Raw genomic sequence first — 56,301 nt, 5'->3', positions numbered from 1 at the left:
GCCCGCCTTGCGATGCAGGCCCGTTTCGATGGTGAAACGCGCGGCATCTTCGGCCGCTTTGGCGTCAAAACCTTCATTTTCGCCCGGCAAAGCTGTCTCGGTAAAGGCGCTGACCATATCCTTCAAAAGGGTCTTGTCGATTTTTACCGCATTCTTCACAATTTTGGCGGTCGCCATGACATGATCTCCTGAGCCCACAAGCATTTGTTTATGCGCCATGTTCAACGACACAGTGCGTTGTAATTTTATTACAAGACTTATGACGCCCTTCTCAAGCTTAAACAAGTCACGTCTGTAACTTGTTGCGACCTGCATTGCTCCTGTGTAGCGTCAAATGAATCAAGAAATGTTTGGAGGGTTGCGTGGATAAACGGCTTACATTGTGGATTTTGGCAGGAATGATCCTAGGCGTGGCAGTCGGCTACGCGGTTCATGTCAATTTCGCGCCGGACAGCACGCAGTTTGAATATCTAACCAAAACGTTCAAACTCCTTTCGGATATATTTCTAAATTTAATCAAACTGTTGGTTGCTCCACTCATATTGTCGACCATCGTCGTTGGTATTGCGCATATGGGCGACAGCTCGGCGCTCGGTCGTATCGGCTTTCGGGCCATTACATGGTTTATCATCGCCAGCTTCATCTCGATTGGCCTTGGCTTGTTGATGGTGAACCTGTTTCAACCAGGAATCGGTGCGCCCGTTGATACGATTGCAAATGCCGCAGCGACCGTGGGTGAAGTTAAAAAACTCGACTTCTGGGAATTCATACTTTCGATTTTCCCCAAAAACGCTTTTGAAGCGATGGCGACCAATAACATCCTGCAGATTTTGGTGTTCGCCTTGTTCGCTGGCATCGCGCTTTCGGCCTTGGGTGAAAAGGGTGCGCCTTTGGTGCGGGGTGCTGAGTCACTTGCGGAAATGATGCTTCAGATAACGCATTATGTGATGCGTTATGCCCCCGTCGCAGTTTTCGGCGCATTGGCAGCCGTGGTGTCGAAAAGTGGCCTAGCGATCCTTGCAACCTATTTAGAACTGGTGACGGAATTCTATCTGTCGCTGGCATTGTTGTGGACAATTCTGCTGTCCATCGGCGCGATTTTCTTGGGCCGGCGTATATTCACGCTCATCCGCTACATCCGCGAACCTATGTTGATCGCATTTTCGACCGCATCCAGCGAAGCGGCCTTGCCCAAATTGTTTGAACAGCTCGACCGTTTTGGCGTTCCGCGCCGGATTTCGGGCTTCATGCTGCCCTTGGGCTACAGCTTCAACCTTGATGGTTCGATGATGTATATGAGCTTTGCGACAATCTTCATCGCGCAAGCTTATGGTATTGAGCTGTCCATCGGCACCCAGATCCTGATCCTACTCACACTCATGATTTCGTCCAAGGGCGTCGCCGCCGTGCCGCGCGCTTCGTTGGTGGTCATCACCGGCACATTGGCCATGTTCGACCTTCCGGTAGAGGGCGTCGCGCTCATTCTGGCGATTGATCAGTTCCTTGATATGGGCCGCACTGCGACCAATGTCGTCGGCAACGCCGTTGCAACGTCCGTCATCACCAAATGGGAAGGCATGTTGGAGGTCGAAGAGCCCGAGTATATCGCATCGCCGCATGCCCCAGCGCATACCGCAGCGGACGGCAAGGCTGGGCTAGACCTTGCCACTGATATGGTCACGGACGAGCGGTCGACCAAAATTTAAGCGGGGTGTTTATATCCTAGCAAGGTGCCCTTGGCGCCTTTGCTGTCGAGCGTGAAGTCCATGTTCGCATGTTCTTTGCGCCAGCGCCGCGCCACGACACGCTCGCCGGGTCGCGCGGCGTCATCCAGCAGCACCCTGCCGCCGGGACGAATAAGCGGGAACAGGCTTGCAGCCGCACCGCGCACATGCGGATGGATGGCCCAAGGCGGGCCATCAACGATGAGCAAGTCAATCTCTTTGGGAACATCGGACAATTGATACCAATGCCCCGGCCAACCAGATGGAGGTGCGCCCAGCGGCGCGTGCCGGATTTCTGCGTCCATATCATTGTCGCGTATCCAGTCTTGGGTCGTTTGCGCGAATGCAGCATGTTGGTCAAAGCTGACAATCTTTCCGCCACCAAAAAGCTGCAACGCGCGCGCAGCGATAAAAGTGGAGGCCCCGCAACCCAATTCGACGACTTGCGCCGGTCGCATGTCTTCGATTGTGGACACGATGTGCCACAAAAAATTTGTGTCCGCTTTCCAACTACCTAGATTAGGCAGCGCATCGATAGGTAACCCAAGATAAGCAAGCAAAGCAGCCTTGTCTTTTTTGCGGCCACCATCAAGGCTGCGCAGCAACCACGGCCATTGAATAGCACCATAAGCCATGACCATGACGCGGTCGCCCAGCGACAAGCTAAGGTCCAAATCATGGAGCGGCATGTAAGCCGTCGTTTCGCGTGTAGTCATATCGTCCCAAGAGCGGTGAAGCGGACAACAGTCAATCAAAGAGTGATCGGCCCGACGGATTATCTCCACACATGGAACGGCACGCCATTTACAAGGCGCGCGCAACGCTCGTTTCAGGGCTTTGACAATGTCGAAAAACCTCCCATAACATCATGCAGGAAGAGGAGACATTCATGGACAATGGCCAGACGGCACCGGCTGCAAAACCGACGATTACAAATCCCAAATTGCTGCTGTGGATATTGATGATTGTTTATGTATTGAATTTCCTCGACCGGCAGATCGTCAATATTTTGGCTGAACCCATCAGTCGGGATCTCGATCTGTCCGACACCCAAATTGGTTTGTTAACTGGTCTTGCCTTTGCGCTTTTCTATACATTATTGGGCATTCCCATTGCGCGCTATGCGGACAATAGCAGCACCAACCGCGTTGGCCTGATATCGATATCCTTGGCGGTCTGGTCCGCCATGACAGCCTTATGCGGATTGGCACAAAATTTTGGGCAATTGGCGCTCGCCCGCGTGGGCGTTGGCGTAGGTGAAGCAGGGTGCACCCCCGCCGCCCACTCGCTGATTACCGACAGCGTCCCGCCGGAAAAAAGATCGTCTGCCATCGCGTTTTACGGCCTTGGCATTCCGATTGGCAGCTTATTGGGCCTCGTCATCGGTGGCGTTTTGAACGATGCTTATGGCTGGCGCGTAGCATTTATGGCGGTCGCCATTCCAGGTCTCATATTGGCGGCTGTCCTGCCTTTTATATTGCGCGAACCCCGCAAGGCCGAAGCGGCTGCCCGCGCATTGTCCGGCGAAAAGGCACGCGACGTTCTTTCGACTAAAGACGCGCTTAAAGAAGTGTTCAGTTCGCGCGCCTTTGTGATGTTGGCCATTGCGGCATCATTCACCGCATTTCTGTCTTACGGCAAAAGCGTTTGGGCGGTCATCTTATTCATCCGCTCACACGGGCTTAGCCCCGGCGAAACCGGCCTTTTGCTTGGCCTTGTCTTGGGCGTGGCGGGCATTATCGGCACTTGGCTTGGTGGCATGATGGCCGACAAGTTCGGCAAAATCGATAAACGTCATCTGTTGACCACACCTGCCATCGGGATGGTCATTGCCACGCCCATATTATTCTTGGGCTATTTCGCAACCGACTGGCGCGTGGCGATACTCTTGTTATTTGTGCCAACGGCATTGAACGCGGCTTATTACGGCCCGACCTACGCCACTGTGCAAGGCCTAGTAAGGCCCGAGGCGCGCGCTGTCGCTGCCGCGTTCATGCTGTTCGGCCAAAACCTCATTGGCCTTGGGTTAGGACCGTTATTGTTCGGCATGATGTCGGACGCGTTCAAGCCATTGGCCGGTGATGAAAGCGTCCGATGGGTGCTCTATGGCGCAGCATGGCTTGGCCTCATTCCCGCCTTTTTCTTCTGGCGGGCAAGCTTGCGGTTAAATGCTGAGCTTAAAAGCGGTTAATCAGCAAAGGGATCGCGCACCAAGATCGTATCTTCGCGCTGCGGCGAAGTGGATACCAAGGCAACGGGTGTTTCGATCAATTCCTGCACACGCGTGATATATTTGATCGCTTGTGCCGGAAGGTCGGCCCAACTGCGCGCGCCTGCGGTGGTTTCCTGCCAACCGGGCATTTCTTCGTAAATGGGCTCGACAGCGGCTTGCTCTGCCGCATGCGCAGGCAGATAATCATAAACCTTGCCATTCAGGCGATAGCCCGTGCAAATCTTGATCGTATCAAAGCCGTCAAGCACGTCCAACTTCGTCAGGGCAATGCCGGTCACGCCGGACACGGCGCAGCTTTGGCGCACGATCACGGCGTCAAACCAGCCACAACGGCGCTTGCGCCCCGTGACAGTGCCAAATTCATGGCCGCGTTCACCGAGCCTTTGGCCAGTTTCATCCTCAAGCTCGGTCGGGAACGGCCCCGACCCCACCCGCGTGGTGTAGGCCTTAACGATACCGAGGACAAAGCCCGCCGCACTTGGCCCAAGGCCGGAACCCGACGCCGCGGTGCCCGATACGGTGTTGGACGAGGTTACGAAAGGATAGGTGCCATGGTCGACGTCGAGCAAGACGCCTTGCGCACCTTCAAACAATATCCGCGCGCCAGCCTTGCGCACCTTGTTCAGGCGCCTCCAAACGGGCTGGGCATATTCGAGAACGAAGGGCGCAATTTCTTTCAGGTCAGCGATCAAGCGCGCGCGATCAACGGGCGGTTCGCCAAATCCGGCACGTAAAGCGTCATGATGCGCGCACAAGCGGTCAAGCTGCGCATCCAGAGCATCAAGATGGGCAAGGTCACACACGCGGATCGCGCGGCGGCCCACCTTGTCTTCATACGCAGGGCCAATGCCGCGACCCGTCGTGCCAATCTTGCCCGACCCCGCCGCAGTTTCCCGCAGACCATCTAAATCGCGGTGAATTGGCAAGATCAATGCGCAATTATCCGCGAGCGCAAAATTCTCGGTCGTGATGGAAACGCCCTGCCCGCGCAGCTTCGCCATTTCGTCGCGCAACGCCCATGGGTCCAAAACCACACCATTGCCAATAATCGACAATGTGCCGGTGACGATGCCAGAAGGCAGCAACGACAATTTATAGACATTGTCGCCAACGACCAAAGTATGGCCAGCATTATGCCCGCCTTGAAAGCGGACGACGGCATCGGCGCGTTCCGCCAGCCAGTCGACAATCTTGCCTTTACCCTCGTCGCCCCATTGTGCGCCAATTACGGTTACATTCGCCATCAGATATTCCCTGTCAAAGCCAGATAGCTCTGGGGCCTTTTTCTGCGCAGGAGGTTTTTCCTGCGAAGGGATTCGCCGTGGCCTCCGTTATGATTATGCGAGGCTGGCGTCCACCCTAAAGCTGCGCATGCTACAATTTCAGGCGGAAATGGCTTGACCGTTTATCCAAATATGGGTGCAGCCCAGCACAGCCGCACTGTCATTTTCATCCAAGGCCGATACCGTCACCCAACCCTCATGCCGCATCTTTGCGCCAGTCGCGGCGTCAGTGCCAAGTGGCAGGAAAAGCCGACGGACGACGCCTTCGTCAGCCAGATCAATCAATGGATCGGGATAGAGCGAGAAGCCCGTTGCCGGTTCCGATGGTCCGTCGGCACGATGAATATAATATGTCCCGCCGCGAGCAAGCGCCGCGCTGTACCCTTTGGCGAAGATCGTGAAGCCGAACCAGCTTTGATATTCAAAACCGTGCCGCTCGGTCGGATCCAGCGTCACATTGGCACGGCCCGCAACGGTTCCCGCAATGGCTTCCAAAGCAAGAATTCGCGACGCCAGCGCCCCGCCAGCATCAATCGCCCGCAATTTCTCAACCGCTTCTGCAAACGGACCGGTCGCCGCGAGCAGTGGTAAATAGGCATCCGCCCCCAGCGCACTCAGTCCGCCTGCATCCTTCATATCCAGCTCGGACCGAACGGCATCAATTTTGTCCGCCGCCAAAGGCAGCGCCTTTTCCGCCAGCCGTTCCACAAGATCAGGCAAGGTGAAATCGATGGTGATGTCTTTCACGCCCGCCGCCTCAAGCGCATCAATGGCAACGCCAACAATTTCGCAGGCGGCAGCCACGCTGTCATTGCCGACCAGTTCCGCGCCCAATTGGGTCAATTCCCGTTCAGGGCGCAATTGTTTGGCGCGCAGGCGCAGCACCTGCCCATGATAGGCCAAGCGCAAGGGGCGCGGGGCATCCTTTAGGCGTGTCGTCGCAATCCGTCCGACCTGCACCGTGATATCACCGCGCAGCGCCAGCGTGTGGCCCGATACAGGGTCGGTAAAGCGCAAATGCTGATTACGGGCGGCATCGCCACTATGTTTGGCGAGCACCGATTCAAATTCCGCCATGGCCGGTGCCACGCGCGCATAGCCGTAGCTTGCCAGCACGTCGATCATCGCCCGCGAGACCCGCGCCGCGACCTCCGCTTGGGGAGGCAGGCGGTCGCGGAACCCTTCGGGTAATAAATCAGGTGGAATATTCATGCGCACTCTTTACCGCAAAAGTCCAAGCGGGGAAGCCCCAGCTTAGGGTCCTGACCCTAAAACTTAAGTGCCTTTACGGTTTTGACACCCGGAAGGGTACCAAGCTGTTTGAGGACCGCTTCCGGAATCGCCGCATCCATCGACAGCAGCAAAACGGCTTCGCCGCCTGCACTACGACGGCCCAGATGGAATGTGCCGATGTTCAATCCAGCCGCACCTAAGGTCGTGCCAACACGGCCAATAAAGCCCGGCGCATCTTCGTTGACGATATAGAGCATGTTACCTTCCAGCTCCGCCTCAAGGCTGATGCCGAAAATCTCGACAAGGCGCGCTTCGCTATTGGCGAACAAGGTGCCTGCAACCGAACGCGGGCCTTGGGCGGTATTGACGGTGACGCGGACCAATGTGTGATAGGCGCCTGCCTTGTCATGGCGGACTTCGCGAATGTCAAAACCGCGCTCTTTTGCCAAAAACGGCGCATTGACCATGTTCACCGCGTCGGAAAAACGCCGCATGAAACCAGAAAGCACAGCCGCCGTAATCGGTTTGATATTCAGCTCCGCCGCAGCGCCCTCAACCTCTATCGCAATATTGTCGAGATTGTCATGCGCCAATTGGCCAACCAGCGAACCCAATTTGAGTGCAAGGGTCGTATACGGCTTCAACTTCGGCGCTTCTTCGGCCGAGAGGCTTGGCATATTCAGCGCATTGGTAACGCCGCCATTGACCAGATAATCCGCCATTTGTTCAGCAACCTGAAGCGCAACATTGACCTGCGCCTCATTGGTCGATGCACCCAGATGCGGGGTGCAGATGAAATTGGGCGTACCGAACAAGGGCGATTCCTTCGCCGGTTCGGTTGCAAAAACGTCCAAAGCTGCCCCGCCGACTTGGCCGCTGTCCAACGCCTCTTTCAGCGCCTCTTCATCGATCAACCCGCCACGTGCGCAGTTAATGATGCGAACACCTTTCTTTGTCTTGGCCAGATTTTCCCGCGACAATATATTGCGCGTTTGGTCCGTCAGCGGCGTATGCAAGGTGATGAAGTCTGCCTTGGCAAGCAAAGTATCCAGGTCGGCCTTTTCAATGCCCATTTCAATCGCGCGATCGGCGGTGAGGAACGGGTCAAAGGCCACGACCTTCATCCGCAATCCCAGCGCGCGGCTTGCGACAATCGATCCGATATTGCCAGCGCCGATTAAGCCCAGCGTCTTGCCGGTAACTTCGATACCCATGAAATCATTTTTCGGCCATTTGCCAGCTTGCGTCTGCGCATTCGCCTCTGGCAATTGTCGCGCGAGCGCGAACATCAAGGCGATGGCGTGTTCGGCGGTCGTAATCGAGTTACCAAAAGGCGTGTTCATGACAACAACACCCTTGGCCGACGCATAAGGGATATCGACATTGTCGACGCCAATGCCCGCGCGGCCAATAACCTTCAGGTTCGTAGCGGCGTCCAATATTTGTTTCGTGACCTTCGTCGACGAACGGATTGCCAAGCCGTCATAATCGCCGATGATCGCGGCAAGTTCGTCGGGCGTTTTGTCGGTGATAACATCAACGTCGCAGCCGCGTTCAGTGAAAATCTTAGCGGCGTTTGGATCCATTTTGTCGGAAATAAGTACGCGTGGTTTGGTCATGTGGAGTTCCATTTCAAATATCGTCATGCTGAATGTGTTTCAGCATCTTAATTTCACAGTCGAAACTAAGGTCCTGAAACAAGTTCAGGACGACCGTTTAGGATTGAGAATTTGCGCTGTGATAAGCCCAATCGAGCCAAGGCGCGAGTGCCTCTACATCGGCGGTGTCAACGGTCGCGCCGCACCAAATGCGCAGGCCCGGCGGGGCGTCCCGATATCCAGCGATGTCATAGGCCGCATCCTCTGCCTCAAGCAAAGACGCCATTTTCTTGATCATTGCTTCGTCCGCACCTTCAACCGTCAAGCAGACCGAAGTGGTTGAGCGGATAGCAGGGTCAGCAGCAAGAAAGCCTAGATAATCCCGTGCCTCGACGATTTTTGCGAGCGCAGCGGCATTGGCGTTGCTGCGGGCCATAAGCCCCTGCAAACCACCAACGGTTTTCGCCCACTCAAGTGCGAAGATAACATCTTCGACAGCGAGCATCGACGGTGTGTTGATTGTTTCGCCCTTGAAGATGCCTTCGGCCAAGGCGCCTTTGGCCATGAGCCGGAAAATCTTCGGCAGCGGCCATGATGGCGTGTATGTTTCGAGCCGCTCGACAGCGCGGGGTCCGAGGATGATTACGCCGTGCGCACCCTCCCCGCCCAGGACTTTCTGCCAAGAAAAGGTCGTCACATCGAGCTTGTCCCAAGGCATGTCATAGGCAAAAACCGCGCTGGTCGCGTCGTTGAAGGTCAGGCCTTCGCGGGTATCGCTGATCCAGTCGCCATTGGGAACGCGCACACCCGATGTGGTCCCGTTCCAAGTGAACAGCACATCGTGGCTTTGGTCAATTGACGCCATGTCGGGCAATTGCCCGTAATCGGCACGGATTACAGTAGGATCGATTTTAAGCTGCTTGACTGCGTCAGTCACCCAGCCTTCGCCAAAACTTTCCCACGCCGTGGCGGTCACTGGACGTGCGCCGAGCATAGTCCACATCGCCATTTCATAAGCGCCCGTGTCAGATGCCGGAACAATTCCGATACGATGCGTATCGGGCACCTGCAGCACTTCGCGCATCAGGTCGATGGCAAGTTGCAGGCGTGACTTGCCAATTTTCGCACGATGCGAACGGCCGAGCGATTGGGTTTGAAGTTTTTCGGGACTCCAGCCTGGCGGTTTCGCACAGGGGCCGGAGGAAAATAACGGACGCGCCGGTTTAATGGCGGGTTTTACTATAGTCATGTAAGCGTCTCCTTGCAGAGAGCAGCGCGGCGTTGGGACCGCGTGGCCCGAGAACGCATTTAGGCGCGGCCCCGGCTTTGTCAACGACTATTACAAAAAGCTATTAATAACCCGCCTTGCGAAACAAAACTTCACCACGGCGGCTAACATATAATTTTTCGAGGCTAACGGGGTGAAAATAGGCTTCCACACGGTCGCCTTCAGGGGTCGTGCCATATACTTCATAACAGCCGCCATCGACTTTCGACTTACGCACAGTCCAGCCATCTTTGGTCAGCTTGTCAGTCAGCGCCTTTTGACTTTTCCATCCGGATTCGGGACCTGACTTGCAGGTGATTGCGCCGGTTGCCGATGCGGGGACCGATGCAAAGGCGATAGCGGCCACAGCGGCGAGTGAAAGAGGTGTCCATAAACGCATATTCATGCTCCTTTAAAAATCTTTCGGTTGGCGAAGAAATATCGTGCCGCAACGAGAAGCACGAGTGGAATGAAGTGTATGAGCGCTGGTCCTAAATTATTGTGGATGAATATCCAATGGACAAGAACGAGCACAGCAGCAGGATATACAAAGCGTTGAAGACGTTTCCAACCCGCCTTGAGCGCGCGCATGGACGCATCGTTGCTGGTTACCGCTAGCGGCACAAACAACAGCATCGCAGCCCAACCGGTCCAGATACCAAGCGCCCAGAATTCGGCGAGAATATCGTACAGATTCCCCATATCAATGATGTAGAAAACCAGATGCAAAATCGCATAACCAAAGGCCGCAACGCCCAATGCCCGGCGGCGCTGAATAAGCCAGCTCAACCAAGGCCTTGGACCAATCAGCGACAATAAGGGGCTAAGCACCATCGCGCCAATCATGAAGCGGGCCGACCATTCGCCCGTTGGTTGCAGCATATCCATCGCGGTTACGTCGCCGAAAACATAAGGGCGCATCATTAACACCGCGGGCAAGCACAAAAGCACCCAGAAGGACGGCTTCTTATTAAGAATTATTCGCAACATGCGTCCGCGATAATCGCCTCGCGCGCGCTATGCAACGCGCAAATTGTAACAGCGACCGTCATAATTCTGCGCTGTTAAGGGGTGTTACTTCATTTTTTGGCTGCACTGGTAAATTTTTGCGTTAAGACACCGTCATGTCGTTGCGTTTGTGTCAAAGAGTTCTGCTGATCATTGGCGTCCTTGCGCTAGCGTCGTGCGGCGGACGGGAAAAACTCCAATCGCCGCGTTCCAGCGACAATATGACCTCACAAAATGCCCGCCAATGCTTGGCTGGCCTCAAGTCCAAATCGGTGCGCTTTGCGGGACTACCTAGCAAAAGTTTCGACGGCGGATGCCGTATGATCGACACTATCAAGGTTATGGATTTTGGCATGGCGACAACGAATTTGGGGGCAATGACCTGCCCGCTTGCGTCAAACTTCACCGATTGGGCGCGTTATGCCGTGGTACCTGCGGCCAAGCAATATCTGGGCAGCGAGGTTGTGAAGATTGAGACCATGGGCACATTCAACTGCCGCGCTGTCAATGGCAGTAGGTCCGGCAAATTGTCCGAACATGCATTTGCGAATGCCGTTGATGTATCCGCCTTTGTCTTACGCGATGGACGGCGTGTCTCGGTGCTGAACGGTTGGCGCGGATCATCCAAAGAACAGGCATTTTTGCGCCGCTTACATCAATCTGCCTGCAAACGCTTTGGCACCGTTCTTGGCCCCGAATATAACGCTGCGCACGCAAATCATTTCCACTTCGACATGGCAAAATCGATGCGCAACGGCACCGCTTATTGCCGATAAAGGTGGCAAAAGCGATGGACGCACCCTACATGCAGGGTAATGACAGATACCAAAATTAACGATCGCCGCTTTTACAAAGCCCAACAAGAAGCGGGTTTTGCCGAACAGCAACTTTCCACACCGCAAACGCAAAGCAAGTCCTATCGACTGGCTTTTCAGGATACGGACTTCCTGCTTCGCGAAGACCTGCGCCCTGTGCGTTTTCAGCTCGAACTGCTCAAAACCGAAATGTTGCTCGATGAGGCGAATATCGGTTCCATGTTGGTCATCTACGGTTCGGCGCGTATTCCAGAGCCTGAGGCTGCGGATGCCATGATCGCCGCGGCGCAAGGTGAGCGCGCAACGATCATCGCCGTGCGGATGAAGGAAAAATCCCGTTTTTACGAAGAAGCACGCCATTTGGCGCAATTGGCCGGAAAAGCCAATGTGACCGATGAAGAAGGCCGTCGCCATTTCGTGGTATGTTCGGGCGGTGGTCCATCGATCATGGAAGCCGCCAATCGCGGCGCGCATGATGTTGGCGCAGAATCGGTTGGCCTGAACATTGTGCTACCGCATGAACAAGCGCCGAACCTGTTCGTGACACCCCGATTAAGCTTCCAATTCCATTATTTCGCTTTGCGCAAAATGCACTTTCTGCTGCGCGCGCGCGCGGTTGCGGTTTTCCCCGGCGGCTTTGGCACGTTCGATGAATTTTTTGAGCTGCTGACGCTGGTTCAAACTGGCAAGATCAAGAAGATGCCGATCCTGCTGTTCGGACGTGCATTTTGGAACCGTGTGGTGAATTTTGAGGAGCTTATGCTCGAGGGCGTTATCAGCCCGCGTGATCTGGAATTATTCCAGTTCGTAGAGACCGCAGAAGAGGCATGGGATGCCATCTGCGATTTCTACGAAGTGTCACATTGATCTAGGCCGTAAACGGATTACTTGGCCGGGGCTGGTGCGGCAGCATCGGCTGCTGGCGCTGCGGCAGCGTCGCCTGCGGCGGCAGGGGCAACTGCCGCATCAGCGGCAGGCGCTTCTGCCGCAGGGGGTGTTGGCAATGGCAAGTTTGAACCTTGCGCATTCATATATAAAATCAGGTTCGCGCGTTCTTCCGGATTGCCCAGACCAGCGAAAGTCATCTTGGTACCCGGTGCATATTTTTTAGGGTTGGCTAACCATTTGTCCATGCCTTCCCAATCCCAGTTGCCTGGGATGCTTTTCAGCGCGTCGGAATAGGCAAAGCCTGCAACATGACCGTGCGGCTTACCCATAGCGGCCCAGAGATTCGGGCCAATGCCGTTTGCGCCACCTTGTGCAATGCTATGGCAAGCTGCGCATTTTTTGAACACCGCTTCGCCCTTGGCGATATCTGCGGTCGCAAGCAACGTCGCAATGGGCACGGCAGCAACGGCACCAGCGGCACCAGCATCTTCAACAGCGACGGCAAAGCCTTCTTTCTCAGGCGCCTCTGGGTGGAAATACATGCCGGTGACGATGCTTAGGCCCAGCGCGACGATGCCGCCTGCCAAAACCCAGCCAGCAATTGTGTTACTACGATCATCCATTGTTTATCAGCCTTGAAACTGCGTTAAAACACCGGCGCAGAATGACGGCCGGTTTCACTGGCCCCTCTAATCGCGAGTGCTACGCCGTGCAAGTGTCCAAATCCACACTTGCCCGATAAGTCTGCCTATCCTAACGCCATGCCAGCATGAACAGTTATCCCGCACCCGCACTGGCAATCGTCAAAGACATGACGCTTGCTGCACATGAACATCCGGCCAAAGCGATTGCCTTTCAAGGCGCGCCTGGGGCGAACTCGCATTTGGCGGCGTTGGAATATGATGCAGACTGCTTACCCCTGCCCTGTTTTTCGTTCGAAGACGCCATTGATGCGGTTCAGGACGGAACGGCCGCGTGCGCGATTATACCTATCGAAAATTCGCTACATGGCCGCGTTGCAGACATCCATTTTCTGCTACCAGAATCGGGCCTCAGCATCATATCCGAGCATTTTATGTCGATCCGCCACTGCCTCATGGCAAAATCAGCAGATGCCGTGCTCAAAACCGCGATGAGCCATCCGCAAGCGCTGGGCCAATGCCGGCATTTTTTACGCGCCCATGGCATTATCCCTGTCGCTTATGCGGACACCGCGGCGGCAGCGGCATTTGTCGCGGCTAATGACGATGCGTCGGCTGCGGCCATTGCACCGCCGATTGCCGCAGACCTATATGGCCTCGTCGCCATTAACAACGCCGTGCAAGACGATGACAGCAACACCACCCGCTTCGTCGTCCTGTCACGCACGCCTGCCGAGCGCAGCAGCCTGACGGGCACGTTAATGACCACGCTGATTTTTGAGGTGAAGAACATCCCCGCCGCTTTGTACAAGGCGATGGGTGGCTTTGCGACCAACGGCGTCAATATGACAAAGTTGGAAAGCTATCAAAATGGCGCAAGCTTTGCCGCGACGGAATTCTTCGCCGATATCGAAGGCGCGCCGGGCGACCCAGCCGTCGACCGCGCACTGGAGGAGCTGCGCTTCCATTGCAACTCAGTCCGCTTGCTCGGAACCTATAGGCAAACCCGCGAGCGGGGTTGAGGCGGAATAGGTTGGTTTCGGGGATGACGCAGTAGTTACCGGAATTCGCACCCCATTATATAGTCATCCCGTCATCCCAGCAGAGGCTGGGATGACGGGTGTAATCGACTTAGCTCGTACCCGTTTAGAACTTCATGCCAACCTTGATGCCATATAAACGTGGTTCGGCGGCAATGTAGCTTGGGATACCAAAGGCACCACCGGTGTTGCCGGCATCGAGCAGATAATCTTCGTCCAACAGGTTCCGGGCAAAAGCGGAGATTTCGAAACGGTCCTCACCAAAACGGAAACCTGCGTTCACATTGACCAGCGTCACGCCCGCTTGCGCGATGAGCGGGTTGTTGGGAACTTCGAAGAACATTTGGCTGCGATAGGTAACCGATGGCGTTGCAAAAAATGTCATGCCACCCAAATCTGCATCAATCGTAAAGCCGCCCGATGCCTGCACTTCGGGTTGCAAACGGAACTTTGCACCACGGAAATTGGCTGCAATCGTGGGTTTATCATCGATGCCGCCGTCGATATACCCGATATTCCCAAACACGCTCAGCCAGCTTGTCGGCTTCATCGTTAATTCGGCTTCAACGCCCTTGTTGGTCGCTGAGCCGGCGCTTTGTGTCTGCGTGGTGCCATTGGGCAAGATGACGCTGACTTGGAAATTATCGTAGGTGAGGTAATAAGCGCCGATTGAACCGGAGAAAATGCCCAACGCGCCTTTCAAGCCGACTTCATAATTCCAGATATTTTCGGCCAATACCGGCGTAAAGTTCGCAACTGGCCCCGCCGTTGTGGAGCGCGCGCCCAATTGCACAGTCGCGGAGCGACGGCCCTTGGACACGGTGGCATAGCCGTTAAAATCATCAGAGAAACGATAGAGCAAGTTAAAGCGTGGCAGGACGGCCTGGAAGCTATCCTCCGTACGGAACGTCTGACCTGCGGTATCGATTTGGCCCGGGACCAACGAAGCACCTCCGGTAAGGACCGAGCGCGGGACGCGGGCAAAGAAACCGGACCGACGCTTTTCAATCAAGACACGTGCGCCAGCCGTCAGTTCAAGGCTGGGCGTCGGGATCCAGGTGCCATCGGCAAACATCGAATAGCTGTCATTGCGACCCTGATTTTCAAACACTGAGCTATATGGAACGGGCGTCAAGGCGAGCGCAGGGACAGTGCCGTTGGGCGCCACGCAGTTGGCACGGGTTGTAGCGGTGCTGGTCAAACAAGCCAAAAACACACGCTCATTGCCGGAAAACGGGACATTTTGGATGCTGTCTTCATGGAAGAAATTGAACCCGAATGATCCACGGAATTTATCGTCGGTGTACGCAAAGCGGGTTTCATGGTTGAATTGGTTGCCCTCGGCTAATTCTGTAAACTCCAGATAAGGCGCGGCCGAACCATCGGCGTCAAACACCTCAAGCGAGTCAAATTTGCGATAGCCATTAACCATGGTCAATGCCCAGTTATCGGCAAAGCCATAATTCACGGTGAAGCTTGCGTCATATACATCGCGCGTCAGGCCAAGCTTGTCGGCATACAAATCCTTCAATGAATTTGGCGATCCACCCAGATATGCGTCACCAAACGGATTGCCCGGGCCCGAAGCTGTCGGCAATGCTTTAGAAACAAATGCCGTTCCGGGGTTACGTTGGCGGTCATAGGTTAGGATAAGGTCAGCGGTGAGCGCGTCATTGGGTGTAAAGCGCAACGAGCCGCGCGCGCCAAATTGATCTTGGCCATTCAGGTCATCCTGATTTGGCGCAAGGTTGTTGACATAGCCATCGCGTTTTTTGAACGCGAAGGCGACGCGACCGGCCAGCGTGTCGGATCCGACGTTCACAAAGCCACCGAGCTGACGCTGGTTAAAGTTACCAATGCCACCGGTCAGTTCGCCCGAAAAGCCAGCCTCTGGCCGCGCCGAAATGATGCTGATCGCACCCACCGCAGACGCCGTGCCGAACAAGGTCGCCTGTGGCCCCTTAATGACCTCAATCCGTTCAACGTCGTAAACGTCTTGGTAGGACCCACGCGACCGCGATATATCTACACCGTTATAATAAAGCGTAACGCGCGCCGCCTGCTGCGCTGAGCCAGAGTCGGAGGTAATGCCGCGAATAACAACGCCGGGGTTGTTCGCGCTCTGCTCCTGAATGTTGAGGCCGGGAATATAATTGGCCAGCTCGTCCAAATCGCTAACGCCCAGTTCTCTGAGGCGCGTGCCGCTGAGCGCGCTGAGCGTCACAGGCACATCGACCAGCCGCTCTTCGCGTTTTTGCGCGGTGACGATGATCTCGCCTTCAAACGCTTTGTCATCGGCCTCAGCCGTCTGCGCATATACGGGCATGGCGGTGGATGCAGACAGGATAGATAGCGCAAGAGCGATATAGGGACGACGCATGATAGGAAACTCCAGTGGTTCAATGAAGTTGGGCCTATGCGCAAAGGTCGCGTCAATATGGGGACCGCTGTGCGACAGTTTGAATATGTAAATAAGAAATATTTACGACAGGGTGCGCTGGTGCAACGGGTTTTTTTGCTGGAACGGGTTGGTCTGGGGCCGACTGATTTCCCCTCCCGCTTGCGGGAGGGGTTAGGGGAGGGCATCTGCCTTCAATGTTTTCGCACGCGCCTGCGGCTCGCCCCTCCCCCGACCCCTCCCGCCTGCGGGATTGGGGTTGGTTTGGTCTCAATGCCCTTTCCCGTCTGCGGGAGCCGCGTTTGCTATGGTCTCAACGCTCCCGCTCGCTTGCAGGAGGGCGTTATCTTGCGCAACGTCGCCTATCCGGACCCAAAAGCGGTTTGGGGCGTTAGCCAATCCCCAAACTAAGGAACATATTATGGCTGATCTATCGCACATTAAAGAACATGCAGACGTCATCGGCGCGGACGGCGTGCATGTTGGCACGGTTGACGGGGTCGAAGGCAACCGCATCAAATTGACCAAAAAGGATTCAGGACAAGGCAGCCATGAAGGGCATCATCATTATATCGATGGTGGTCTCGTCGCCACGGTCCACGACAACACCGTTCGCCTGTCGGCCAATGCCGACGTTGCCGTCACCTTTGAACAAGAAGAAGACGCCAAAAGCTAAACGCGTAGGGCGGCGTCTTTAGTCTCCGGCCTAGTGCGCCGCCCCCCAGCTTGGCCCAGTGCCGATTTCAATGCCCAAAGGCACCGTAAGCTTCACCAAAGGTTCCGCAGCATTGGCCATGACGTTGCGGATGATGTCGCTGGCGGCGGCGACGTCGGCTTGCGGTAATTCGAACACCAGTTCGTCATGCACCTGCAGCAGCATTTTAACATGCCCCAGCCCGGCGGCCTGCAATGCGGGCCCCATGCGCATCATCGCGCGTTTGATGATGTCGGCGCTCGTGCCTTGAATCGGCGCGTTGATTGCGGCGCGTTCGCTGCCCTGCCGTTCGGCTTGGTTAGGCGACGTGATGCGCGGGAACCATGTCTTGCGGCCAAAAAGCGTGGTCGAATGACCGCATTCGCGGACCGTGGCCATCGTTTCCTGAATATAATTGGATATGCCGGGGAAGCGTTTGAAATACGCATCGATCAGCGCCTGCGCCTCATCTGGGGAGGACTCCAGACGCTTTGAAAGGCCCCAGCGCGAAATGCCATAAAGGATAGAGAAGTTGATCGTCTTGGCGCGCCCTCTTGTATCGCGGTTGACTTCGCCAAACAGCTCAAGCGCGGTGCGGGCGTGGATATCCTCACCTTTTTCAAAGGCATCACGCAAGGGTTCAACATCGGCAAAATGCGCCGCCAAGCGCAGTTCAATCTGGCTATAGTCGGCGGACAGAATGACATTGCCGGCTTCCGCAATAAATGCGTCCCTGATCTGACGCCCTGTTTCGGTGCGGATCGGGATATTCTGCAAATTGGGATCGGTCGATGACAAACGCCCTGTCTGCGCGCCGACAAGGCTGTAGCTTGTGTGCACGCGGCCGGTTTTGGGGTCAATCTGCTGCTGCAGGCTGTCGGTATACGTCGATTTTAGCTTCGCCAATTGCCGCCAGTCGAGCACTTTGCGCGCGATCTCTATGCCTTGGCCCGCAAGGTCCTCCAACACAGTTACGTCGGTCGAATATTGCCCAGACTTGCCTTTTTTCCCGCCCTTATAGCCCATTTTGCCAAACAGGATTTCGCCCAGTTGCTGCGGACTGCCAATGGTGAAGATTTGCCCTGCAAGGCCGTGAATTTCCTTTTCAAGCAATTCCATTTGCACGGCGAATTCGGACGACAGCCGCGCCAGCGCCGCACGGTCCACCTTGATGCCCAGGCATTCCATTTTGGACAAAACGGGGACCAATGGGCGGTCAACCAGTTCATAAACGCTGGTCGCTTTTTCGGGGCTCAGGCGCAATTTGAGATGGTGCCACAAGCGCAAAGTCACATCGGCGTCCTCGGCCGCATAACGGGTCGCGTCGGACAATGGCACGGCGGCAAAACCAATCTGGCTTTTGCCTGTGCCCGTCACGCTTTTATACGATATGCATTCATGGCCCAAATGTGTCTTGGAAAGCTCATCCATGCCATGCAACTGACGTCCGGCGTCCAGTGCAAAGCTCATCACCATAGTGTCGTCATAAGGCGAAATCGGGACATTATGCCGCGCCAGCACCGACATGTCATATTTCAAATTTTGGCCGATTTTGAGGACGGTTGGGTCGCAGAGCAGTGGCCGTAACTTCGCAAGCGCGGCTTCCATTGGAATTTGCGTCGGCCGTTCGGCGAACATGTCGGTGCCACCATGCGCCAACGGGACATAGCATGCCTCACCCGGCGCAACCGCAAGGCTTAGCCCCACAAGGTTCGCACTTGCGGCCTGCAAGCTGTCGGTTTCGGTATCAAAGCCCAAAGTGCCGGTTTCGCGCGCGCGGGCGATCCAATGATCCAGCCGTGCGATATCGGTGACACATTCATAACTGGATGTGTCAATTTTCGGCATAAGCGCAGGGACGGCGGATGCCCCCATAGTCGGCGCGCGTTCCGCGCCGTCGCCTGCGTTCATCGCCTTGGGGTTGCCCGCAATCGCCTTATTGGCCGCAGCTGTATCCGCGACATGCCCAATGCGCTTCAACAGCGAATTAAACCCGTGATGCTGCAAAAACTCCGCCAAAGGTTCTTCGGGGATAGCACCCAGAACCATATCCTCCATCGCGATCGGCAATGGGCAGTCATCTTTCAACGTCACCAAAACCTTGGACAATCGGGCCTTGTCGGCATGCGCGATTAAATTGTCGCGCATTTTGGATGGCTTCATATCTGGTGCGGCGGCCAATACGCTTTCAAGGTCGCCAAATTCCTGAATTAGCTTGGTCGCGGTCTTTGGGCCAACGCCCGGGACGCCGGGGACATTGTCCACACTATCACCCATCAATGCGAGCACATCACCCACCTTGTCCGGACCAACGCCGAATTTTTCGCATACTTCCTCCGAACGGATGCGTTCGTTTTTCATCGTGTCGAACATGTCAATATGCGGTTCGACAAGCTGCATCAGGTCCTTGTCGCTGCTGACAATCGTGACATGCCAGCCAGCCGCGCAGGCCGCCTTGGCATAGCTTGCGATCATGTCGTCGGCCTCGACATCCTCTTCCTCAATCAACGGCAGGGAAAATGCGCGCGTCGCGTCGCGGATCATCGGAAATTGGGGCTTAAGGTCTTCGGGCGGGTCGGGGCGATGCGCCTTATATTGGTCATAAATCCGGTTGCGGAATGTCTGGCTGGATTTATCCAACACCACCGCCATATGCGTCGGACCATCGGCTTGGTTTAAATCATCCGCCAGCTTCCACAACATCGTCGTATAGCCATAGACGGCGCCCACCGGCTCCCCATGCTTATTGGTCAGCGGTGGCAGCCGGTGATAGGCACGGAAAATATAGGCAGAGCCGTCAACGAGGTAGAGATGCTTTTGGTCAGACATGCCCCTGCGATAGCAGGCCGTTTTGGCCAAGTCTTTTGCTAATTTACCGCTTTGGCATTGCGCAAAATTTTAACGAGACCCGCGCCACAAGATGAGCCCGCTTGCGATGATGATGCTCGCGCCGGCAAGGGACATGAGGTCAGGCCAATCGCCAAATAGTATAATCCCCAACCCAACAGCTATCAAAAGCTGAACATAGGTCATGGGCGCGATTTCTGCGGCAGACGCGCGCGTCGTTCCCATGAAAATCAACCAATGCCCAAAGCTTGCGGTGACGGCAACCAACGTGCAGCGGGCGATGATCGTCCAATCGGGCATCCCGACCATAAGCGCGTCAACACCAGAAAAATGGCCAATAAAGGCGGCGCTGAGGATGAAAGGCACGGCAATCGACGCCACCAGAAATTGCATCAGCAAGGGCGACCCTGCCCCCGCCACGGCGCGGTTGCCGATAATCATGAATGCCATGCTGATTGCCGCCGCCAGCGGCAGCAGCGCCGCCCAGCCAAGTTCGGCAACATTGGGCCGCATGATCAGCAGCACGCCGCCAAAGGCAACCCATATGGCCACCCATTTGGTCGCATGGGTGCGTTCATGCAAGAAAATGGCGCTGAAAACCGCTGTTATCATGGGGCTGGTAAACCCAATGGCCGTCGCGTCCGCCAACGGCATCAGAAATATGGAGGAAAAGAAACAGATCGTCGCCATGGCCACGGAAAATCCGCGCAACAACTGCACTTTGGGCATGGGCAAGGCAAAACCCTTCCGCCCTTCTTTCAGAAACAGCAAAGTGCCAAGCCCGATCGCACCAATCGCATAACGTAGCGCCGCGACAGCGGTACCCGGCCACGCCCCTGCGATTGATTTGATGACTGCATCGCCAATCGACAAAAGTGCAAAGCCGCACAGCGCGTATAAAAGGCCCGACCGAGCCGATGATGATGTCACGTACATTTCCCTAAAAGCTGCGCCGCCTTAATCGGCTTTGCGAAGAATAGAAAGCAGCGCCATCATCGCGCCATATCAATGCAAAATGACGCCAATTTTCAGCTTTGCTCAGCAGCTTTTGCACACCCGATTGAGCAAGGGTCATATCTTATTACAGGCCCTTAATGGCCAGTGCCACAGACAGCACCATTGCCAGAACCGAAAACACGGTAATGGTCGTCCATGGCATGAACCCCACATCTTCGATATTCATACGATTGTGACGGCGGCGATCAGCCAAGCTGCTGACCAGCACCGCTGACGCAAATATCACGGATGAAACCATCCACAGATGATCTTGCCAAACAAATTGTTCAAACCATTCCATGGGGACGCCCTTAATGCGGATTTATCCAGCAATGAAGGGCGAAGGAATCACTCGCCGGTTTGCGCGGACCGGAATTTGCTTTCGCACCCGCATCATGCTGTCGAGATCCAGATCAACCCACGCCAAGCCGGCTGCACTGCCCATATCCAGTAATATCGTGCCCCAAGGGTCGATGACAAGCGAATGCCCATAAGTTTGGCGGCCATCTTCATGCATACCGCATTGCGCCGCCGCGATGACGAATGCCGCGCTTTCAATGGCCCGTGCGCGCAATAATATATGCCAATGCGCCTCACCCGTGGGGACAGTGAAGGCAGACGGTAGCGCAAGGATATCAACGCCCGATTTGGCATAAGCGCTGAACAGATCAGGAAAGCGCATATCATAGCAGATCGCGAGCCCCATCAGGCCAAGGGGCGTTTGAACCATCACGGGATGCTCGCCGCCGATATAAGCGGATGACTCACGCCAAGTTTCACCCGACGCCAAGTCCACATCAAACAAATGCATTTTGTCGTAACGCGCCGCAATTACGCCGTCTGGAGAGATGATGATGCTACGATTGGCTAACTTCTCCGCGCCTTCGTCCAAAATAGGTATGGAGCCGATATGGACCCATATCCGATGTCGGGCGGCCGCCGCGATCAGGCTTTGCAGGGCCGCATTATGCAATTCATCTGCCATATATTTGCGCGCGCGCGCACGATCACGGTCGAGCAAAATCGACATTTCTGGCGCAAAATACATGGCCGACCCATTTTCGGCGGCTCTGGCAATCGCATCGGCCATGTCCGAAGCATTACGCATCGGATCAATAGAACTTGTCATCTGATGCAAAGCTATCCGCATGAAAAACCTAATAAATGATATCTAAATCGAAAATGACGTCGCTGGCGGACACTCATTTCACTGGGCAAGCAACATTGCAAGAAATATGCAACGCTGCGATATGCATTGATAAGGCCAATCTGCCCAACAAAAGCAGGGATATGGGAAAAACGAGATGACCAAGTAACGCAACATTCTGGAACGGCGATTAACCGATATTCCGGGGGTATAAGCGCTCACTTGCGCTTTTGGCGGATGTTTCCCATATTCCAAGTTATGGAAACACAATCGCACGCAAATCCGGTGACATGGTATGGAACGACCATATTATCCGTCCGCAAAAATGGCAAAGTGGTGATCGCTGGCGATGGCCAAGTGTCGATGGGCCAGACCGTGATGAAGCCAAATGCTAAGAAGGTGCGGCAATTGCATGATGGCTCCGTCATTGGCGGGTTCGCAGGCGCGACTGCCGATGCCTTCACCCTTTTCGAACGGCTGGAGCGCAAGCTTGAACAGCATCGCGGGCAATTGATGCGCGCGGCGGTCGAATTGGCCAAGGATTGGCGGACCGACAAATATCTGCGCAATTTGGAAGCAATGATGATCGTCGCGGACAAGGATGTGACCCTGATCCTGACGGGCAATGGCGATGTGCTTGAACCCAATGACGGCATTGCGGCCATTGGCTCCGGCGGAAATTACGCTTTGTCCGCCGCGCGCGCCTTGGCCGATTATGAAACGGATGCCGAAAAAATGGCGCGACATGCCATGAAAATAGCTGCAGAAATATGCGTCTATACCAATGACTATCTAACGGTCGAAACATTGGATAGCACGCAGTAGGCAACCGTCACTTGCCCACTTCACTTGCCAAATTCACTTGGCCAAATTCACTTGAACGCCGTTCGCAACTTCCCATGTAGGTCGTAATGAAAAACGCACTGACCCCAAAAGCCATTGTGGCTGCACTTGACGAACATATCATTGGCCAAGCGGACGCAAAGCGGGCCGTTGCGGTGGCGCTGCGCAATCGCTGGCGCCGCCAGCGGCTCGGTGCGGATTTGCGCGACGAGGTAACGCCCAAAAATATCCTGATGATTGGCCCCACGGGGTGCGGCAAGACGGAGATTTCCCGCCGCCTCGCCAAGCTGGCCGATGCCCCATTCATCAAGGTGGAGGCCACCAAATTCACCGAAGTCGGCTATGTCGGCCGCGATGTGGAACAAATTGCCCGCGATTTGGCCGAAGAGGCGGTGCGCTTAGAAAAAGAGCGCCGCCGCGAACATGTGCGCGAAGCCGCCGAGACAGCAGCGATGGAGCGCATACTGAAAACGCTGGCTGGCGATACGGCTAGCGAAGCGACACGCGAAGCATTCCGCCAGCGCATTCGCGAGCGGCATATGGACGACGTCGAAATTGAAATCGAAGTGTCCGACAACCCAGCGATGCCGATGGAAATACCCGGAATGGGTGGCAATGTTGGGATGATCAATCTTGGCGAGATGATGGGCAAGGCCTTTGGCAAGGACAATCTGAAACGGCGCAAGATGAAGGTCCCCGATGCGTGGAAGAAATTGGTCGAGGAAGAATCCGAAAAGCGTTTAGACCAAGACGATGTGAACCGCGTCGCGCTTGCCGATGCCGAGGCCAATGGCATTGTGTTCTTGGACGAAATTGACAAGATTGCGGTGTCGGATGCACGTGGCGGCGGATCGGTCAGTCGCGAAGGGGTTCAGCGCGACCTGCTGCCGTTGATTGAAGGGACCACCGTCGCGACCAAATATGGGCCGATGAAAACCGACCATGTATTGTTCATCGCCTCGGGCGCTTTCCACATTTCCAAGCCAAGCGACATGTTGCCCGAATTACAGGGCCGCTTGCCCATCCGTGTCGAACTGCGCGCGCTCGAGCATGCCGATTTTGTTCGGATTTTATCCGAAACCCGCGCCAACCTGCCAATGCAATATAAAGCCTTATTGGCGACCGAAGAAGTAACCTTGGAATTCAGCGATGACGCCATCGACGCCATTGCGCGCATTGCGGTGGACGTGAATTCTTCTGTTGAAAATATCGGCGCGCGGCGCTTGCAGACCGTCATGGAAAAGCTGCTTGAAGACATTAGCTATGACGCGGAGGACCGCAAAGGCGAGACGTTGAAGATTGATGCGGCCTATGTCAGCAAACAGCTTTCGGGCATCGCCAAGGACACAGACCTGTCCAAATATGTTTTGTAACCATGGCCGCGTTACCGCGCGGTGGTGACTGCTCCATCACCTGATTGCGGGGCAACGACAAGCTTCCACGCCTTGTCTTTGATAAAATAGCGTTGTGCCAATGCCTGCAAAATGGCCGGTGTTACATCATTATAGTCGCTGTACAGCTTGCCCAGTGCAACAAAGCGTTCGGGGTCATAGGCCGCCCCTTTTAGCTGATTCAGCCAAAAACTGTTGCCTGACGCCGCGCGCTCAATGGCTTGCTTGGTCGGCTCGACCGCGCGCTGCAATTCGTCGGCGCTCACGGGATTAGCCTTCAAGTCCGCTGCAACGGCGTCAGCAAAAGCGAAGAAACGGTCCACATCCGCAGGCTTAACTTGCGTATACGCCATCAAATACCCGCCGCTGTTAAAATCGAGCGGCCAATTGGCAGCCATGTCGGGGCTGTAGCTAGCGGCTTGTTCAGCGCGAAATTTTTCGAACAAGCGGTCGCGGAAGATTGCCGCCAATATTTCCAGCTGACGCCCCTCGGTAATGCCTTGAATGCCCCCGCCCGTTGGCCACGCCATAACCGCTGCCGATTGATCACTGGCCCCGCGATGCATCAGGCGCACAGGCGCGACCGTTGGCGCAGGGAATCGGACATTGCTGGCCGCTGCTGATACGGGCAATGGCGGGCGCGGGGCCATCGCACCGAAGCTTTTTTCCAATGCAGCGATTGCGTCCACTTTCTCAAAATCACCGAAAAGCAGAACTTCGATAGGACCCTGCGCCATCAAAGGCTTCCAATAGGATTCAAACTTCGCTGCATCAATTTTGGCCACGTCTGATGGGGTAGCCGCCTTCCAACGCGCATCCTTATTGCGCAGCAGATATTCCAGATCACGTTGCAAGACCGACGTCGCCGACATTTCAAAACTGGCATAGCCTGACGTTGCAAAGGCCTTGGCACGTTCAACGGGTGCCGCATCCCAACCGGGATGCTCCAGCTTGGTCGCAATTAAAATAAGCTGGTCGGCAAGATCATCTGGCCGCGTGTTTGCGCCAAATTGGAAAGCGTCGTCATCGACCGAAAAATTGAGCTCAATGCGCCGACCGTTGACCATCTGATCAATTTCGGTGCGTTTGATATTGCCAATGCCATTTTCAGGCAGAACCAATGGCCCAGCCCATAATAGATCGCCTTTGTCCGGATTTACGGCCTTATATCCACGGCCAAAGCGGACCAATATGCGGATCTGATCGCTTTCGGCTTTATTGGGATAGAGCAATGCGCGCACGCCATTAAACAGTTCCAGCCGCGTGACGTCCCATCGCGACAATAGCTCCTCCGCCACCAGCTTTCCAGGCGCACCCAATTGGGGCAGCGCGGCAAAGCCCATATTGTTTTCGGACAGGCGCGCCGTTGTATTTGCGGCCACCGATGCATTCAAGACCGCCAAAGCGCGATTATCCGCATCGGCTATGGTGGTCGGCGAAGAGACCATCAACCGGATGACATCGGCGCTAAAAAGCTTCTGTGTGGACTCCAAAAGCCGTTTGGGCGTGAACTTGTCTTGCATCCCTTCATACACTGCAACGACAGTTTTCGGGGCTGCCACTGTTTCGCGTATATCCACTGCGCTGACGATGTCATCCGCCTGCTTGGCGGCAGCTTCGAACGGATAGCTGTCGAGCATCGTGCGCAGCGCATTACCGAACAATGTCTTTTCGCGGTCAATATCCGCAACCGAAGGGGGTGTCGCAACTGCATCGGCAATGATCGCGCGGACATCACGCGTTGCGGCTTCCCATTGATCGCCAATGGGTGTCAGCGAAACCAATGTCGCATCGGCGGTGCGCGAAATATCTTCCTGCGCGATCTGTGCAAATAGGTAATTGCCGCCATTGCGCGCCTGCACCTCAAGCCTGCGGTTAATGATTTGCAGCGCCAAGGCATCGATCAGCAATTGTTCATTATAGAGTATCGTGTCGTTCACTTTGCGCCAAGGCCGCAGATAGGCAAGGCTGACCGTCGTCGGCAAAGTCGGCTCAATCAACACCCGCGCAGGTGTGCCTTGCGGACTGGGGTCACCAAAATCTGGCTCGGGTGCGCTTTGGCCCTTGCCCTTCCAATCGTTGAAATATTTCTGCACCAGATTGGCAAGCTTGGCCGGTTCCATATCGCCAGCCATGACGACAACGGCGTTTTCGGGCCGATACCAACGGTCATGAAAGGCAGCGAGGCGGATGGCATCTGCCGCCTGCAGCGTTTCTGGCGTCCCAATGGTCGACCGGTTTGCAAGGCGCTGCCCCTGAAAGGCATGTTGGCGCAGGGCGTCGCTGTAAATCATCTGCGCGCCGCTATTCTCCCGCAATTCGGCCAAAACAATCGCGCGCTCGGCATTTAACGCGGTTGGCGAAATCCGTGGGTTGCGGATCATGCCTGAAATGATTTTGACCGATTCATCCAGCTTTTCTGGCGTCGCATTGGGCAAATCGAGCTTGAAGACAGTCTGCGTCGGCGTTGTCTGCGCGTTGCTATCGCTGCCGAATGTGACGCCGAACCGCTGCCAAATGCGCTTTGCCTCGCCATCCGGAACGAAGGTGGATCCGCGAAACGACAAATGCTCGATGAGATGGGCAAAGCCTTGCTCGTCATTATTTTCATGCAATGCGCCCGCATCAATCCGCACACGAATGGAAACTTGCCCCGCGGGCACATCGTTTTTCTTGACCGCATAACGAAGCCCATTGGGCAGAACCCCAAATGTCCATGTGTCATCGACAGGGACGTCGCTGCCTTCATACAGCCATGGTTGCGCCGCTGCCTTGGTTGTCGCCGCCGCAACGGGCGCAGTTTGCGCATAAGCCGAAGGTGAGAGCAGCAAGGCTGCACAGATGAGAGCATAAGAAAGTTTGCGCATTACACTCCTCATAACGAGCGTGCAGCTTGACCGCACATGAACGTCCGAAAAAAACGATATCCCTATCACACTACAGTCTCATCATCCCGAATGTGTTTCGGGATAACAAACAGGTGGTTGTGCGATATCCCGAAACCCGTTCGGGATGACGAATGGTTTTTCGGACAATCCCGCTTAAATTCCACCGTCGACAGTATCATAACCCAAACCGCGCAGACCAAGTTGCAACGCCTCGACACATTCCGCCAATTTATGCGCGTCGGTGGTGCGGATAACGAAGTTCGCGCCAACCTTGCCCTCGCGGAAAAACGGGTAGCTGCCGATCTGGCATCCTTCATGATGCTTTTCGGTATCACCTAGCAACTTGGCAACTTCGCTTTCGGCGACCCAGCAACCGATTTGCTGCGACAGCAAAGGCGCACCGCCCTCCAATGTGCCGGTCAAAGCATCCAGCATGCCAGCCGTGATATGCGGCACGCCCGCCATGATGAAGATATTGCCATGGCGAATACCCGGCGCACCGGACATCTTGTTAGGAATAAGTTCTGCGCCATCAGGCACGCGCGCCATACGTAAACGGCCCGGATTGATGCCGCCACGTGTTTCATAATATGCGTGCAGGACCGCGCTCGCTTCGGGATGGATAACCACATCGACCCCCAAAGCAGCCGCAATCGCATCAACCGTAATGTCATCATGCGTTGGGCCAATGCCGCCTGTCGTAAACAAATAATCATTGCGCGCGCGCAGCGCGTTCACCGCCTCGACAATCGATTCCTCAACATCAGCGACAACGCGCACCTCTTTGAGGCGAATGCCTTGAATATTGAGCCAAAGCGCAATTTGGCTGACATTTTTGTCCTGTGTGCGGCCAGAGAGGATTTCATCGCCGATAATTACAAGGGCTGCGGTGTAGATGCGAGATTCTGTCATCCGCATCCGATAGCATAAATCACCCCCTCGCAAAGTGCGGATTATTGCCTTATATCGCTTGCATGGAACAATATGTAAGCGTGACGCCCCAAGAGGCGATGCAGGCCCGCGACGGGACCATCAAATTGCACGGGGCAGAAGGCTTTGACGGCATGCGCAAGGCTGGCCGCCTTGCCGCCGAAATCCTCGATGCCTTGGTGCCGCATGTCGTGCCCGGCGTAAGCACCGAAGAGCTGGACGACATTGTCCGCGCCATGACGATGCGCGGTGGCGCCGTTCCTGCGACCTTGGGCTATCGCGGCTATACGCATAGCTGCTGCATCTCGATAAACCACGTAATCTGCCACGGTATTCCCTCGGACAAGAAATTGAAGGATGGTGACATCGTCAACATCGACGTCACGCCGCAACTGGATGGCTGGCACGGCGACACCAGCCGCATGTTCTTGGTCGGCGATGTGCCGGTGAAGGCCAAGCGTTTGGTCGATGTGACCTATGAATGCCTGATGCTCGGCATCGAAGCCGCCAAGCCCGGCAATCGTGTCGGCGACATTGGCTATGCAATCCAAACCCACGCCGAAAAGCATCGCTATGGCGTGGTCCGCGACTTTTGCGGCCATGGCTTGGGCCAGTTGTTCCACGACGCCCCCGAAATCGTCCATGTCGGCCGCCCCGGCACGGGCCCAGAGCTGCGCCCCGGCATGATTTTCACGATTGAGCCCATGATCAACATCGGCAAGGCCGCAGGCAAAGTGCTTGACGATGGTTGGACGGCGGTAACGCGCGACCGCTCCTTAAGCGCGCAGTTTGAACATAGCATTGGCATTACTGAAGATGGCTGTGAGATATTTACCAAGAGCCTCAAGGGGTTTGATCAGCCGCCTTATTGAGGGGTTTTACCAAACATCGTCATGCTAAACTTGGTTCAGCATCCATCGTGCCACGCAGACCGGAGGGTTTAGAGGCGAAATGGACCCTGAAACGAGTTCAGGGTGACGGCGCGTTTTGGTCGAATTTACGGTTACAACCGCAACCCAGCCGTCTCGTCCAACCCAGCCATGATGTTTAGGTTCTGCACCGCTGCCCCGCTCGCGCCTTTGCCGAGATTGTCGAGCATCGCCAACAAGCGCACTTGCGCCCCGTCTTGCGACGCCAGCACATAAAGGTCGAGGCGGTCGGACGGGGCTTGGTCGGCGTGCATCAATAGTTCGCTTGGCGCAGCTTCGTTGTGCACCGTCACCACCGGCGACCCTGCATAATGCGCGGCGAGTGCGGCGCGCAACGCATCCGCGCTGCCTGCCCCAGCCATAGCCGATAGCGGCAAGGGCACTTCAACCACCATGCCGCGAAAGGCGCGGACGACGGCGGGTGCAAATATGGGTGCGTGCGTAAGGCCTGCGTGCGTCTGCATTTCGGGCACATGCTTGTGCGCCAGATCAAGGCCATAGCTGCGATAGCCGATATCCGCGCCCTCGCCTTCGAACCTTTGTATCAACGCCTTGCCGCCGCCCGAATAACCCGACACCGCGTTGACGGAGTACGGCCAATCGGCAGGAAGGAGGCCAGCCGCCACCAAAGGCGCGATAAGGCCCAAAAATCCGGTGGGGTAGCAACCAGGGATGCTGACCAACCGTGCCGATGCAATGCGTTCGCGCTGGCCCATGCGATATTCGGCAAAGCCATAAGCCCAATCGGGGTCAATACGATAGGCCGTGGACGCGTCAATGATACGCGTCGTGGCAGATGTCGTCATCGCCACCGCCTCTTTTGCGGCGTCGTCTGGCAAGCACAGAATAACAAAGTCGGCGTCGTTCAACGCTTCACGCTTCGCCGCCACGTCTTTACGCTTGGCATCATCCAAGGCGATCAGCGTGAACTCATCGCGGCCCGCCAGCCGGTCGGCAATCTCAAGGCCAGTGGTGCCCGCAGCGCCGTCGATGAAGATGGGTTTGGTCAAAGCGCAACCCGCTTATGCGCCAAAATCGCGACCTCATGCTCGGCAAAGCGTGCCGCTGCGTCTGCCAGTGGTTCCACGCTCACTGCCATTGCGGTGCCATTGGCGTGGATGATGTTGTCGGCGTCGGCCATGATGCCGACATGGCCGGGGAAGAATACCAGATCGCCGCGTTCCAGCGTTGCGCCTTCGGGCAATGCCGCGCCAAAATCGGCCATCTGCATATCGGCGTCGCGCGGGGCCATGATGCCTTTCAGGCCAAAAACCAATTGGACAAGGCCGGAGCAATCAAGCGAATCCCCGCTGCGTCCACCCCAGCTATAGGGCGTGCCGATAAGCTGCTCCGCAAGATCAGCGGGTGACGCTGCAACGCGCCCGATTTCAGAAACATGCGTATGCGGCACAAAACCATTTTCGCACGCGAGATAATTGCCGCACGCGCTAAGGTCGCCGCAAAGCAAACGCGCCCCCATAGGATAGCGCGCCAGCACAAGCGCTTTCGTCGATGGTGCCGCCACCAGCAAGGTCGCCGACGCGCTGACGATATGCGTTGCGGCAAAATCATCCCCCAGTTCGGCAAAGCGCAGATAGCCCAAATAACTGTCGTGCAGGCAATATCCCCATGCCCACTCGCCCGCGACATCCAGCACGGCAAATTCTTCGCCATGCATCAATGCGCTGATCGACTTGGATGTCGCATGCGCTTCGGCGTGGATTTGAGTGACGGGCGCGATACCCGTGCGCAACATTGGCACCGCATAATGCGGCGCGAAAAGCTTTCCAGCGAGGCTGATATCGGCAAGGTCGCCCCGGATCGGCGTTGTCCGTTTGTCCCCGACAAGGCTATGCCCGCTTAATGTGTAGATAGGCCGTGCCCCCGCCTGTATCTGACCGTCTGCCAACTTTTTATGTCCCCCAAATACGTCGCACCAGCGTAGGCTGGTGCCTATCTCGCCTGTCGTTCAAAACCGAGAGACGTGATGGGCCCCAGCCTACGCTGGGGCGACGAAAAATTTCTTCTAATGCCCTTAGCCGACGGGATAAGTTTCCGTCAAATAACGAAACACAGCCCGCAATCCAAGCGCCTCTCCACCTTTTGGTCGGCCGGGCTTGCTGGTGGGCCGCCACGCAAAGGTGTCGAGATGCACCCAAGGCACATCATCAGGCACGAATTTCTGCAAGAATAACGCCGCCGTGACCGCGCCAGCAAAGGCACCGCCGCTATTGGAGGTGTCGGCGATGTCGCTGTCAAGCATCTCCATATAAGGCGCCCAAAGCGGCATACGCCACATCGGGTCCCCCGCTGCCTTTGAAGCCGCGAGCATGGCATTTGCGATGCTTTCATCATTGCTAAACATCGCTGGCAAATCAGGGCCAAGCGCAACCCGCGCCGCGCCGGTCAGTGTGGCGAAATCAACGATCAACTCCGCCTGATCCTGTATCGCTTTGGTGAGCGCGTCCGCCAACACCAATCGCCCTTCGGCATCGGTATTGTCGATTTCTACGCTGATGCCCTTGCGGCTTTTGATGATGTCGCCCGGCCGCATGGCGTTGCCCGCTATGCTGTTTTCCGCCGCCGCCACGAGCATATGTAACCGCACGGGCAAATGCGCCGCCATGATTAGCTCCGCCAATGCCAAGGCATGCGCTGCGCCGCCCATATCCTTCTTCATCAGCCGCATGCCGGAGGCCGGTTTGATATCCAGCCCGCCGCTGTCGAAGGTAATCCCCTTGCCCACAATCGCGATGCGCGGGTGGCGCGGGTCGCCCCATTCCAGTTCAATCAAGCGCGGCGCATGTTCGCGCGCGGCGGCCTTGCCGACAGCATGGATAAGCGGATAGCCGGTTTCCAGCGCCTCACCAGCGGTGACTATGACGTCTGCCTTGTACGATTTTGCGATGCGCCTTGCCTCGGCCTCCAACGCATTTGGCCCAAGGTCGGCCGCGGGCCGGTTCACAAGATCGCGCACCAAAGCGGTTGCGGCGGCCTGCAATTCGGCCAAGGGAATCCGGGCGGGTTCGCGCACCAATAGCACGCGCGGCCCCGTCAGTTTTGGCTCGCTCAAATATTCATGGTAACGATATTGCCCAAGTATCCAGCCGAGCATAGCATCGCCCGCATCATAATCGGCAAGTCGATATGTGCCTTCAGGAAGGCTGTCTGCGGCTTTCGCAAGATGCCACACATTTGGTACAGCAGCATCCGAAACGCCAGCAACGACAGACCAATCCCCCGGTCTATCTCCGGGCAATATCGCTATATCGTTCGCATTGCCTTCGAACTTCTGCGCCTTGATCGCGGTTCGAGCCGCATCGGATTGCAGCGCGAGCCAGCTTTCAAAACGGCCCTTGTCCGTGACATGAATGAGGGTGGCGGCCTGGCCATTGTCAGGCTGGATCAGATTGTCGTAGCGCATGGGCAGTGCGATAGCGGGATTAGCACGCAAACGGGAGATATTTCAGAAATATTGCGTATTTTTCTGATGTGCGTGCTTTTTGGAGCAAATATCGGGCGTTCTGCATGCAATCGCACAGCCGCCCCGCGCGACGCGTAGCCGCGAAAATCCGAAATGCGCAATAGCGGACGGAGCGCCATCGACGCCCGCCCAAACCAGTTCATTCCGCAGCGATAAGCGTTTCAGTGTCCGCATTATGATTGCCCGCAAAATGCGGCGCCGAAAATACCATGACCCCGTCATCAATAGGGTCTTGTGTCAGGATTTTCTTCTCTGCCGTGTAATTTTGCAAAACGCGCCATGGGTGACGATCGCCATTTTTTGGCAGCGTGTCGAAACTGCGCGCGAAATAGCCCGAGCTAAAGTCCGTCACAAAGGGCAGCTTAGGCATGTCGGGATCATCCAGCACCGGCGTTGCCACCAATGCATTTTTGTCATCCATTTTCCACAACAAGCGGCAGACATAATCGGCCACAATATCGGTCTTTAGCGTCCAAGATGCGTTGATATAGCCAAATACGCTGGCGAAGTTCGGGATGTCGTTGAACATCACGCCCTTATAATTGAAATGCGCGCCGAAATTGACAGCTTTCCCGTCGACGCTGATCGCGGTCTTGCCCATAGTTACAAGGTTCAGGCCCGTTGCGGTGATGATGATATCGGATTCGATATGCTTGCCCGACTTCAACTGGATGCCTGTCTTGGTGAAATGGTCGATATGGTCGGTGACAATCTCCGCCTTACCCTCGGTAATCGCCGTGAACATGTCGCTATCGGGGATCAGGCACAGGCGTTGTTCCCATGGGCCATATTTGGGCACAAAATGCGTGTCGACATCAACCGACGCCGGTAAAGCCTCCCGCGCCATATTGACTAACTTCGCCCCCAGCTTTGCCGGATTGCGGCGCGCATACCAATAGGTAAAACGCTGCATATTGATATTGCGCCACCGCGTCAGCGCATAGGCCAGTTTCTCCGGCAGGATCTTGCGCACAAATTTCGAAAACGGGTCAATGGCAGGCCGCGATACCATATAAGTTGGCGACCGTTGCAGCATCGTCACCTGCGCGCCTTGCTGCGCCATCACAGGGACTATCGTGACTGCCGTCGCGCCGGAACCGATGACCGTAACCTTCTTACCCGCATAATCCAAATCCTTGGGCCAATGCTGCGGGTGGATGATTTGACCGCCAAAGTCAGCTTCGCCCGCGAAATCGGGCTTATAGCCTTGGTCATAGTCATAATAGCCCGCGCACATGAACAAGAAGCGCGCGGCAAAATGCCGTTCCGCGCCGCCGTCGACGGCTTTAGCAGTTACGTGCCAGCGGGCATCTGGGCTCGACCAATTGGCCGAGATAACTTTATGGCCAAAATGGATATGCGGAGAAATGCCATATTCGTCGGCGGTTTCATGGACATATTCGTGAATGGACGGACCATCCGCAATTGTTTTTTCATGCAACCATGGTTTGAAACGATAGCCCAGCGTGTGCATGTCGGAGTCCGACCGGATACCGGGATAGCGGAACAAATCCCATGTCCCGCCCATATCGGCGCGTTGTTCCACAATCGCGTAGCTTTTGTTCGGGCATTGCATCGTGAGATGCGCCGCAGCGCCAATACCGGACAATCCGGCACCCACAATCAAAACATCTATCGTCGTCTCAGCCTGCGCCATATGCCTCTCCATTTCGTCTCAGAATTTTACTGACATCGTTGCAAATTGCAACTGGCTTTCGTGTCGGAAGAAATGCCGCTACGGCGGTGCTGAACATAAAGGAAATTAGGTCCCATGAGCGACAATATGGACGAAGATTATGTCTATGACGAAGCGTCCGGCGAATGGGTTAGCGCCGCCGACGCAACAGCCGCTACCGCACAAAATGACGCTGTCGAAGTCCGCGATGCAGTCGGCAATCTGCTTGCCGACGGCGACCAAGTGACATTGATTAAGGATCTGACGGTCAAGGGCGCGGGCCAGACATTGAAACGCGGCACGTTGATCAAATCCATCCGGCTGACCGGCGATGCGCAGGAAATTGACTGCCGCTTTGATGGTATCAAGGGCCTGGTGCTGCGCGCCGAGTTCGTGCGGAAACGGTGATGATCCGGTCGGGATTGCGGGTAATTCTCGCGATTATCTATTTGGCCGCGGGCATCGCGCACCTCATGTCGCCACGCGGGTTTTTGGCCATTACCCCGGATTGGGTGCCCTACCCCGCATTTATGGTTGCGTTTACGGGGGTGGCTGAAATCGCAGGCGCGATTGGCCTCATGATTCCGCAGACCCGCAAATGGGCTGCTTTTGGCTTGGCGCTTTACGCCTTGTGTGTCTGGCCAGCCAACTTCAACCACGCAATCAATGGCATCACCGTTGGCGGGGAAGCATTGGGTTGGTGCTATCATGGGCCACGACTGATGTTTCAGCCTGTCCTGATTTGGCTTGCCCTTTGGGTGGGGCATGTCACCGATTGGCCATTTGGTAAATTGCGGTAGTATTTGGCACCTTCTTTCCTCTTCACGCGTTCTCACCTTGTCCCTTCATCAGAAAAGGAATGAGAACATGCATAAGGACGGCGACAAAATCGATGTGACGGAAGAAGAAGCGAGCGGCGGAGTCAAAAATGTCGGCCTGCGCTATGTTCTGGGCATTTCGCTTTTACTGGCAATCATTATTTTATCGGCCATGTGGATGACGGGGGCCGCATTGAATTAGCACGCACCCTTCTTGACATCCGGCGACCCAATGCCCAATTCTGGTAATGCGGGCCGGGCCCCTCTGGTTGTCATGTGACGGCGATGTCGGACCGCTTTATCAGTATAAGAGGAGACCCGAAATGAATGCAGCCGTTGGAATGCCTTGCCCTGTATGCAAGGTACCGTTGGTCATGAGTGATCGACAAGGTGTCGAAATTGATTATTGCCCGCAATGTCGCGGCGTATGGCTAGATCGCGGTGAGTTGGATAAGATTATCGAACGCAGTGCCGCTGCCGAAATGCAGTCGCAACCCGCGCCTGCCCCGCAAGCACCGATGCCACCCCAAGGTGGCTTTGCACCGCAGGGCTATCCGGTGCAGCATCAAGGCTATGGCCATGGCTACCCACATCACAAGCGCAGAAAGTCGTTTCTGGAAGAATTGTTCGACTAAACATCGGCGCGCAACACAAAAAAAGGGCCGCCTTTCGGCAGCCCTTTTTTTTAGCTTTTCGGCTGATTAATCAGCAGCGGACAGGTTGATGGCCGAAGCCTTACCGTTGCGGCCGATTTCGACTTCGAAATTCACGCGCTGTTCTTTATCCAGCGTGTGCATACCAGCTGCCTGAACAGCCGAGATGTGTACGAAGCTGTCATCACCGCCGCCATCAGGCGCGATAAAGCCATAGCCCTTGTCTGCATTGAAAAATTTTACGGTGCCTACTGGCATAATATGTTCCTTTCACGAAACAGGTGACCACCTGACAAAAGCGCCAAGTGGGTAGCCAAGTCGTGGTAGGAAAAACGTTGCCCGTTCCGATCTTATGACCAGAGACGCGCCTCAAAAATCCGTCGCGGTCGACGATAGCGTTCGTGCCGTATACGCTTATTTTAGCCGATGTGCAAACTAGAAGCGAAAATAGCGACTTATTCGGGCTTACCGCCATCTTCGGGCATCTGCGCAGCACGCGTGCCACTTAGTCGTTTCCGGTTGGCGACCACGCTTTTAGAATAATGCGCGATGCTGCCGCTGACGATTGCCTCTGGGCTGCTCCCCAGCTTTCCAGTCATCAGGTCGCAGCCAAGCGCCAAGTTCGCCGCAACCTTCTCTGTCACCATCCGCCTCACCTCTTGCGCCGCCGCCGGCCCGCCTTGCGCCAAACTGCCAATGCGCATGGCGATCACCATGTTGGATTCGGCGGCCAGCGCCCACGCATCCATGCCGATGTCGAACCAATTGGGGGTTTCCGGTGTCGAGGTCATATCCCAACCCTAACCCACCGCGCCAAAATGTCACGCGGCAATGCTGAAGCGATAGTTGCTGCGCCACCTGCCCCACCGACACTTTCTATTTCACAAAACCGTAACATACTCCTAAGGCGCGACACCTTCGTTGTGCAGAGTGTCTTGAATGTTTGAAGTTGATGCGGTTATCACTTGGGTGGACGGGGCGGACCCTGTGCTGAAGTTGAACCGCGATTATTATCTCGCAAAGGCAAATGCGCTCGCCAAAACGGGGGCCAAAGCGCCATTGCATGACAATGGCACCAACCCCCATCGGTGGCTGTGCAGTGATGAGCTGAATTATTGCGTGCGTTCCATCGCCAACAACGCGCCTTGGGTGCGGCGGATCTGGATTGTGACCGACAATCAGACACCCGAAATCATGCAGCTTCCCCCCGAATTCGCCGCAAAGATCCGCATTGTGGACCATAAAGAGATTTTTGCCGGATATGCGGAGGCGTTGCCGACGTTCAATTCGCTGTCCATCGAAACGATGCTGTGGCGCATAGAGGGGCTGGCCGAACATTTCCTCTATTTCAACGATGATGTTTTCCTGACCGCGCCCGTGACGCGCTCGGATTTCTTTGCCGCCGATGGGCCGGTGCTGCGCGGCAAATGGACGAACCATAAAGACCTTGCCAATTGCGTTGCCAGCCGGGACGAGGCATGCCTGCTGAACCATTATAATCAAATCAACGCCGCGCAGATGATTGGCTATACCGCCGATCATGTGTTCGAAAGCGCGCATGTCGTCCACCCGATGCAGCGTTCGGTGATGGCGGAACTGTTCGACACATATCGTGACGCGTTTATCGCCAATGCCAGCTATCGCTTTCGCGATGCGGGGCAGTTTCTACCGCAAAGCCTGCATAATCATGCCTGCCTTGCCGACGGCAGCGCCGCGATTTTGGACACGCGCGATTATCTGCATGTCGCCGTCGGCGCGACCGATGCTTGGTCGGCCGACGATGTCAGCGGCTATTTATGTGGCCGCGAATGGGACGCGATCAAATTCCTGTGCGTCAACGACCTGCCAGAGGTCGAACGCAGCTTCCCCGATGCCCGTTTGTGGATCGAGGAAGCGATTACGCGTTAGGCGGGCTGTGCTGAATTGATATAAAGCCCCGAACTGAAATGACTTCTGACAACCCCGATCCCCTGCCCCGCATTCCGCCGCCCATCACCCAGCCGCCCCGCATATTGGTCGATGCCGATGCGTGTCCGGTGAAGGAGGAGATTTACAAGGTCGCGTATCGCCGCAATGTGGCGGTGGTGCTGGTCAGCAATGCGCGCTTTCGCATGCCCGACCATCCGCTGATTACCCGGGTTATCGTATCGGACAGTTTCGACGCCGCCGATGACTGGATCGCGGAGCAAGCGGGCGCGCGCAGCGTGGTGATCACCGCCGACATATTGCTTGCGGACCGATGCCTGAAAGCCGGAGCCGTCGTGATTGGCAACAATGGCAAGCCGTTCACCAGCGCCTCCATCGGCGGCGCCATCGCCACCCGCGCGATCTTGGCCGACCTGCGCGCAGGCATGGACGGGATAGGAGGTGGGCCAGCACCGTTTGCGAAGGCGGACCGGTCACGGTTTTTGCAGGCACTGGATGAAGCGTTGGTGCGGTTGGGGTGAGTGTCTGAGTATACGAGCGGCTCGTATACTAGCCGCTCGTACTTGCGCCAACCTGTGATGGCTGCTACCTTGTCGTTAGGCTTCGGTGACAGTGCGCTCAATTCCTATTCAGTGCACTGTCACCGTAAATCCTATTGGAGAGAATTATGATTTCTATTGTTATGGAACTAGCAAAGGGCAACTCACAGTTGGCTGCGCAGTTTTCCGCAGCCGTCGACGAATGGCGGAAATTTCATGAATCGAACTTAGCACTAAGTGAGAATCCGCTATCACAGAAACTGGGTTCAGAGCAGTTTCGGCATGAAGGGCATTTTGGTGGCGATCGTCATCTTGGAAAAATGTCCATGCCTTTGGCTACCCTTGCGGCGCTTTACGATGAGGCTAATGGTTTTGCTGACAATCGTGATTACGCAATTCGCATAGCAAAAGCTTTTGCGAAAAGTTCCGTCAGCATCGAAATCAAAGGCATAGCGTTAACAGCTGCGATTGTGGCGTTCGGTCTCGAAGAAGACCCGGTTCTAAAAGAATTCGTCAAGCACGAACTTCGATTTTAGGTCTTGGCGCAAAGCCGGCATCAGCTATTTTGGGTTGGGTTCCGGTAACAGTGCACTCAACTCCTATTCAGTGCACTGTCACCGTAAATCCCTGTCACCGTAAACCCGCAAACTCAAGCCGCCTGCAATACGGGTATCGCATCCAGCTTATCCCCAATCTCCGCCTCTGCCATCCGCAGATCATAGGTGCGTTGCAGGTTGAGCCAGATGTTCGGGCCGTTGCCGCACATCTTGCCAATGCGGAGCGCCATTTGTGCGGTCACCGGCTGTTTCTCGTTCAAGATATCATAGAGCGTCTGGCGCGAAATGCCGAGCAGACGGGCGATTTCCGTCTTTGGCCTATTAAGCGCAGGAAGGACATCCTCGCGCAGGATTTCGCCGGGGTGAATGGGGCGGATGGCCCATGGGCGCTTTTTCGTCATCAGTGATAATCCTCTAAATCAACCTCTATTGCATCCTTGCCATCCCATCCGAATGTGATCCGCCAGTTGCCCGAGGCATCGACTGCGTAGCGGCCCTTGTCCTGCCCTTTCAGACCGTGAAATCGGAGGCCGGGACCGTTCATGTCCTGCGGCTCGCGCGCATGATCGAGTGCAGTCAATATGCGTTCGAGCCTTCGCACATTGGGTACGCTCAATTTCGAAGCATCGCCCTGCTCGACAAAACGCTGCAAGGCTTTGCTTCGATAAGTGCGAATCATAAATGTAAGCTATTGGCTTGCATGTTTATTGTCAAGCATTGACTTACACATCGCCCTCAATCATGCTCCCGATCACCAGCGCCCATGTACAACTCGCGGCCGGTTTCGTCATAGACCTTGCTCATTTGCGCCATGCCTTCTTCCGCCTTCGCTAAAGCTTCGGCGGATAAACCGCCTTCCTCGGCCGCAATGAAGCCTTCGGCTGGCTGGTTCTGCAACCGCGCAAATTCGCGCACTTCTTGGCTGATTTTCATCGAGCAGAATTTCGGTCCGCACATCGAACAGAAATGCGCGGTCTTGGCGCCTTCGGCGGGTAGCGTCTGGTCATGGTATTGCTCGGCCGTTTCGGGATCGAGGCTGAGGTTGAACTGGTCGCGCCAGCGGAATTCGAAGCGCGCCTTGCTTAACGCATCGTCGCGGACTTGCGCGGCGGGGTGGCCCTTGGCCAAGTCGGCGGCATGCGCGGCCAGCTTGTAGGTGATCACGCCGACCTTCACATCGTCGCGGTCGGGCAGGCCCAAATGCTCCTTTGGCGTGACGTAACACAGCATCGCGGTGCCGTACCAACCGATCATCGCCGCGCCAATGCCGCTGGTGATATGGTCATAGCCCGGCGCGATGTCGGTGGTGAGCGGTCCAAGCGTGTAGAACGGCGCTTCGCCGCATACCTCAAGCTGCTTGGTCATATTCTCCTTGATTTTGTGCATCGGCACATGGCCGGGGCCTTCGATCATCACCTGCACGTCGGATTTCCATGCGCGGTGGGTCAGCTCGCCCAGCGTGTAGAGCTCGGCAAATTGCGCTTCGTCATTGGCGTCGGCAATCGATCCGGGACGCAGGCCATCACCCAGCGAATAGGCGATGTCATAGGCTTTCATGATTTCGGTGATATCGTCGAAATGTTCGTAGAGGAAGCTTTCCTTGTGATGCGCAAGGCACCATTTCGCCATGATGGAACCGCCGCGTGACACGATGCCCGTCATGCGCTTTGCCGCGAGTGGAACGTAGGGCAAGCGGACGCCCGCGTGGATAGTGAAATAATCGACGCCCTGTTCGGCTTGCTCGATCAACGTATCGCGGAAGATGTCCCATGTCAGGTCCTCGGCGACGCCGCCAACCTTTTCCAACGCCTGATAAATTGGCACAGTGCCAATGGGGACGGGCGAATTGCGGATGATCCATTCGCGCGTGTCGTGAATGTTGCGGCCCGTGCTCAAGTCCATGACGGTGTCCGCGCCCCAGCGGATTGACCAGACCATCTTGTCGACCTCAGTCGCGACATCAGACGCAACCGCGCTGTTGCCGATATTGGCGTTAATCTTAACCAAGAAATTGCGGCCAATCGCCATCGGTTCAGATTCAGGGTGGTTGATATTGTTGGGGATGATCGCGCGGCCACGGGCGATTTCGTCGCGGACAAATTCGGGTGTGACATAATCGGGGATCGACGCGCCAAAGCTTTCGCCATCGCGTTTATATTCGGCAAGCCGCGCGCGGCCCAGATTTTCGCGTTCGGCAACATATTCCATTTCAGGCGTGATGATGCCCTTACGCGCATAATGCATCTGGCTGACGTTCATGCCGGGTTTGGCGCGGAGCACTTGCTTGCGGACATTGGGGAATGGCGCAACGCCGCCGCTGCGGTCGGGGCCAAGCTGGCCATTATCCTCAGGGCGGACTTCGCGCTGGAACACTTGTTCGACATCGCCGCGTTCGTGGATCCAGCCGGAGCGGATTTCGGGGAGGCCCATGCTGATGTCGATATGCGCGTCGGAGTCGGTGTAAGGGCCGCTCGGGTCATAAACGCGGACGGGGGCGTCATCGCAGCTCGGGTCGAGATAGATTTCGCGCATGGCAACGCGGCGCGGGCCGACATAGATTTTCTTGGAACCACGGATCGGGCCAGTGGTGACGCCGATTTCGGTGCGTGCGGGAATGTCTGCCATGTTATGCGTTCCTTTCATGGACCAGCTGATCAACTGCCCATTTGTAATAGTTCATTAGGTGTTTTTCTTGGGCCGCAAAATCGGTCGCCTGAAGATGCTGAAGTCGAATCTGTATCAAAGAGGCGGCAAGCTGTGCTGCTGTAATTGCAATCGCGTCATCGGTTGGTTTGATTTTGGCCATTCTCACTCTCCAAAAACATCGTGAAGGAGAGTGATTGGCGTGAAGACCGGGCTTGGTCCTCGCCAGTCCCCCGGACTGGCTGCGGTCTCACCTCCCTACGCCCGTGCAAACGGGATCAGGTTCAGCGGGTCGCGGGCATTTCAGCACCACCTCTCAGTCGTTCGACTCCCCGGGGATTTTATATTGATAGGTGAGACAGCGCAGCGCGTCCAGTAGATTGCCGATAAACCTGCTCAAGCGCGGCTTTATGTTCGCCGCCCGCGTCAAAAAGTATAGCTGACGCCGCCGGCCATAAACCATTGGCTTGCGTCGCCGCGCAGCGACGTGACGGGGGATCGTGCCTCATCATTGGTGAGCCGGGAATAATTGATCAAACCATAGATTCCCCAGCCGCCATCGCGGGCGTCACCGGATAAATCGACCGCGCCAAGCAAGCTTGCGCCATAGCTTTTCCAGCCGCCCTTGGCGGTAAATACCGGTAGGCCGCTCGCAGTGCTGCCGGCTTGATCGATGCTGAAATAGGTGTCGGCGTAATGGCTGTCTACATGCGTTGCCGATAGGCTAAACATAGCGAATATCGCCATCGACAAGGGTGTTGCATAGCTAATGCTTGGGCTGATGATACGGCCCTTATGTGCGCCTGCGACATCCCATTGAATGTCGCTGGAAATGGTCACGGTATCGAAGGGATGCAGTATTCTGGAGAAGGACATGCCAGCAGTGGCGCCAACCTCAACCGCAACATCTTCCTCGCCCAGCAAACGGACCACGGGGTCCTTGATATCATTGTTGCGGTCCATGCGGAAACGTAACAGCGGGCCTGCGAGAAATTTCACATCCTTGCCGCTGTTGCTATCGGCGATGAGGTCAACATACAGCCCCGGGCCACGCGCGCCAAAGTCGAAACCACCAACACTGCCTTGCGCGAGCGGCGCAGGGAAAAGGACATATTGGTCCGACCCGTCATAGCTCGGGCCATAGCCCGCGCCGAGACCGATTGTGAGCCAGTCGCCTGTAAACACGCTTCGATTTGGCATTTCGGCGGCTGGCGCTTCGCTGTCTTGGGCAAAGGCAGGTGCGCAAAGCGCGACACTAACCCACAAAGCGGCAGCGCAGCTATTAAAGATCCTCATCAAATGCTCCTGTTAAACCAGATATAGGAACGATCCAAATGTTCAGATAGTTCCGCTGATATCACAGCAAAGCGCGTTAGAGCATATATTTCATTTTAACGCGCTGGCTGACTTCGGCAGCGTCAATCGCAAAAGCTGCGGTTTTAAATTTCGGCGGCCCAGTGACGATCGCGGGGTTACGCGAAAAACCAAAGCCTTCTTTTGGAATAAAGACGGCCATATCCATTTTGCCATTGCCATTTTCATCATGGAGTATGGATAAAGCATAAGTGCCTTGAGCAAGGCCGCGAAAGGAAACCTGCGCAGAATCGCCCGCGGGCACATTGGCGCTAAGGCTTTTGGGGTCTTTACTGCAGTCGGGGAAAAAGCGAGGATTGGCGGTTAAGCAGACGAGGACATTACCCTTCATACTGCGCAGGCCATAAATGCTCACCTCAAGCGTAGCGGGGGATGTTGTTGCCGCAGCCGCACTAGTGAGGGCGACGGCTCCAATTGCCGAGCCCAATATCAGTGCCGCACATTTTGTCCCAAAACCTGAAATATAAACCATAATTCCCTCGATATGCGTCATGGTGCTTTTGATGATGGGTCGCTGTAATCAGCCAACGCCCTAGCGTGCCGTTCACTATGAATTTGGGGAAGCATTCCCACCCCATATGGTTGGTCACACCCATGATCGTCATGATCGTTAACACAGCGCCCAATGCCGCGACATGAATGGGGATAAGGAAAACCAGCACGGGAATGACGAATGCGCCCGACAATGCCTCCCACGGATGAAACGACATTGCCGCCCATGCAGTGGGCGGGCGGCTTTCATGATGGACGGCATGGGCGGCCTTGAACCAGAACGGCCGATGCATCAGGCGGTGCGTCCAATAAAACCAAGTATCGTGCGCAAACAGATAAAGAAAAACCGACACAGGCACATACCAAAAAGGAAATGCGCCGACATCGGTGTAAATCTGCGTCCAGCCGAAATTGTCCCAGCCCCAAGCCACAATACCGGCAGGAATGCCATAGATGGCGGCACTGGCAAGGCTCCAGCCAATCTCTCGCTTAATCTGGTTATCAAGGCCAGTATAAAGTCCGGGTTCCCGGATTTTGGTCGCCCAGGCAAAGGCACCGCTGACAAGCAAATAGCGCGTTCCCACAATCACCGTCATCGCCGCAGCAGACACAATCAAGACAAGCAAGCTATCCATTTGATGACCTTAGACTATTTGCTACTATTTTAGCAAATTGCGCGTTTTGAACGCTTTCGGCCCGGATATACTGATAACATCACCATCATGCATGACCGATATGGGCCCGTCATAACGGCTGCCCGCTTCACCCAATAACGCAAACTCGAGCAATTTGGGGACCGACGGCACAATATGCGTGAAGGCGAGCATGCCCACATCTGCCGACTTGGCAACGTCGGCGGCCAGTTCGGGGCTGATATGGTAATTTTGGATGTCGTCAAAAATCTTGGCGCGGTTGGCCATGCCAGCCTTTTGCGCGCTGTTAGCGAGCGTTTCGACAATGCGCGGGGAAAGCAACTCGCTCACCAACAGGTCCGACCCCTTGGCCGCAGCCGCAAGTTTCGGCGTAAACGCGGTGTCGCCGGTGATAGTGACGCTTTTGCCTTTGTAATCGACGCGATAGCCAAAGGCGGGTGTGATTGGGTCATGGTCGACGGCAAACGCCGTGATACGCACCCCATTGGCGTTGTAAACGATCCCCGGCTGGATGGCCGCACCTAATATGCCAAAGCCGGATAGCGGCACAACAGCTTCGCCATGATGCGCAACACGGTAAGTGGAATCAATACGGTAGGCCGCGTTCAACCCTTCCGTGATTTCGGTAACGCCATTGGGGCCGGACACGTTCAACGGGGTTTTCGCGCTCGTCCCAGCCCAGCGTTGCAAGGTAAATGGGCCAAGGCCTTCAAAATGGTCGCTGTGCAAATGGGTCAGCCAAACGCCCTGCACTTTATCAAGCGGCATCCCCATCAGGGACAATGTTTCGCCAGACCCTTCCCCCATGTCGAAGACGAACAGCCTGCCATTGGCGATAACCACAGTGCAAGCGGCGGCGCGATCACGGCTTGGCAAGGGGGAACCGGTTCCACAGAAACCGACATGCAGTTGGTCAGCGGGTAAATCTGCCATCACGTTGCGCGCCATGGCGCCATCAGCGGCGCGACTAATAACCGCCATCGCGATTGTGTCGCGCTGCGTATAAGCAGCCACACCGACAAGCCCGATTAGCCCAACCGCCCCCAAAAGCCATTTTTTCCGCATGTTCATCCCCCCCTATGGAGCAGCTTTCGCTGCGCGCTATAATCCAGTTCTACCTATCTTGCGCCTGAATAGCATATAGAAAATAATATCCATCCTGCCTTTCGTTAAAATGATGGGTTAGAAAGCTGTGCATTACAATGGCAGGCCCCTTTCCCTTGCAAAATGCCTGCGCTAGGGCAGTGGCGTGACACTCGAAAACATCAAATGCGACGTTGCTATCGTTGGTGGCGGTCTATCCGGCGGGCTAATAGCGTTGGCACTTGCCAAGATGCGGCCCGAGTTAGATGTTGTTCTCATCGAACAAGGTCAAAGCTTTGGCGGCAATCATATCTGGAGCTACTTTGCGAGCGACATTTTGCCTGCGCATCGCTGGCTGACGGCGCCTTTGGTCACTTATGGCTGGTCGGGTTATGACGTGAAATTTCCCGCGCATAGCCGTTCGCTGGATAATATTTATTACACCATCGAATCCGAACGGCTCGATTGGGTCTTGCGGAAGGAACTTCCCGCATCGTCCTTAATGCTTGGCCGTGAAGTGAAGGCCGTTTCCCCGCGCCTCGTGGTGCTCGACGGCGCGCAGCGGATTAACGCAGGCGGTGTTATTGATGTGCGCGGCGCTGGCGATTTGAACCATCTCGACTGCGGTTGGCAAAAATTTACGGGGCAGCTGATGCAATTGTCCGAGCCGCACAATATCACTAAGCCAATCGTCATGGACGCCACGGTGGACCAACATGATGGCTATCGTTTCGTCTACGTCCTGCCCTTTGCCATGGACAAGCTGTTTGTCGAAGACACATATTATAGCGACAAGCCCGACCATGACCCGCGCATTTTACGGCAACGGCTTGCGGCTTATGCCGACGAAAAAGGCTGGAAAGTAGAACGCATCCTGCGGGAGGAAAATGGCGTTTTACCGGTTGTCATGGGCGGCGATCTGGAAAGCTATTGGAATAGTGGCAGTGGCCGGACCGCAAAGGCGGGTGCGCGGGGCGCCTTTTTTCAACCCGTCACCAGCTACTCCCTACCCGATGCCGTGCGCAACGCGATTTTCATTGCAGCGCAGCCTGAGCTAGACGGTGACAAGCTGAACCTTGCGCTGCGTCAACGGTCCGAGGAGCATTGGCATAAGGGCAAATTCTTCCGCATGTTGAACCGCATGCTGTTCCGCGGCGCAGATGGTCCCAATCGGTATAAGATATTGGAACGCTTCTACCGGCTGCAGCCCAGTTTGATTGAACGCTTTTACGCTGGAAATACGACCATCAAGGACATGATACGCATCCTCTCCGGCAAGCCACCCATTCCCATAAGGCGAGCGATCAAAGCGATCCTGAGCAAGAAAAGGTGACCAAGACAGCTGTCATCATCGGGGCTGGCTTTGGCGGCCTCGCACTCGCCATTCGCCTGCAGTCCGCAGGTTTATCGACCACAATCGTCGAAGCGCGGGACAAGCCCGGTGGCCGCGCATATTATTGGGAGAAGGATGGCTTCACCTTTGATGGTGGCCCCACCGTCATCACTGACCCGCCCTGCTTAGAAGAATTATGGGCGCTGTCCGGCCATGAAATGGCGGACGACATCGAATTGATGCCCGTATTCCCATTCTACCGCCTCAACTGGCCGGATGGCACGAATTTCGATTACTCCAACGATGCGCCGGGCCTGAAGACAGAGATTGAGAAATTAAATCCCGACGATGTTGAGGGCTATCGCAAGTTTCTCGCATATTCAAAGGTCGTGTATCAACAAGGCTATCAAAAGCTGGGTTCTGTTGCGTTCCTCGACTTTGCCTCGATGATAAAAGCCGCACCGGCGTTGATGAAATATCAGGCATGGCGCTCGGTCTATTCGATTGTCTCTTCCTACGTCAAAGATGAAAAATTGCGCGAAGCTCTGTCGTTTCACACTTTGCTCGTGGGCGGCAATCCCATGAGCACCAGCGCAATTTATGCGCTCATCCACACCATCGAAAAAGAAGGCGGTGTATGGTTTGCCAAGGGCGGCACAAACCGCCTCGTACATGCCATGGTGACGCATTTCGAACGTCTTGGCGGGACAGTTCGTTTGGACGATGCGGTCGAAGAGATTGAAACACGCGGTGACAAGGTCATAGGCGTGCGGACAAAATCGGGTTGGCGGATGGATTGCGACATGGCGGCATCGAACGGCGATGTGATGCACACGTACAGGGATCTGTTATCCAGCAACAAGCGCGGCGAACGGGCAAGCAACGCCTTGCGCCGTAAAAGCTGGTCGCCTTCTTTGTTCGTACTGCATTTGGGCATAAAGGGCACTTGGCCGGGTATCCCGCACCACATGATATTGTTCGGCCCGCGCTATAAGGGGTTGCTCGACGATATCTTTAAATATGGTATCGTGCCCAAGGACTTCTCGCTTTATTTGCATCACCCGACCGTCACCGACCCAAGCCTTGCGCCCGAAGGTTGCTCCACCTTTTATGTCCTCGCGCCCGTCGCCCATTTGGGCAAAGCGCCGCATGATTGGGATGGCGATGTGGGTGAGGCGATGAAGGAACGGATATTGGACGAGCTGGAACGCCGCCTAATCCCCGATATCCGCAGCCGCATCATTACGCAGTTCCATTATACGCCAGCCGATTTTGGCCGCGACCTCTCCGCACATTTGGGCAGCGCGTTCAGCCTTGAACCGGTGCTCTGGCAATCGGCCTATATGCGCGCACACAACCGTGATGACGCGATATCAAACTTGTATTTTGTCGGCGCAGGTACGCATCCTGGTGCTGGCATCCCTGGTGTTGTAGGTAGCGCAAAGGCCACGGCGACATTAATGTTAGAGGACCCACATTCATGAAACGCCTTGCAGTATATTGCGGGTCAGCGACGCCGGAAAATCCCATATATATTAACGTCGCCCGCGAAGTCGGAAAGGCGTTGGCCAAACGCGGCATTGGCGTTGTCTATGGCGGCGGACGGCTGGGCCTGATGGGCGCAGTGGCCGATAGCGCGCTGGAAGCAGGCGGCAAAGTGATTGGCATTATCCCAGAGGCTTTGGTCGGCGCAGAAGTCGCGCACAAGGGTTGTACCGAGCTGCATGTCGTATCGGGCATGCATGAGCGTAAGCAACGCTTCACCGACTTGTCCGATGGTTTTATCACTATTCCCGGTGGCGTGGGTACGATGGATGAATTGTGGGAAGCCATTAGCTGGTCACAGCTTGGCTATCACCAAAAACCCGTTGGCCTTTTGAACGTCGCCGGGTTTTATGACCAATTAATCGCGTTTAACCAGAATATGATCGACGTTGGCTTCATCAGGCCACAACATGCCGGAATCATGCTTGTCGATGATTATCTGGATGGCTTGTTGGACAAAATGGCGGCTTATGTGCCGCACAAAACGATTTTCCAGATGAAGGCGGATGACTTGTGACGGGCATTCGCACAAGCTTCCATCTTGTCATGCCCGCGCCCGCGGAAATGCCACAGGTTTTGCTATGGCTGAATTAAACCGCCCCGCACTCGTCGCCTTTGCGCAAGAGAGCATCTCGCGGGGGTCAAAATCCTTTCGCTTTGCCAGCCGCCTGTTCGACCGGACAACGCGCGAACGGGTTTGGCTTTTGTACGCATGGTGTCGCAAATGTGATGATATGGCCGATGGGCAAGACCATGGCGGCGCTATGGAAGCGGTCACAGACCCGCAGGCGCGGTTGCAAGCGATACGCGCATTGACCGCAATGGCACTCGCCGGAACGCCCACAAGCGAGCCAGCCTTTGACTGCTTGGGCGTGGTCGCACGCGAATGTGGCCTCACACCGCGCATGGCAGAGGATGTGATCGAAGGCTTTGCGCTCGACGCTGCCGACTGGCACCCGCGCCGCGAAAGCGACCTGTATCAATATTGCTACCATGTCGCAGGCGCGGTTGGCGTGATGATGGCAGTCGTCATGGGCGTAGCCGCTGATGATGACGCCACGCTCGACAGGGCCTGCGACCTTGGCCTTGCTTTTCAGCTTGCCAATATCGCCCGCGACATTGCCGAGGATGACGCCGCCGGCCGCTGCTATTTGCCCGATGACTGGCTCGCGATGCTCGATATCGGGCCCGGCGAGCATATGAAACCGCATAACCGCAAGAAGCTGGCGCTGATGGGCCGTTGGCTCGCCGATGAGGCTGAACAATATGAGGCATCAGCACGTGTTGGTGCCAAGCATTTGCCCTTGCGTGCCCGCTGGGCGGTTTTGTCAGCCGCCGGGATTTATGGCGAAATCGCACGCAAGGTTCGTGCCGCCGATGCGCAGGCTTGGGACCAAAGGATTTTCACCAGCCGACCAGAGAAATTCCGCTGGGTACGCAAGGCGTTTGTCGACGCGGTCGCGAACAATCCCCGATATACGAACCGCGATGCTTTATGGACGCGGGCGCGGTAGAGCTTTCGAAAGCAGCATTCTGACAGCCGAAAGCAGCATCCGGACAGCAACCCCACCTGTCGGTCACCCTGGAGCCAGAGGCGTGCAGAGCACAACTTGTTTCAGGGTCTTACTTTTCCAACGTCGCAGAATTAAGATCCTGAAACAAGTTCAGGATGACGCGTGATCTAGGTGTATCTCCCCTGACGAGTTCAGGATGACGATAAGATAGCTGCCGCCCTGCCCGACAGGCGCTCCACCGCCGCCTGATGGATCCCCGGCGCGCAGCAGATCAAGCCGAAATCCAGCGGCTCGCGTTTGTTATAGCGTATAGGCCGCCCCAAGGCGTCAGTCACAACCCCGCCTGCCTCCTGCGCCACCAAATGCGCCGCAGCGATGTCCCATTCATTGCCCCATCGTAACGTCGCGACAAGATCCGCACGGTCGCAGGCGACCATCGTCATGCGCATGGCAATGCTGTTGGGCTTGGTCACCGTCACCAGATCCGCATCCAATTTTGGCAAATCATCGGCCGGCACGCGTGATCCGGTGAAGTCGAGCCGTCTACTGCCCACCAGCCGCTCTCCATTGCAGGTTACGCCTTCCCCATGCGCCGCCACCCAGACTTTACCTTGCGCAGGCGCTGCCATGACGGCGAAGACCGGCAGGCCATCGGCCACCAAGGCCACCGACACGCAATATCCGCTACGCCCACGCACATAATCGCGGGTGCCGTCAATGGGGTCGACTAACCATAACAGCCGCGTGTCCAGCCGTGACGGGTCATCGACGGTTTCCTCCGACAACCACGCCGCTTCAGGCAAAATGGCCCGCAACCGTTTCGTCAGCAACGCATCAACCGCCATGTCGATATCGCTGACAGGGTTATTCTGGCCCTTGTCCCACACGTTGGTATCGGCCGCCGCGCCCTCGCGCCAACTGGCAAAGGCCAATGCCGCAGCCTCTTGCGTGGCAGCGACAACGGCGGCGCGGTCAAGTTGCCGTTCAGGCACCTGCGATCATCATGCCATCGATGCGTAATGTCGGCACGTTCATGCTGCGTGTGAATGCGAGGTCATTGGCCGCCGTCATGCCCGCAAACATATCCTTTAAATTGCCCGCAATAGTGAATTCGCTCACTGGCCCTGCAATTTCGCCGTTGATAATAAGGAAGCCCGCTGCACCCCGGCTGTAATCGCCCGTGACGGGGTTGACGCCTTGCCCTGCCAGTTCATGGATATACACGCCATGTTTGATATCAGCGATCAACTCCGACACGCTGACGCTACCGCCCTCCAGATGCACATTGGATGGGCTGACACCTGGCGCACCGCTGATCCCGCGACTGGCGTGGCCCGTGGGTTCCAGCCCCAATTGCCGCGCCGACGCGCTTTCCATCAACCAACCCGTCAACACGCCCTTTTCGATGATATAACGGTGCGCCGTGGGCAGGCCTTCACCATCAAAGGCCCGTGAACCAAGGCCGCGCATCCGGTGCGGGTCATCGATAATCGAAATGCTGCTGTCGAATAACTGAGCGCCAAGCGATTCCAGCAGGAAGCTTGTTTTCCGTGCGATTGCCGAGCCGCTAATGCCGCCAAGCAAATGGCCGACAAATGATCCACCGACGCGTGGGTCAAACACCACAGGCATCTGACCGCTTTTGACCGTGCCGGGGTTCAAACGTTTGACCGCGCGCTCGCCGGCGCGGGTGCCAATGTTGGATGGGCTGTCGAGGTCAGCAAGATGTCGCGCAGACCGCCAGTCATAATCGCGTTCCTTGGCATCACCATCGCCCGACAGCACGCTGGCCGACATGCCATAGCCCGAACCAGATTTGACGCCCGCAAAACCATGGCTGGTGGCCAGCGCAAAGATACTGCGTCCAGCGCTGGCGCCCGCGCCTTCGCTGTTGGTGACGCCGGGCACGGCGCGCGCCGCGTCTTCGCATTCCAACGCCGCTGCACGCAGATGGGCTGGGTCCGGGTCAAGACCGTCATCGCTATCAAAGTCGGGAATAGCCCCCGTCACCAAACGATCCTGCGGCGCGAGGCCAGCATATTGGTCCTCCGGCGCTTCCTTTGCCATGTCGATGGCGCGCGTCACCAGCCCTGCCAGAATGTCGGGGTTCATGTTGGATGAGGAAATGGTGGCGGAGCGTTGGCCGACAAACACACGCAGGCCAATATCTTCGCCTTCGGATCGGGCCACATCTTCCAACTGGCCCAGCCGCACCTGCACTTCAGTCGAGGCATCGCAGACATAGACGGCATCGGCCGCGTTAGCGCCTGCCTTCATGGCTTGGGAAACAAGATTTTGCGCGCGATCAAGCGCCTGTTGTGGTGTCAGCATGATTCCCGCTTAGGCGCGGGCCGTTACAGCGTCAATCAAGCGGCCTTCAAAAAACCGTGAATAGCACCGCCAACACAGCCGGAATGGCAATCGCGGCGACCCACAATTTCAAACGATCAGCGACATATCGCGTTTCAAGTCCATCGTCTGGACGGGCGGTCGCGCACAGTGCCTGCCAACGCCGTTCCAAATTTCGGCACAAGGGGATGACGGCAGCGACAAAAAGGACCAAGACAAAATAAGGCAAAATCGACATGCCGCGCGATTCAATTGTCGGCGTCACCAAAAATATCAGTGCCAATGTGTAGACAACTAACGCAATCGCGACATGGTCAGATATGCGTTTTGCATAGCTTTTATAGGCGCGCAGATGCGCTTCTTGGGCTTTTGCCATTTTCTCTCTCCTCTTCCCTGTCACAAGACTGTCACGTTCAGGAAGATGTTTCAAGCAAATTTATAGGTGCTTAAGGTAGCCCAAGAATCTTGTGGTTTTGCAATGACAAACGCCATTTTGGACGCGCCATGACGAAACGCGTCGCCTCTGATACGCTGGTTGCGTTCAACGCGGCATCTCCCATGTCCATGGGCTGAATGAGGAAATGGGCAAATTGCCATTGTTCCATGGCATCAAGGTCGCTTGTCGGTTGTGGCCACACCAATTTCAATTCGTCGCCAGTGCGTTGAATGACGTCCGATCCCGCCTTTGGGCTGATACATACCCAATCAATGCCGGGATGCACCATTATCGTGCCATTGCTTTCAATCGCAATCTGGAAAGCGTGGGCATGGAGCGCATCGACGATCCCGTCATCCACCTGCAACATGGGTTCGCCGCCGGTAATCACGACATAGCGGCTGTCCATGCCATCGCCCCACAGCTCGGCGACCTTCGCTGCCAGCCCTTCGGCGTCATAGCGTCCGCCATTTTCGCCGTCGGTGCCGACAAAATCAGTGTCGCAAAACTGGCAAATGGCGCTGGCGCGGTCGGCTTCTCGCCCCGTCCACAAATTGCAGCCCGAAAAGCGTAAGAACACCGCGCGGCGGCCCGCATGCACGCCCTCCCCCTGCAAGGTCAGGAAAATCTCTTTAACCGCGTAGCTCATGCATAAACCGTCGGGTCAGGCAGGCCAGCATCAACAAAGCCTTTCGCACGCAGACGGCAGGCATCGCATTGACCGCAGGCCTTATTATCGGGGCTTGGGTCATAGCAGGACCAGCTCATCCCCGCATCCAGTCCAAGCCGTGCAGCCTCCCGCGCAATGTCAGCCTTGGTCATATGCAGCAACGGCGTGTGCACGGTGAAATGGTCGCCCTCGACGCCTGCCTTGGTCGCCAAATTGGCCGTTGCCTCAAACGCGCGGATGAAGTCGGGGCGGCAATCGGGGTAGCCTGAATAATCCAGCGCATTGACCCCAATCCACAGATCACGGGCATCACGCGCCTCGGCCAGACCCAAGCATAAGGACAGGAATATAGTGTTGCGCGCCGGGACATAGGTCACAGGGATTGCGCCGGACTCCACGCCTTCCTTGGGCACATCAATATCCGCCGTCAGGGCCGACCCGCCAAAACGCGTCAGGTCCAACGGCAATACAATATGCTCCTTTGCCCCCAAATGCGCGGCAATACGCGCCGCGCTGTCCAGTTCAATACGGTGGCGCTGATTATAATCGATGGTCAACGCAATCAGATCATAGCCCGCCTCGCGCGCCAATCCGGCCACAACCATGGAATCAAGACCGCCGGACAAAAGGACGATTGCGGATTTAGTATGTGTGCTCATGCCGCCCCCATAGCCGCTGGTCATGGGCAAAGTCGAGACTGCGTTGGTGGAGGTGGGGTTTTCGCGATCTCTATAAACAACCCCTTCCGTCATGCTGGAGCCGAAGGCGTGCAGAGCACAACGCGTTTCAGGATCTTACTTAAGCACCGCCGCGAAGAAATAATAAGATGCTGAAACAAGTTGTGCTCTGCACGCCTTCGGCTCCAGCATGACGGGTCGTTTCGGGGATGACTTAGTTCCCCTCCCGCTTGCGGGAGGGGTTAGGGGAGGGCATCTGCCTTCAATGTTTTCGCACTCGCCTGCGGCTCGCCCCTCCCCCGACCCCTCCCGCAGGCGGGAGGGGAGTTTGCTATGGTCTCAACGCCCCCGCCTGCCTGCGAGAGTCTTCGCCAAAGTCATCCCCTCACCCCAGCGCAGGCTAGTGCGACCGCGTTTTTGCTGAACGGGTTATTTCGGGGATGACGCAATTGTCACCGATATTCCCCACCCTTTCGTCATCCTGGAGCCGTAGGCGTGCAGAGCACAACTTGTTTCAGGATAACGAGCCACAGTCGCCTGTTATCCTGAAACAAGTCCAGGATGACGCGCTATGGGGTTATCGCAATTGTCACCGTAATTCGGTCACGGACGAGACAAAAAGCATGTCTTTAGTGGCGACCAAGGTCAGCTAGTTTACCAACACGCATATCGCTAAAGCCCCGCCGATAAGGAGAGAGGCCGGAGGGATGATCTTGGCCTCTCTGCACAATTCGTGGCGAAATCCCTGTAACAATCCCTGTAAAAAATTTTTCATTGGAATTATCCTTCGCCGACATAGCCCTGCGTTGCGTCCGCTATTGCCTTGCTGCGTAACATGATGCGAAACACTCCGATCAACTGTTATAAAAACATGCGATTAGAGAAGGTTAACGAAAATTCGATACATGTCAATTTTGCGGTTAACCCGCCTGTGAGCGGAGTTATGGTCGCCCCAGCGCAGGCTGGTGCGACGGCGTTTTTTGCGGAAAGGGTTTTTGGGGGTTACCCACCTGTCGGCGCCATTCCGTAATTCACACAGACTTACTCATGTTGCCCATCGGCTCTGCGTCTGGCACGCAAGCGTATATAAAGGGTGCCGGCGCTGAACGGGGGGGTCAAGCGACCGGCACCCAAGTACCAATTAAGGAAGCAACACGGCATCAATGACGTGGACAACGCCGTTTGACTGCATCAGGTCAACGGCGGTCACGGTAGACTGTCCGCCCTTGCCATCGGTGATGACGACGCTGTTACCCGACAAACGCGCGGACAGCTTTTCGCCTGCAACGGTTGTCAGCGTAGCGTTGCCACCGCCCGCCTTGATGGCCGCCACGATATCAGTGGAAGTCAATTTACCAGCAACCACATGATAGGTCAGGATTTTGGTCAAGGTTGCCTTGTTCTCTGGCTTCACGAGCGTATCAACTGTACCTGCAGGAAGCTTTTCAAAGGCGGCGTTGGTTGGCGCAAACACGGTAAATGGTCCTGGGCTTGCGAGCGTGTCGACAAGGCCTGCTGCCGTTACAGCGGCGACCAATGTGCTCAGATCTGGAACGGCTGACGCGGTTTCAACGATATTTTTCGTTGAGACCATTTTGTGGTTGTCAGCCATTACCGCTGTGCCGGCGAGGGTTGAAGTTGCCAATGCGATGGCGGTGATTAAACGGCTAGTACGCTTCATGATTGAGTGTTCCTGTTCCAAGGCGCTTTACCCTATAGTTAAAGCGCTATCGGATGGTAGTTGTACGAAAAGACTTAATCAATGTGGAAATGTTCCACATTTCGGGAGGTTTTCCATATTCGGGCGTAAGCCGACATGGTAAAGGATCCGAGCAACAACTCTGAATGGTCACAAGATCTTCTTCAAAACACCAGTTGCGCCGGCTTGTCGATGTCCATTTCGACAAACGTCTATCCCTCGATCAGCCGGTTTACTAACGTTTGCGCACCAGTGTGTGGGTGTAACTCGACAGCCCGTGCAGTTGCGTCAAAGCTTATTGACCTCTGTATATCGGACACTCTCGCTGCGAGTTGTAGGGCACGTTCCAACCCTTCACAGGGGACAGCGATACCGACAGGGATACCGTTGGCAAATCGTCATAAAAGGAGCATAAGACTCCAGTAATTCGGTAGCTGAGGGAGAGACAAATGAAAAAATTAGTTGTTCATGCTTGGAATTTCATATTTAACAGCGAAGTTAGCCCTCTCAGGCATATTCCTGACATCTCAACGCGGCACTATGTACTTCAAGCGTTAGGCGCCATGTGGGTTCTTGCATTTAGCCTTGCGATCGGAAGCTATACATTCTTTGCTTTCAATCTGATCGGGCATGTCGTTTTAATCGGTGCGGCAGCGATTACGATTGCGACCTATACAACGGCAACTATCAAACCAAGCGTCTTTGGCAAAGGATCGGGACGCAGGGCAGATGGGGAACACGACTAGATCTGTGCGCAAAGCGGAAGGTCATTAATTGGGCTGGGAGCGGACTGTGCGGTTACAAACGTTGTTCGATAATAGCTGCCGACGAAGGCTGCGCACGGCGCTTTCTTTGAGCCATCGCCACCAACATTTTATTGGCGCAGAGTGACTGTTGCACGCCGCATTTTAAACCGATAGATCATCATGAATCTTTTGGGGTATATGCTATGTTTCGACCTGCAGTCTTTGTTTTTTGCGTACTGTCGACCCCTGTAGCTGCTGAAACATGGCAACCAGAAGAAGCTGCGATGCGCGGGCATGTAAGATTTCTTGCTGGTGACGGGATGAAGGGGCGCGAGGCTGGCACGCCAGAATATGACAGCTATTTCTGGCCCCATTCGAAAAAGGGCTTCTTCCCGTTCAAGGAACAAATCTCCAAAGTCTTGGCGTAGTTCGGTATGATATGAAACAGCCGCTCAACATCGTCTGGTTTAAGCGTGACCTGCGGGTCGCGGATTGTAAGGTTGACGATCTAGCGGGACATCGACTGGGAGAGATTATAGCCTTTCGCGAAGGGCTTCATAGGGTGTTTTTCCGTTGAAAGCACCGTGCGGTCGGTTGAAGTTGTAGAAGTTCTCCCATTCGATGAGCTTGGCCTCGAGATCG

The 56,301-nt window shown here is 55.8% G+C and carries 58 protein-coding genes, 1 pseudogene and 1 riboswitch (1 of these 60 only partly in view); of the genes and pseudogenes, 22 read left to right on the top strand and 37 right to left on the bottom strand.

Translation table 11 applies throughout. The features are described from left to right. Positions 1-177: the beginning of an NAD-glutamate dehydrogenase domain-containing protein gene (locus tag Q0O07_RS06935; protein WP_295491946.1), read on the bottom strand. 4,473 nt of this gene lie to the left of the window's left edge; only the first 177 of its 4,650 coding nucleotides appear in the window; its start codon is at positions 175-177; its stop codon lies off the left edge, out of view. A gap of 185 nt (positions 178-362) precedes the next feature. On the opposite strand from Q0O07_RS06935, the gene Q0O07_RS06930 reads away from it, so the two are divergent. Further along, positions 363-1,706, top strand: coding sequence for a dicarboxylate/amino acid:cation symporter (locus Q0O07_RS06930; RefSeq protein WP_295491944.1), 1,344 nt, complete (start codon positions 363-365; stop codon positions 1,704-1,706). Here Q0O07_RS06930 and Q0O07_RS06925 read toward each other — a convergent pair. Beyond that, the gene (locus Q0O07_RS06925; protein WP_295491942.1) at positions 1,703-2,440 is read right to left on the bottom strand and encodes a class I SAM-dependent methyltransferase; all 738 of its coding nucleotides are present in this window, start codon (positions 2,438-2,440) and stop codon (positions 1,703-1,705) included. The genes Q0O07_RS06930 and Q0O07_RS06925 overlap by 4 nt on opposite strands. 173 nt (positions 2,441-2,613) lie before the next feature. Here Q0O07_RS06925 and Q0O07_RS06920 point away from each other — a divergent pair, with 173 nt between their 5' ends. Then, the gene (locus Q0O07_RS06920) at positions 2,614-3,915 is read left to right on the top strand and encodes an MFS transporter (RefSeq protein WP_295491939.1); all 1,302 of its coding nucleotides are present in this window, start codon (positions 2,614-2,616) and stop codon (positions 3,913-3,915) included. Here Q0O07_RS06920 and Q0O07_RS06915 read toward each other — a convergent pair. The 6 genes from Q0O07_RS06915 to Q0O07_RS06890 form a co-directional block, all read right to left on the bottom strand. Then, positions 3,912-5,201 (bottom strand): adenylosuccinate synthase, encoded by a 1,290-nt coding sequence (locus Q0O07_RS06915; RefSeq protein ID WP_295491937.1) that lies wholly within the window; start codon positions 5,199-5,201, stop codon positions 3,912-3,914. The two genes, Q0O07_RS06920 and Q0O07_RS06915, sit on opposite strands and share 4 nt — an antisense overlap. 138 nt (positions 5,202-5,339) lie before the next feature. Next, positions 5,340-6,452: an ATP phosphoribosyltransferase regulatory subunit gene (locus tag Q0O07_RS06910; RefSeq protein WP_295491936.1), complete on the bottom strand. Its 1,113-nt coding sequence runs from the start codon at positions 6,450-6,452 to the stop codon at positions 5,340-5,342. 56 nt (positions 6,453-6,508) lie between these two features. Further along, complete coding sequence (gene serA, locus Q0O07_RS06905) at positions 6,509-8,092, bottom strand: phosphoglycerate dehydrogenase (protein WP_295491934.1); 1,584 nt, start codon at positions 8,090-8,092, stop codon at positions 6,509-6,511. Positions 8,093-8,189: 97 nt separating this feature from the next. After that, positions 8,190-9,320 (bottom strand): phosphoserine transaminase, encoded by a 1,131-nt coding sequence (locus Q0O07_RS06900; RefSeq protein WP_295491932.1) that lies wholly within the window; start codon positions 9,318-9,320, stop codon positions 8,190-8,192. 103 nt (positions 9,321-9,423) lie between these two features. Next, positions 9,424-9,738, bottom strand: a complete 315-nt coding sequence (locus tag Q0O07_RS06895) for a PepSY domain-containing protein (protein WP_295491930.1) — start codon at positions 9,736-9,738, stop codon at positions 9,424-9,426. A 2-nt stretch (positions 9,739-9,740) separates the two neighbouring features. Continuing rightward, positions 9,741-10,268 carry a sulfite oxidase heme-binding subunit YedZ gene (locus Q0O07_RS06890; protein ID WP_367271056.1) on the bottom strand — a complete coding sequence of 176 codons (528 nt, stop codon included), beginning with the start codon at positions 10,266-10,268 and terminating at the stop codon, positions 9,741-9,743. Positions 10,269-10,567: 299 nt separating this feature from the next. Here Q0O07_RS06890 and Q0O07_RS06885 point away from each other — a divergent pair, with 299 nt between their 5' ends. After that, entirely contained in the window at positions 10,568-11,122 is a 555-nt protein-coding gene (locus Q0O07_RS06885; RefSeq protein ID WP_295491926.1) for an extensin family protein, read from the top strand. A gap of 39 nt (positions 11,123-11,161) precedes the next feature. Continuing rightward, the gene (locus Q0O07_RS06880; protein ID WP_295491924.1) at positions 11,162-12,028 is read left to right on the top strand and encodes an LOG family protein; all 867 of its coding nucleotides are present in this window, start codon (positions 11,162-11,164) and stop codon (positions 12,026-12,028) included. A 17-nt stretch (positions 12,029-12,045) separates the two neighbouring features. On the opposite strand, the gene Q0O07_RS06875 is transcribed toward Q0O07_RS06880, so the two are convergent. Further along, complete coding sequence (locus Q0O07_RS06875) at positions 12,046-12,672, bottom strand: cytochrome c family protein (protein ID WP_295491922.1); 627 nt, start codon at positions 12,670-12,672, stop codon at positions 12,046-12,048. Between the two features lie 146 nt (positions 12,673-12,818). Between Q0O07_RS06875 and Q0O07_RS06870 the strand changes: the two genes are divergently transcribed. Continuing rightward, a complete protein-coding gene (locus Q0O07_RS06870) occupies positions 12,819-13,712 on the top strand; it encodes a prephenate dehydratase (protein WP_295491920.1) in 894 nt (297 codons plus the stop codon). Between the two features lie 124 nt (positions 13,713-13,836). Here Q0O07_RS06870 and Q0O07_RS06865 read toward each other — a convergent pair whose 3' ends face one another. Continuing rightward, the gene (locus tag Q0O07_RS06865; RefSeq protein WP_295491918.1) at positions 13,837-16,110 is read right to left on the bottom strand and encodes a TonB-dependent receptor; all 2,274 of its coding nucleotides are present in this window, start codon (positions 16,108-16,110) and stop codon (positions 13,837-13,839) included. Positions 16,111-16,549: 439 nt separating this feature from the next. Between Q0O07_RS06865 and Q0O07_RS06860 the strand changes: the two genes are divergently transcribed. Further along, positions 16,550-16,804, top strand: a complete 255-nt coding sequence (locus Q0O07_RS06860; protein WP_295491916.1) for a DUF2171 domain-containing protein — start codon at positions 16,550-16,552, stop codon at positions 16,802-16,804. A 30-nt stretch (positions 16,805-16,834) separates the two neighbouring features. Here Q0O07_RS06860 and polA read toward each other — a convergent pair whose 3' ends face one another. From polA to Q0O07_RS06840, 4 genes are all read right to left on the bottom strand, one after another. Further along, positions 16,835-19,651, bottom strand: coding sequence for a DNA polymerase I (gene polA / locus Q0O07_RS06855; RefSeq protein WP_295491914.1), 2,817 nt, complete (start codon positions 19,649-19,651; stop codon positions 16,835-16,837). Between the two features lie 69 nt (positions 19,652-19,720). Next, entirely contained in the window at positions 19,721-20,599 is an 879-nt protein-coding gene (locus Q0O07_RS06850; RefSeq protein WP_295491912.1) for a DMT family transporter, read from the bottom strand. A 151-nt stretch (positions 20,600-20,750) separates the two neighbouring features. Further along, positions 20,751-20,966: a hypothetical protein gene (locus tag Q0O07_RS06845; protein ID WP_295491910.1), complete on the bottom strand. Its 216-nt coding sequence runs from the start codon at positions 20,964-20,966 to the stop codon at positions 20,751-20,753. A 21-nt stretch (positions 20,967-20,987) separates the two neighbouring features. Further along, positions 20,988-21,815 carry a carbon-nitrogen hydrolase family protein gene (locus Q0O07_RS06840; RefSeq protein WP_295491908.1) on the bottom strand — a complete coding sequence of 276 codons (828 nt, stop codon included), beginning with the start codon at positions 21,813-21,815 and terminating at the stop codon, positions 20,988-20,990. A gap of 234 nt (positions 21,816-22,049) precedes the next feature. Between Q0O07_RS06840 and hslV the strand changes: the two genes are divergently transcribed. Together hslV and hslU are read left to right on the top strand one after the other, a co-directional pair. Beyond that, the gene (gene hslV, locus Q0O07_RS06835; protein WP_295491905.1) at positions 22,050-22,637 is read left to right on the top strand and encodes an ATP-dependent protease subunit HslV; all 588 of its coding nucleotides are present in this window, start codon (positions 22,050-22,052) and stop codon (positions 22,635-22,637) included. 86 nt (positions 22,638-22,723) lie between these two features. Further along, positions 22,724-24,028 (top strand): ATP-dependent protease ATPase subunit HslU, encoded by a 1,305-nt coding sequence (gene hslU / locus Q0O07_RS06830; RefSeq protein ID WP_295491903.1) that lies wholly within the window; start codon positions 22,724-22,726, stop codon positions 24,026-24,028. 11 nt (positions 24,029-24,039) lie between these two features. On the opposite strand, the gene Q0O07_RS06825 is transcribed toward hslU, so the two are convergent. Both Q0O07_RS06825 and Q0O07_RS06820 read right to left on the bottom strand, forming a co-directional pair. Then, positions 24,040-26,913, bottom strand: a complete 2,874-nt coding sequence (locus tag Q0O07_RS06825) for a pitrilysin family protein (protein ID WP_295491901.1) — start codon at positions 26,911-26,913, stop codon at positions 24,040-24,042. Between the two features lie 174 nt (positions 26,914-27,087). Next, positions 27,088-27,846 (bottom strand): competence/damage-inducible protein A, encoded by a 759-nt coding sequence (locus Q0O07_RS06820; RefSeq protein WP_295491899.1) that lies wholly within the window; start codon positions 27,844-27,846, stop codon positions 27,088-27,090. Positions 27,847-27,908: 62 nt separating this feature from the next. Here Q0O07_RS06820 and map point away from each other — a divergent pair, with 62 nt between their 5' ends. After that, entirely contained in the window at positions 27,909-28,736 is an 828-nt protein-coding gene (gene map / locus Q0O07_RS06815; protein WP_295491897.1) for a type I methionyl aminopeptidase, read from the top strand. 131 nt (positions 28,737-28,867) lie between these two features. On the opposite strand, the gene argC is transcribed toward map, so the two are convergent. The 4 genes from argC to Q0O07_RS06795 form a co-directional block, all read right to left on the bottom strand. Next, positions 28,868-29,803, bottom strand: a complete 936-nt coding sequence (gene argC / locus Q0O07_RS06810; protein WP_295491895.1) for an N-acetyl-gamma-glutamyl-phosphate reductase — start codon at positions 29,801-29,803, stop codon at positions 28,868-28,870. After that, complete coding sequence (locus Q0O07_RS06805; RefSeq protein ID WP_295491893.1) at positions 29,800-30,702, bottom strand: NlpC/P60 family protein; 903 nt, start codon at positions 30,700-30,702, stop codon at positions 29,800-29,802. Before Q0O07_RS06805 ends, argC begins: the two co-directional genes overlap by 4 nt. 126 nt (positions 30,703-30,828) lie before the next feature. Then, positions 30,829-32,217, bottom strand: coding sequence for a M17 family metallopeptidase (locus tag Q0O07_RS06800; RefSeq protein WP_295491891.1), 1,389 nt, complete (start codon positions 32,215-32,217; stop codon positions 30,829-30,831). Positions 32,218-32,416: 199 nt separating this feature from the next. Continuing rightward, positions 32,417-33,934: an NAD(P)/FAD-dependent oxidoreductase gene (locus Q0O07_RS06795; protein ID WP_295491889.1), complete on the bottom strand. Its 1,518-nt coding sequence runs from the start codon at positions 33,932-33,934 to the stop codon at positions 32,417-32,419. Positions 33,935-34,048: 114 nt separating this feature from the next. On the opposite strand from Q0O07_RS06795, the gene Q0O07_RS06790 reads away from it, so the two are divergent. The 4 genes from Q0O07_RS06790 (at position 34,049) to Q0O07_RS06775 (ending at position 35,405) form a co-directional block, all read left to right on the top strand. Then, on the top strand, positions 34,049-34,360 hold the full coding sequence (locus Q0O07_RS06790; RefSeq protein WP_295491887.1) for an alkylphosphonate utilization protein: 312 nt from the start codon (positions 34,049-34,051) through the stop codon (positions 34,358-34,360). Beyond that, complete coding sequence (locus tag Q0O07_RS06785) at positions 34,360-34,752, top strand: DoxX family protein (RefSeq protein ID WP_295491886.1); 393 nt, start codon at positions 34,360-34,362, stop codon at positions 34,750-34,752. The genes Q0O07_RS06790 and Q0O07_RS06785 overlap by 1 nt, the downstream gene beginning before the upstream one ends. A 67-nt stretch (positions 34,753-34,819) precedes the next feature. After that, positions 34,820-34,972 carry a hypothetical protein gene (locus Q0O07_RS06780; RefSeq protein WP_295491884.1) on the top strand — a complete coding sequence of 51 codons (153 nt, stop codon included), beginning with the start codon at positions 34,820-34,822 and terminating at the stop codon, positions 34,970-34,972. A gap of 121 nt (positions 34,973-35,093) precedes the next feature. Next, positions 35,094-35,405 carry a zf-TFIIB domain-containing protein gene (locus tag Q0O07_RS06775; protein WP_295491882.1) on the top strand — a complete coding sequence of 104 codons (312 nt, stop codon included), beginning with the start codon at positions 35,094-35,096 and terminating at the stop codon, positions 35,403-35,405. A gap of 66 nt (positions 35,406-35,471) precedes the next feature. On the opposite strand, the gene Q0O07_RS06770 is transcribed toward Q0O07_RS06775, so the two are convergent. Continuing rightward, positions 35,472-35,681 (bottom strand): cold-shock protein, encoded by a 210-nt coding sequence (locus tag Q0O07_RS06770; protein WP_185739799.1) that lies wholly within the window; start codon positions 35,679-35,681, stop codon positions 35,472-35,474. 197 nt (positions 35,682-35,878) lie between these two features. Beyond that, a complete protein-coding gene (locus Q0O07_RS06765; protein WP_295491880.1) occupies positions 35,879-36,214 on the bottom strand; it encodes a hypothetical protein in 336 nt (111 codons plus the stop codon). Positions 36,215-36,362: 148 nt separating this feature from the next. On the opposite strand from Q0O07_RS06765, the gene Q0O07_RS06760 reads away from it, so the two are divergent. The 3 genes from Q0O07_RS06760 to Q0O07_RS06750 all read left to right on the top strand — a co-directional run bounded on the left by Q0O07_RS06760 (position 36,363) and on the right by Q0O07_RS06750 (position 38,424). Beyond that, positions 36,363-37,331, top strand: coding sequence for a Stealth CR1 domain-containing protein (locus Q0O07_RS06760; RefSeq protein WP_295491878.1), 969 nt, complete (start codon positions 36,363-36,365; stop codon positions 37,329-37,331). 38 nt (positions 37,332-37,369) lie between these two features. Further along, a complete protein-coding gene (locus Q0O07_RS06755; RefSeq protein WP_295491876.1) occupies positions 37,370-37,870 on the top strand; it encodes a YaiI/YqxD family protein in 501 nt (166 codons plus the stop codon). Between the two features lie 146 nt (positions 37,871-38,016). After that, on the top strand, positions 38,017-38,424 hold the full coding sequence (locus tag Q0O07_RS06750; protein ID WP_295491874.1) for a hypothetical protein: 408 nt from the start codon (positions 38,017-38,019) through the stop codon (positions 38,422-38,424). Positions 38,425-38,537: 113 nt separating this feature from the next. Here the strand turns inward: Q0O07_RS06750 and Q0O07_RS06745 are convergent, their stop codons facing one another. The 8 genes from Q0O07_RS06745 to Q0O07_RS06710 all read right to left on the bottom strand — a co-directional run bounded on the left by Q0O07_RS06745 (position 38,538) and on the right by Q0O07_RS06710 (position 44,672). Beyond that, the gene (locus tag Q0O07_RS06745; protein ID WP_295491872.1) at positions 38,538-38,846 is read right to left on the bottom strand and encodes a HigA family addiction module antitoxin; all 309 of its coding nucleotides are present in this window, start codon (positions 38,844-38,846) and stop codon (positions 38,538-38,540) included. Continuing rightward, complete coding sequence (locus Q0O07_RS06740; protein ID WP_295491870.1) at positions 38,846-39,124, bottom strand: type II toxin-antitoxin system RelE/ParE family toxin; 279 nt, start codon at positions 39,122-39,124, stop codon at positions 38,846-38,848. The genes Q0O07_RS06745 and Q0O07_RS06740 overlap by 1 nt, the downstream gene beginning before the upstream one ends. 56 nt (positions 39,125-39,180) lie before the next feature. After that, a complete protein-coding gene (gene thiC, locus Q0O07_RS06735) occupies positions 39,181-41,070 on the bottom strand; it encodes a phosphomethylpyrimidine synthase ThiC (RefSeq protein ID WP_295491868.1) in 1,890 nt (629 codons plus the stop codon). A 1-nt stretch (position 41,071) separates the two neighbouring features. Next, complete coding sequence (locus tag Q0O07_RS06730) at positions 41,072-41,251, bottom strand: hypothetical protein (RefSeq protein ID WP_295491866.1); 180 nt, start codon at positions 41,249-41,251, stop codon at positions 41,072-41,074. Positions 41,252-41,326: 75 nt separating this feature from the next. Next, a riboswitch (TPP riboswitch) is annotated at positions 41,327-41,433 on the bottom strand. 81 nt (positions 41,434-41,514) lie between these two features. Then, a complete protein-coding gene (locus Q0O07_RS06725; protein ID WP_295491864.1) occupies positions 41,515-42,384 on the bottom strand; it encodes a MipA/OmpV family protein in 870 nt (289 codons plus the stop codon). 76 nt (positions 42,385-42,460) lie between these two features. After that, complete coding sequence (locus tag Q0O07_RS06720; protein WP_295491994.1) at positions 42,461-42,817, bottom strand: DUF2141 domain-containing protein; 357 nt, start codon at positions 42,815-42,817, stop codon at positions 42,461-42,463. Between the two features lie 37 nt (positions 42,818-42,854). Continuing rightward, positions 42,855-43,589: a sterol desaturase family protein gene (locus tag Q0O07_RS06715; RefSeq protein ID WP_295491862.1), complete on the bottom strand. Its 735-nt coding sequence runs from the start codon at positions 43,587-43,589 to the stop codon at positions 42,855-42,857. Positions 43,590-43,613: 24 nt separating this feature from the next. Then, on the bottom strand, positions 43,614-44,672 hold the full coding sequence (locus Q0O07_RS06710) for an MBL fold metallo-hydrolase (RefSeq protein WP_295491861.1): 1,059 nt from the start codon (positions 44,670-44,672) through the stop codon (positions 43,614-43,616). A gap of 184 nt (positions 44,673-44,856) precedes the next feature. On the opposite strand from Q0O07_RS06710, the gene crtY reads away from it, so the two are divergent. The 4 genes from crtY (at position 44,857) to Q0O07_RS06690 (ending at position 49,082) form a co-directional block, all read left to right on the top strand. Next, a complete protein-coding gene (gene crtY / locus Q0O07_RS06705) occupies positions 44,857-46,023 on the top strand; it encodes a lycopene beta-cyclase CrtY (protein ID WP_295491859.1) in 1,167 nt (388 codons plus the stop codon). Further along, on the top strand, positions 46,020-47,507 hold the full coding sequence (locus tag Q0O07_RS06700; protein ID WP_295491857.1) for a phytoene desaturase: 1,488 nt from the start codon (positions 46,020-46,022) through the stop codon (positions 47,505-47,507). The genes crtY and Q0O07_RS06700 overlap by 4 nt, the downstream gene beginning before the upstream one ends. Beyond that, positions 47,504-48,085, top strand: a complete 582-nt coding sequence (locus tag Q0O07_RS06695) for a TIGR00730 family Rossman fold protein (protein WP_295491855.1) — start codon at positions 47,504-47,506, stop codon at positions 48,083-48,085. Before Q0O07_RS06700 ends, Q0O07_RS06695 begins: the two co-directional genes overlap by 4 nt. 64 nt (positions 48,086-48,149) lie before the next feature. Further along, positions 48,150-49,082, top strand: coding sequence for a phytoene/squalene synthase family protein (locus Q0O07_RS06690; protein ID WP_295491853.1), 933 nt, complete (start codon positions 48,150-48,152; stop codon positions 49,080-49,082). Positions 49,083-49,273: 191 nt separating this feature from the next. Here the strand turns inward: Q0O07_RS06690 and Q0O07_RS06685 are convergent, their stop codons facing one another. From Q0O07_RS06685 to Q0O07_RS06660, 6 genes are all read right to left on the bottom strand, one after another. Next, on the bottom strand, positions 49,274-50,074 hold the full coding sequence (locus Q0O07_RS06685) for a 3'(2'),5'-bisphosphate nucleotidase CysQ (RefSeq protein WP_295491851.1): 801 nt from the start codon (positions 50,072-50,074) through the stop codon (positions 49,274-49,276). Further along, entirely contained in the window at positions 50,067-51,413 is a 1,347-nt protein-coding gene (locus tag Q0O07_RS06680; RefSeq protein WP_295491849.1) for a TldD/PmbA family protein, read from the bottom strand. The genes Q0O07_RS06685 and Q0O07_RS06680 overlap by 8 nt, the downstream gene beginning before the upstream one ends. Positions 51,414-51,459: 46 nt before the next feature. Beyond that, the gene (locus Q0O07_RS06675) at positions 51,460-51,807 is read right to left on the bottom strand and encodes a hypothetical protein (RefSeq protein WP_295491847.1); all 348 of its coding nucleotides are present in this window, start codon (positions 51,805-51,807) and stop codon (positions 51,460-51,462) included. A gap of 70 nt (positions 51,808-51,877) precedes the next feature. Beyond that, positions 51,878-52,516 (bottom strand): 7-carboxy-7-deazaguanine synthase, encoded by a 639-nt coding sequence (queE, locus tag Q0O07_RS06670; RefSeq protein WP_295491845.1) that lies wholly within the window; start codon positions 52,514-52,516, stop codon positions 51,878-51,880. Continuing rightward, entirely contained in the window at positions 52,513-53,196 is a 684-nt protein-coding gene (queC, locus tag Q0O07_RS06665) for a 7-cyano-7-deazaguanine synthase QueC (protein ID WP_295491843.1), read from the bottom strand. The genes queE and queC overlap by 4 nt, the downstream gene beginning before the upstream one ends. A 1,159-nt stretch (positions 53,197-54,355) precedes the next feature. After that, a complete protein-coding gene (locus Q0O07_RS06660) occupies positions 54,356-54,826 on the bottom strand; it encodes a fasciclin domain-containing protein (protein ID WP_367271055.1) in 471 nt (156 codons plus the stop codon). 536 nt (positions 54,827-55,362) lie between these two features. On the opposite strand from Q0O07_RS06660, the gene Q0O07_RS06655 reads away from it, so the two are divergent. After that, the gene (locus Q0O07_RS06655; protein WP_295491842.1) at positions 55,363-55,659 is read left to right on the top strand and encodes a hypothetical protein; all 297 of its coding nucleotides are present in this window, start codon (positions 55,363-55,365) and stop codon (positions 55,657-55,659) included. Positions 55,660-55,862: 203 nt separating this feature from the next. After that, the gene (locus tag Q0O07_RS06650; protein ID WP_295491840.1) at positions 55,863-56,087 is read left to right on the top strand and encodes a hypothetical protein; all 225 of its coding nucleotides are present in this window, start codon (positions 55,863-55,865) and stop codon (positions 56,085-56,087) included. 105 nt (positions 56,088-56,192) lie between these two features. Here the strand turns inward: Q0O07_RS06650 and Q0O07_RS06645 are convergent. Continuing rightward, positions 56,193-56,301: pseudogene (locus tag Q0O07_RS06645) on the bottom strand (IS481 family transposase); the annotation flags it as partial.

This window comes from Sphingorhabdus sp. EL138, from assembly GCF_945890115.1.
GTDB lineage: Bacteria > Pseudomonadota > Alphaproteobacteria > Sphingomonadales > Sphingomonadaceae > Sphingorhabdus_B.
This window is presented reverse-complemented; position numbering and strand designations above follow the sequence as displayed.

Excerpts from the sequence above, each read along its gene's own strand:
- Q0O07_RS06755 (WP_295491876.1), top strand. The coding sequence starts at position 37,370 with ATGACTTCTGACAACCCCGATCCCCTGCCCCGCATTCCGCCGCCCATC.
- queE (WP_295491845.1), bottom strand. The coding sequence starts at position 52,516 with ATGAGCTACGCGGTTAAAGAGATTTTCCTGACCTTGCAGGGGGAGGGC.
- Q0O07_RS06680 (WP_295491849.1), bottom strand. The coding sequence starts at position 51,413 with ATGCTGACACCACAACAGGCGCTTGATCGCGCGCAAAATCTTGTTTCC.
- Q0O07_RS06775 (WP_295491882.1), top strand. The coding sequence starts at position 35,094 with ATGAATGCAGCCGTTGGAATGCCTTGCCCTGTATGCAAGGTACCGTTG.
- Q0O07_RS06865 (WP_295491918.1), bottom strand. The coding sequence starts at position 16,110 with ATGCGTCGTCCCTATATCGCTCTTGCGCTATCTATCCTGTCTGCATCC.
- Q0O07_RS06825 (WP_295491901.1), bottom strand. The coding sequence starts at position 26,913 with ATGCGCAAACTTTCTTATGCTCTCATCTGTGCAGCCTTGCTGCTCTCA.
- hslU (WP_295491903.1), top strand. The coding sequence starts at position 22,724 with ATGAAAAACGCACTGACCCCAAAAGCCATTGTGGCTGCACTTGACGAA.
- Q0O07_RS06860 (WP_295491916.1), top strand. The coding sequence starts at position 16,550 with ATGGCTGATCTATCGCACATTAAAGAACATGCAGACGTCATCGGCGCG.
- Q0O07_RS06900 (WP_295491932.1), bottom strand. The coding sequence starts at position 9,320 with ATGACTATAGTAAAACCCGCCATTAAACCGGCGCGTCCGTTATTTTCC.
- polA (WP_295491914.1), bottom strand. The coding sequence starts at position 19,651 with ATGTCTGACCAAAAGCATCTCTACCTCGTTGACGGCTCTGCCTATATT.
- Q0O07_RS06750 (WP_295491874.1), top strand. The coding sequence starts at position 38,017 with ATGATTTCTATTGTTATGGAACTAGCAAAGGGCAACTCACAGTTGGCT.
- Q0O07_RS06710 (WP_295491861.1), bottom strand. The coding sequence starts at position 44,672 with ATGCGGAAAAAATGGCTTTTGGGGGCGGTTGGGCTAATCGGGCTTGTC.
- Q0O07_RS06800 (WP_295491891.1), bottom strand. The coding sequence starts at position 32,217 with ATGCGCTACGACAATCTGATCCAGCCTGACAATGGCCAGGCCGCCACC.
- thiC (WP_295491868.1), bottom strand. The coding sequence starts at position 41,070 with ATGGCAGACATTCCCGCACGCACCGAAATCGGCGTCACCACTGGCCCG.
- Q0O07_RS06740 (WP_295491870.1), bottom strand. The coding sequence starts at position 39,124 with ATGATTCGCACTTATCGAAGCAAAGCCTTGCAGCGTTTTGTCGAGCAG.
- Q0O07_RS06795 (WP_295491889.1), bottom strand. The coding sequence starts at position 33,934 with ATGGCGCAGGCTGAGACGACGATAGATGTTTTGATTGTGGGTGCCGGA.
- Q0O07_RS06790 (WP_295491887.1), top strand. The coding sequence starts at position 34,049 with ATGAGCGACAATATGGACGAAGATTATGTCTATGACGAAGCGTCCGGC.
- Q0O07_RS06915 (WP_295491937.1), bottom strand. The coding sequence starts at position 5,201 with ATGGCGAATGTAACCGTAATTGGCGCACAATGGGGCGACGAGGGTAAA.
- Q0O07_RS06765 (WP_295491880.1), bottom strand. The coding sequence starts at position 36,214 with ATGACCTCGACACCGGAAACCCCCAATTGGTTCGACATCGGCATGGAT.
- Q0O07_RS06875 (WP_295491922.1), bottom strand. The coding sequence starts at position 12,672 with ATGGATGATCGTAGTAACACAATTGCTGGCTGGGTTTTGGCAGGCGGC.
- Q0O07_RS06660 (WP_367271055.1), bottom strand. The coding sequence starts at position 54,826 with ATGGCTGACAACCACAAAATGGTCTCAACGAAAAATATCGTTGAAACC.
- Q0O07_RS06885 (WP_295491926.1), top strand. The coding sequence starts at position 10,568 with ATGACCTCACAAAATGCCCGCCAATGCTTGGCTGGCCTCAAGTCCAAA.
- queC (WP_295491843.1), bottom strand. The coding sequence starts at position 53,196 with ATGAGCACACATACTAAATCCGCAATCGTCCTTTTGTCCGGCGGTCTT.
- Q0O07_RS06725 (WP_295491864.1), bottom strand. The coding sequence starts at position 42,384 with ATGAGGATCTTTAATAGCTGCGCTGCCGCTTTGTGGGTTAGTGTCGCG.
- Q0O07_RS06880 (WP_295491924.1), top strand. The coding sequence starts at position 11,162 with ATGACAGATACCAAAATTAACGATCGCCGCTTTTACAAAGCCCAACAA.
- Q0O07_RS06925 (WP_295491942.1), bottom strand. The coding sequence starts at position 2,440 with ATGACTACACGCGAAACGACGGCTTACATGCCGCTCCATGATTTGGAC.
- Q0O07_RS06745 (WP_295491872.1), bottom strand. The coding sequence starts at position 38,846 with ATGACGAAAAAGCGCCCATGGGCCATCCGCCCCATTCACCCCGGCGAA.
- Q0O07_RS06695 (WP_295491855.1), top strand. The coding sequence starts at position 47,504 with ATGAAACGCCTTGCAGTATATTGCGGGTCAGCGACGCCGGAAAATCCC.
- Q0O07_RS06770 (WP_185739799.1), bottom strand. The coding sequence starts at position 35,681 with ATGCCAGTAGGCACCGTAAAATTTTTCAATGCAGACAAGGGCTATGGC.
- Q0O07_RS06895 (WP_295491930.1), bottom strand. The coding sequence starts at position 9,738 with ATGCGTTTATGGACACCTCTTTCACTCGCCGCTGTGGCCGCTATCGCC.
- Q0O07_RS06820 (WP_295491899.1), bottom strand. The coding sequence starts at position 27,846 with ATGACAGAATCTCGCATCTACACCGCAGCCCTTGTAATTATCGGCGAT.
- serA (WP_295491934.1), bottom strand. The coding sequence starts at position 8,092 with ATGACCAAACCACGCGTACTTATTTCCGACAAAATGGATCCAAACGCC.
- Q0O07_RS06675 (WP_295491847.1), bottom strand. The coding sequence starts at position 51,807 with ATGGCAAAAGCCCAAGAAGCGCATCTGCGCGCCTATAAAAGCTATGCA.
- Q0O07_RS06840 (WP_295491908.1), bottom strand. The coding sequence starts at position 21,815 with ATGCGGATAGCTTTGCATCAGATGACAAGTTCTATTGATCCGATGCGT.
- Q0O07_RS06785 (WP_295491886.1), top strand. The coding sequence starts at position 34,360 with ATGATCCGGTCGGGATTGCGGGTAATTCTCGCGATTATCTATTTGGCC.
- Q0O07_RS06870 (WP_295491920.1), top strand. The coding sequence starts at position 12,819 with ATGAACAGTTATCCCGCACCCGCACTGGCAATCGTCAAAGACATGACG.
- Q0O07_RS06760 (WP_295491878.1), top strand. The coding sequence starts at position 36,363 with ATGTTTGAAGTTGATGCGGTTATCACTTGGGTGGACGGGGCGGACCCT.
- Q0O07_RS06715 (WP_295491862.1), bottom strand. The coding sequence starts at position 43,589 with ATGGATAGCTTGCTTGTCTTGATTGTGTCTGCTGCGGCGATGACGGTG.
- Q0O07_RS06780 (WP_295491884.1), top strand. The coding sequence starts at position 34,820 with ATGCATAAGGACGGCGACAAAATCGATGTGACGGAAGAAGAAGCGAGC.
- Q0O07_RS06655 (WP_295491842.1), top strand. The coding sequence starts at position 55,363 with ATGAAAAAATTAGTTGTTCATGCTTGGAATTTCATATTTAACAGCGAA.
- Q0O07_RS06910 (WP_295491936.1), bottom strand. The coding sequence starts at position 6,452 with ATGAATATTCCACCTGATTTATTACCCGAAGGGTTCCGCGACCGCCTG.
- Q0O07_RS06730 (WP_295491866.1), bottom strand. The coding sequence starts at position 41,251 with ATGGCCAAAATCAAACCAACCGATGACGCGATTGCAATTACAGCAGCA.
- Q0O07_RS06650 (WP_295491840.1), top strand. The coding sequence starts at position 55,863 with ATGTTTCGACCTGCAGTCTTTGTTTTTTGCGTACTGTCGACCCCTGTA.
- Q0O07_RS06845 (WP_295491910.1), bottom strand. The coding sequence starts at position 20,966 with ATGGAATGGTTTGAACAATTTGTTTGGCAAGATCATCTGTGGATGGTT.
- hslV (WP_295491905.1), top strand. The coding sequence starts at position 22,050 with ATGTTTCCCATATTCCAAGTTATGGAAACACAATCGCACGCAAATCCG.
- Q0O07_RS06920 (WP_295491939.1), top strand. The coding sequence starts at position 2,614 with ATGGACAATGGCCAGACGGCACCGGCTGCAAAACCGACGATTACAAAT.
- Q0O07_RS06690 (WP_295491853.1), top strand. The coding sequence starts at position 48,150 with ATGGCTGAATTAAACCGCCCCGCACTCGTCGCCTTTGCGCAAGAGAGC.
- map (WP_295491897.1), top strand. The coding sequence starts at position 27,909 with ATGGAACAATATGTAAGCGTGACGCCCCAAGAGGCGATGCAGGCCCGC.